Source organism: Rhizobium sp. 768_B6_N1_8 (assembly GCF_051811225.1).
GTDB lineage: Bacteria > Pseudomonadota > Alphaproteobacteria > Rhizobiales > Rhizobiaceae > Rhizobium.
Genome location: NZ_JBPWPV010000001.1, coordinates 1,282,731 through 1,340,169, shown reverse-complemented (window position 1 = coordinate 1,340,169; position 57,439 = coordinate 1,282,731). Strand labels below are relative to the sequence as shown.

Sequence of the window (57,439 nt, the reverse complement as noted above, 5' to 3'; positions counted from 1 at the left end):
TCACCAGGATCTCTACGGCGATCTCGCGTTCCCGATCCAGGTTGCGATCCTCCTGTCTGAGCCCGGCCAGGATTTCACCGGCGGCGAATTCGTGCTGACCGAACAGCGGCCGCGCATGCAAAGCCGCGTCGAGGTGGTCCCTCTTCGCCGCGGCGATGCCGTTGCGTTCGCCGTTCATAACCGGCCGGTACAGGGTTCGAAGGGGAATTACCGCGTGAACCTGCGCCATGGCGTAAGCCGCATCCGCACCGGCATGCGCCACACCGTCGGGATCATTTTCCACGATGCGCGGTAAGGATACGGCGGATGCCTCCGGAGCCATCAGGCGGCATCGTGCCTTTTCCGATTTGAAAGCAAGATCCGGATCGGCTGCACCACAGCAAACTTCTATTCTTCAAATACAAACAGTTCCACAGGAGGCAAAAATGCCCGAAGTGATCCGCTTTGCATGGGGGATCAGCTCCCTCGGCGACTTCATGGTTGCCATGTCCGACAAGGGGATCATCGCCTTGGAGTTCAGTTCGCAGCGCTCCGCAATGGAGGACACCTTGCGCTTACGCTTCCCGGAAGACGAGGTCATTGACGGCCAGACGGATCTCGGCGACGTCCTTGTGAAGGTGGAGCAGGCAATCGAGGACCCTGGCTTTGATCCTAATATTCCGCTCGATCTGCGCGGAACTCCGTACCAGACGAAGGTCTGGTCGATGCTGGGTGCCATACCCATGGGTGAAACGACGAATTATGGCGCGCTGGCGGCCAATTTGGGCACGCGCGATGCCCGAGACGTGACCGAAGCAATCGCTTCAAATCCCATAGCCGTCCTCGTTCCGTGCCACCGCGTCATCAAGAAGGACGGCTCGATCTCCGGCTACCGCTGGGGCTTTAAGCGGAAGCGCGACCTGCTTGCACGTGAGCACCGGCTCGGGACCCTCAAAGCTGTCTAGAGTCCGCGCAACTGCAAAGCCCAGAAGAATAGCGGCACTGCTGCCACCGCCGTTCCCAATAGTAGAAAGGCACTCATCTTGAAGAGCCTGACGCGCCGCGTTTTTGCTCCATCCCAGTCGTAAACCATCGTCTTACTCCCACTAAGACAACACTTACTCAACCGCACAGTGCCTATATTTTTTGCAGCACTGACGCCATAGACAAGCGCTGCCTATGGTTTATCCACACTATACAAGCACATTCGAACACGTTTATGAAGATGGTGCGAGCGACGGGGATCGAACCCGTATAGCCTAAGGCCGAGAGATTTTAAGTCTCTTGCGTCTACCAGTTTCGCCACGCTCGCGCGCCGTCCAGATCAACGACTTAGGCGGATTCGTCAAGAAAATGTTTGCGCGGCTCTGTGGGTGGCGGAAAAACCTGTCTGGTAAACACTGTCCCAAAATAAAACGGCGGCCCAAAAGGACCGCCGTCTTGTAGAAAGTTCTAGATTGAACTCAGGCGAGCTTTGCAGCGATCTTGGCGACGTGCGCGCCCTGATACTTGGCAGCTTCGAGTTCGATTGCCGAAGGCTGGCGGGAGCCGTCGCCGTTGGTGATGGTGGATGCGCCGTAGGGCGAGCCGCCCTTGACTTCTTCCGTGCCCATCTGACCCTGGAAGGCATAGGGAAGGCCGACATAGGCCATGCCGTGATGCAGGAAGGTCGGGACGAAGCCGAGGATCGTCGATTCCTGGCCGCCGTGCTGCGTGGCGGACGAGGTGAACATTGAGCCGAGCTTGCCGACGAGCTTGCCGGTGAACCACAAGCTACCGGTCTGGTCCCAGAAATTGCGCATCTGCGAAGTGACCGTGCCGAAACGCGTGCCGGAGCCGACGATGATCGCGTCGTAGTCAGCCAGTTCATCGACGGTGGCGATCGGCGCTGCCTGATCGAGCTTGTAGTAGGAAGCCTTGGCGACTTCTTCGGAAACCAGTTCCGGAACGCGCTTGACGACGACATCAGCGCCGGCGGACTTCGCACCTTCCGCCACGGCATAAGCCATGGTTTCGATGTGGCCATAAGCCGAGTAGTAGAGGACGAGAATCTTCGCCATTGTTATCTCCATCAAGGATTGATTGAAATTCGTAACCGCGACCGTTCTACCAGCGCATCCGGTTCAATATAGCCCTGCGCGCAAGAACTCACTGTTCACCGCCTGTAGACGAAATTTCACTTGAGGTTTCGGTTTCGACCCTTGAGCTGCTTCGCTTTGCCGTTTGCAAACTGGCCAAACGGCGCTACCTATTTTCAAGCTTCACACCACGGAAATATCCCCATGAGCAATGAGACTGTCGTTACCGCCGCCATGCTAGCCATCGGCGACGAGCTTCTTTCCGGCCGCACCAAGGACAAGAATATCGGCCATCTCGCCGATATGCTGACTATTTCGGGCATCGACCTGAAGGAGGTGCGCATCGTCGCCGACGAGGAGGATGCAATCGTCGAGGCGCTGAACGCACTTCGCGGCAAATACGACTATGTCTTCACGTCGGGCGGCATCGGGCCGACGCATGACGATATCACCGCAGATGCCGTCTCCAAGGCCTTTGGCGTTCCCTGCGAGCATGATGCGGCGGCGATGGTGCTGCTTGCCGAAATGTACAAGCGCCGGGAGATGGAATTCACCGAGGCCCGCCAGCGAATGGCCCGCATGCCGCGTGGTGCTGCCCATATCGCCAATCCGGTATCGACCGCGCCCGGCTTCATCATCGGCAATGTCTATGTCATGGCGGGTGTCCCACAGGTCTTCCAGGCCATGGTCGACAATGTGCTGCCGACGCTGAAGACGGGCACGCCTGTCCTCTCCCTCGCTATCGCCTGCCCCTATGGCGAAGGCGAGATCGGCACACCGCTGGCGGCGATCCAGAAAGCGCATCCGGAAACCAGCATCGGCTCCTATCCGCGTTACGTGGGGCAGAAATTTTCAACGGAGATCGTGGTGCGCGGCCGCTCGCAGGATGTGATCGAGGCTGCAGGTGCGGACGTGCGGGCCATGATCGAGGATATCAGACGCAGGAAGGACATTGCCGAAAACCATTCGGCGGACGCGTGAGGACTGTGTGCGGTCTTGATCATGGTCAAGGAACCGCAGCGCATTCCGGCGCATTCCCTTCCTCGCGGACCATCATTTCAGCCGCAAAGGAGAATTGATATGTCTTATAAAACCATTCTTGCCATTCTGGATACAGCAGACAATAGCGGCGCCGTCGCCGATTTCGCCTTTGCCATTGCCGCTGAAAGCGGCGCCCATGTGATCGGCCTGCATGCCGAAACGATTGCCGCCGTGCCGCTGGTCGCGCCGATGGAAATTCCCGATCCCGTCGCCGTGCAGGCGCTTCAGGACATGGCCCATTCAGAGACTATCGCGGTCGAGCGGATATTCCGCGCCCGTGCGGAGGCTACCGGTGTTTCCTTCGAATGGCGCGCCTTTGCGACGTCGACGGGATATGGCTCGGGATCGCTGATCGAAAGCGCGCGCAGTGCCGACCTGCTGATCGCCTCGCAGGCCGATCCCGCAAGACCCTCCGACAGCCACGTGAATGTCGACGAATTCCTGTTCGAAAGCGGACGCCCGGTACTGATGATCCCTTACATCATCCGCCAGCCGAAGCCGATCAAGCGCGTGCTGATTGCCTGGAATGGCTCGAAGGAAGCGACGCGCGCCACCTTCGATGCCCTGCCGATCCTGAAGGCTGCCGAAGCCGTGGAAATCTTCTCCGTCGATCCGGCCGAGACAGCGACACAATCGGCGACGATGGCCGGCGCCGAGATCGCCGCAACGCTTGCCCGCCACGGCGTGAATGTGACGCTTGCCACCGCCGCAAGCGGCGACAAGAACACCTCACATGTCATCGAGAACCGGCTTTCGGACGACAGCATCGACCTCCTGGTCATGGGCGCCTACACGCATTCCTGGCTCTGGCAGGCGATCTTCGGCGGTACGACAAGGACGCTTTTGCATTCCATGACGGCGCTGACATTGCTCTCGCGTTAAGGCCGCTCTTGCCTTTTGCCTCCAAATCCCGCTAATTGCGGCGACCGATGATATCAGGCTTCGGCATCCATCGCGCAGTTCCGGCTGCGCGATTTGCGTTTTGCCAGCCGATATTCACTCGGTCGCCGGCAAACGGCGTGTCGTTTCTTCATGCCGCGGAGCAGCCCGATGTCCCTTCCCGATAAAGCCTTTCCCGTTTCCTGGGATCAGTTCCACCGCGATGCGCGTGCGCTTGCCTGGCGGCTCGCCGGCCTCGGCCAGGAGTTCAAGGCGATCGTCTGTATCACCCGTGGCGGCCTCGTTCCGGCGGCGATCATTTCGCGCGAGCTGAACATCCGCCTCATCGAGACGGTTTGCGTCGCGTCCTATCATGACTACGTCAACCAGGGCGACATGGTGCTGCTCAAGGGCATCGCGCCTGAACTGATGGAAAACGGCGGTGAAGACGTACTCGTCGTCGATGACCTTACCGATACCGGCAAGACAGCCGCCCAAGTGCGCGGCATGCTGCCGAATGCGCATTTTGCCTGCGTCTACGCCAAACCCAAGGGCGTGCCGACGGTCGACACCTTTATCACCGAAGTCAGCCAGGACACCTGGATCTACTTCCCCTGGGATATGGGCTTCACCTACCAGGAGCCGATCGCCAAGGGTGCTCGCGGCTAACAGCTGCCGACGCGAGCAACCTCCGGTTTTACGACCGAAAATTGTCCCAATATTTGTCTCCCCGATAGCGGATTCCAGCCCCTGCTCGGTAACGTCCATTTTATTTTATTAGCATAACGTCAGGCAACTACCGGTCGTAAAGACCGGATGTAAAGTGGGGCTGAATGCGGTTGGGGAAGCGCAATGGCATGCTGGGGCAAGATTCGAACGGCAGCGGCCCTCGGGCTGATCGGCTGCCTGTTTCCTTATACGCCTGCCGGGGCCGAGCCGGCCTATATCAGCGTCGTGCGTGAATATGTCGAAACGCTCGTCCGGCCGATCGTCGAGGCGCCGGTCGTCGTGAAGGCAATCGAGGAGCAGAACGCCAAATTCGGCGATGTCAGCGAGATGGACATGCGAGTGCTGGACGAAACCTACCAAGCGGAGGTCGCCCAGGGCGATTTCCAGATGGTCAAGGCGCTGATGGAGAAATCCGTCTCGCATTATCTCAAATCAAAACAGGATGATTCGCAGGGAACGATCCTCGAATTCTTCGTCACCGACTGTCACGGGCTGAATGTCGGCCAGAGCACCATCACGACGGATTACTGGCAGGGCGATGAGGACAAGTTTCTCCAAACCTTCGCCCGCGGTTCGCAGGAGATCTATATCAGCCGGGCCGAGCGCGACGAGTCGACCCAGCTTCTGGAGACTCAGGCAAGCTTCGTGATCACCGACGAGATGGGCAAGCCGATCGGCACGGCGACCGTCACGATTGCCATCGACGCCCTCTAGAAAGTGCTGATTTCCTTCAACGAATCGCCATGCGCATTTGCGTCGCAAAAGCCATCCTAACTTTTGCCGCAGCCGATTTTTTTAACATTCCGGCCTTTCCCTTGCCCGAGCAGCGGCGCAAGCCCTTGTATTTTCAGGCTTCCCCAGACTTTCCCCAGTCTTCACAAGGCCATCCACAAGATGTTGTGGTTAGCAATCGGTTACGTTCCACCCCTTGACGGAATCAGCGGTTTCAAACTTAATGTTTCAGATGTTGCGGCGGCGACTGAACCGGAGGTAACGAGACCGGTTCTTCCAAGGAAAATTGAACGCAGAATCAGGGTGTTGGACCGCCAAGAGCGGTGACATCCGAAGGCATTTCTGCGCCTTATTCCCGGCCTCAAAAAGCGACATCGGGGACTGGTAAAAATAAGCTGTTAACACTATATTTAGCGTTTGCAGCCAGCCTCACCACAAGATACAGGAAAATCATCTCCGGATGACAATCCTGTCACAAGACGGAACGAGCACTGGCCGCGCGAAGGGACAACGCGTAGCCGGACGGGAATTTTGCGCCCTTTCGGGTGCCAACAAGAGGTTAAGAACATGCGCATCGAACGTCGGTTTACGAAGGCTGGTCAGGGCGCCTATGCGGATATCGAATTCCGCAAAGCGACGAGCGAGATCAAGAACCCGGACGGCTCGATCGTCTTCCGCCTCGAAAACATTGAAGTTCCCGCGCAGTTTTCCCAGGTCGCCACCGACGTTCTGGCACAGAAATATTTCCGCAAGGCCGGTGTCCCTGCCCGCCTGAAGAAGGTCGAGGAGAACAGTGTCCCCTCCTTCCTGTGGCGCTCCGTTGCCGACGACGCTGCGCTGAAGGACCTGCCGAAGGACGAACAGACCGGCTCGGAAATCGATGCGCGTCAGGTCTTCGATCGCCTCGCCGGCACCTGGACCTATTGGGGCTGGAAGGGTGGCTATTTCTCTTCCGAGGAAGATGCAGCAGCGTTCAAGGATGAGCTTGCCTATATGCTCGCCACGCAGCGCGTTGCCCCGAACTCCCCGCAGTGGTTCAACACCGGCCTGCACTGGGCCTACGGCATCGATGGTCCCGGACAGGGCCACTTCTACGTCGATCCCTTCACCGGCAAGATCACCAAGTCCAAGTCTGCCTACGAGCATCCGCAGCCGCATGCCTGCTTCATCCAGTCCGTTGAAGACGACCTCGTCAACGAAGGCGGCATCATGGACCTCTGGGTGCGTGAAGCGCGCCTGTTCAAGTACGGTTCCGGCACCGGCTCCAACTTCTCCATGCTGCGCGGCGAAGGCGAAAAGCTTTCCGGCGGCGGCCGCTCTTCCGGCCTGATGAGCTTCCTGAAAATCGGCGACCGCGCTGCTGGCGCCATCAAGTCTGGTGGTACCACGCGCCGCGCGGCCAAGATGGTTGTCGTCGACATCGACCATCCCGATATCGAGGAATATATCAACTGGAAGGTCAAGGAAGAGCAGAAGGTTGCTGCCCTCGTGACCGGCTCCAAGGTTGTCGCCCAGCATCTGAAGGCGATCATGAAGGCCTGCGTCAATTGCGAAGGCGACAACGGTGACTGCTTCGACCCGACCAGGAACCCTGCCCTGAAGCGCGAAATCCGCGCTGCCAAGAAGGACCAGGTTCCGGAAAACTACGTCCAGCGCGTCATCCAGTTTGCCCGCCAGGGCTACAAGGACATGGAGTTCAAGACCTACGACACGGACTGGGATTCGGAAGCTTATCTCACCGTCTCCGGCCAGAATTCCAACAACTCCGTCTCGATCAAGGACAACTTCCTGCGCGCTGTCGAAGAAGATGGCGATTGGAACCTGACCGCCCGCAAGGACGGCCGGGTGATGAAGACGCTGAAGGCCCGCGATCTCTGGGAAACGATTTCCTATGCCGCCTGGGCATCGGCCGATCCGGGCATCCACTTCAACACGACGATGAACGACTGGCACACCTCGCCGGCCGGCGGCCCGATCCGCGGCTCGAACCCGTGCTCGGAATACATGTTCCTCGACGACACAGCCTGCAACCTCGCCTCGCTGAACCTGCTGCAGTTCAAGGACAAGGCAACCAAGCGCATCAATATCGGCGACTACGAACATGCCGTTCGTCTGTGGACCGTCGTGCTCGAAGTCTCGGTCATGATGGCGCAGTTCCCGTCGAAGCGCATCGCTGAGCTTTCCTACGAATACCGCACGCTCGGCCTCGGCTACGCCAATATCGGCGGCCTGCTGATGTCGACTGGCATCCCCTATGACAGCGCCGAGGGCCGCGCCATTGCCGGCTCACTGACGGCGATCATGACCGGCGTCTGCTATGCGACATCTGCCGAGATGGCTGCCGAACTCGGGCCATTCCCGAATTTCGCACCGAACCGCGAGCACATGCTGCGCGTCATCCGCAATCACCGCCGCGCCGCCCATGGCGAAAACACCGGCTATGAGGCCCTCTCGGTCAACCCGGTCGCGCTGATCCATTCGGAAAACCCGGACCAGGATCTCGTCGCCCATGCGAAGGCTGCCTGGGACAAGGCGCTCGAACTCGGCGAAAAGCACGGCTACCGCAACGCGCAGGTCTCGGTTATCGCACCGACCGGCACGATCGGCCTCGTCATGGATTGCGACACGACCGGCATCGAGCCTGACTTCGCTCTGGTAAAGTTCAAGAAGCTGGCCGGCGGCGGCTACTTCAAGATCATCAACCGCGCCGTTCCGGATGCGCTGCGCACGCTCGGCTATTCCGAAAGCCAGATCGCCGAGATCGAAGCCTATGCAGTCGGCCACGGCAACCTGAACCAGGCGCCGGCCATCAACCCCTCGACACTGAAGGCCAAGGGCTTCACTGACGAGAAGGTGGAAGCTGTCAACGCTGCTCTCAAGAGCGCCTTCGACATCAAGTTCGTCTTCAACCAGTGGACGCTCGGCGCCGACTTCCTGAAGACGACCCTGAAAGTCTCCGACGAGCAGCTCAGCGACATGAGCTTCAGCCTGCTCGACCATATCGGCTTCTCGAAGAAGGACATCGAGGCTGCCAACATCCACGTCTGCGGTGCAATGACGCTGGAAGGTGCACCCTTCCTCAAGAACGAGCACCTGCCGGTTTTCGATTGCGCCAATCCTTGCGGCAAGATCGGCAAACGTTACCTCTCGGTTGAGAGCCACATCCGCATGATGGCGGCTGCCCAGCCTTTCATCTCCGGCGCGATCTCCAAGACGATCAACATGCCGAACGAGGCAACGGTCGAGGACTGCAAGAACGCCTACATGCTTTCCTGGAAGCTTGGCCTGAAGGCAAACGCCCTCTACCGTGACGGCTCCAAGCTGTCGCAGCCGCTCAACGCCTCGCTGATCGAGGACGATAACGATGAGGATGCGCTTGAGGATCTGATCCAGCAGCCGGCAGCGGCCCAGGCCGTGACGGTCACCGAGAAGATCATCGAGCGCGTGATCGAGCGTGTTTCCCGCGAGCGCGAGAAGCTGCCGAACCGCCGTCAGGGCTACACCCAGAAGGCTGCCGTCGGCGGTCACAAGGTCTACCTGCGCACCGGCGAATTCGGTGACGGCCGTATCGGCGAGATCTTCATCGACATGCACAAGGAAGGCGCCGCCTTCCGTGCGATGATGAACAACTTCGCCATCGCCATCTCGCTTGGCCTGCAATATGGCGTGCCGCTGGAAGAATATGTGGAGGCCTTCACCTTCACCAAGTTCGAGCCTGCCGGCATCGTCATCGGCAACGACGCGATCAAGAACGCCACGTCGATCCTCGACTACGTGTTCCGCGAACTCGCCGTTTCCTATCTCGGCCGTCACGATCTTGCCCATGTCGATACGTCTGATTTCTCCAACACCGCGCTCGGCAAGGGCATCCAGGAAGGCAAGACGAACCTGCTCTCCACCGGCTGGACCCGCGGCTACAAGCCGACGCTCGTTCCCGGCACCGGCGGCGAACGCCAGGCCGGCGAGCCCAAGGGCGCGGCAACGGCAGCCCCTGCCCGCGCCTCCTCGATCGGCTCGGTAACCTCCTTTGCGGGGGCAGCAGCCCGCAAGCTGGAGCCGACAGTGGCCATCTCCACCTCCGAAATCGTCGCCTTCAAGCGCGACTATGAGGAGCGTGCCAAGGAACTGACCGAGGAGATCGCCGAAGAGGTGATCGAGGAAACCGGCACCGAGGCAACCGCCCTCTTCTCCGACAAGGCCGCAGCCGACGCTGCCTCGGCCAAGACGGAAGCCAAGAAGATGGAAGCCGAACGCCGCGCCCGCTCGATCATGCAGGGCTACACGGGCAACATGTGCTCCGAGTGCCAGAACTTCACGATGGTGCGCAACGGGACTTGTGAGAAGTGCGACACTTGCGGAGCTACAAGTGGGTGCTCTTGAGTACTCATTGTACTCATGTGCCTGACTGCTAGCTCCTAGACCTCAAGAGCAAGCTGGGCGAAAAATCGTATAGATGAAAAAGCTTCTCCGTCGGCACGGCCGGCGGAGAAGGCTTAGGAAACCAGCCTACACATCTCGACGTGTGCGAATGGCGCGACGATCGCGTAAGTGTCCATTCCTGAGCGCGAGGATTTCAGAAATTTTGTTGTTAATCCGCGCGGGATGCTACGGTCTCGGGGGCATTTTACCGCTCTGACGACGATTGGCGCGTCGCCTACCCGTCTCCGGCCATGGTTGCAGAGGGAAGGTCAAAGGCCGGGGGTGGCTGTCGTTGAACGACTGCCTCGATCCAGGGCACGGCTATCGATCCAACGTGAAAGCTGATGATGATTGGAAACGGCTTCGATCTCGATTGCACGGTTCCCTCTACGTTGAAGCAGAACTGCCGTAGGATGGGTTGAGCGTTATCGTCGAGAAACGCGCGTCTTTCGAGCGGCTTAGCTGGCGATTGAAAACAGGCTCACTTATCAATCAACTTCTTCACCGACATTTTCTCGCGGAGGTCTAGGTTCTCTTGCCCGACCTTCTCCAGCTGCGCGCGTAGGGTCCTGATGTCGGCGTTGGCTTGAACTAGGTCCAACTCAGCTTCGTGCCATCCTTCTTTTAATTCGCGCACCAATCTCCCCTCTGGAACATTATTTTTATCCGGAACTAGCAGCAAAATTTTTTGTGGGCTCCCCAGCCTCTTATTAATCGCGGTCTTTAGTTTCGCATTCCGCAAATCGCGCTCGCTAGAAACTACATTGCGTTTTTCAAGAAACGACCTCGGCAAACCGGCTCGAACCAGGACATTTGAAAGCGTAGGCTTACGATTGAGTGCGGGATAAATTCCGCCATTTTTCTCGCTTTCTTCCATGATGGTATCAAGCGCCCACTGAATCCTGTCGTAGCTGCTCCTCATATCGGCCGGAGGGCCGCTAACGGCAACGATGCGAACTTTGTGGCGACCTTTAATCGATTTATTAGCGACCTTATCATTCACTTGCTTCATCCCAAAGTTCGACCGCTAGGGGATGTAAAGCGAACATTCGATCGCGGACATCGCTCCAACGTTCCATTTCGTAGATAAACTGGCCTTTCAAATGCTCGACCACCATTGAATGTCCTGTGGCGATGGCATTTCTGATCAATTCGAGTATAGCCTCGATTTGCCGCTCGCACTGCTTCTTCTCAGCGGCCATTTCAAGACGGTGCATGCAGGTCGATCGACAAGAGCCCTTGTCCGCGCGGCCTATCGATTTAGTGCACGGTCCAAATTCTCCCGGCTGCTTTGTGCAGATTACTCCGCGACGCACCACTTGAAACGCGGTCCCTGACGCCGTCAGAACTTTTACCGCTTCCGCTGTTTCGTCCGTGCCAAGCCGACGAATCCCTCGTCGCATCTTCAGATCAACGATCCCCGCCTTTATCAAGCCTGCAGCCGGGCCGCCCGCTATCCCTTCGTTGACATCGTCGATCGCCTGTTCAGCAAGCGCGTAGGTATATTCCTCGGCTACTCGAAGAGCCTCTTTGGCTAAATCGGGGTCCGAAAGAAGATAGATCAAAACCCCTTCCAGGTTGTTCCCCAACAAGTCCATAAGGACCTCAGGCGCGTTTTCGACCGCCAATCCGACCATACGAGCGGTGGTGTGACGCCATCGATGTAGATGGGCGCTTCCCTCCGCCAAGTCCACAAGGTCCAGATGTCTCACCACTTCCTTCGACGCATTCGTGGGATCAGCCAATGGACTGCCCACTGGGTCGTCGTACTTCTGTAGAGTGACCCAGAGGTGTGTTTTGCCGGCGGGACGCACCAGCTTTGCCAACTCCTCTTGCAGAGCTATGGCCTTTTCCGCGCGTTGGTGCACAGGCCAATCTCGCTTTCGTCCGCCCGCGCGGCCGGTGTTCTTATAGGTTTGGCCTTCGACGACGGTGTCTCCTTCGTCGTGCACAATAGCTTGATGGACCATGCCCTGCAGTTCATGTCTTCGCGCCGCCGTGCAGAAAGCGACCGTGCAGAGATTCAATACCTGAATGACTCTTATAACCATGCGCAGCGTTGAGTGGTGCTCTGGAGGCCATCGCACAGAATATTCGTATTTAAACTGGTCCTTCCTTTGCCAGATTGGAAACGGAAGTTCGGTGATCGGGTCCCCGTTAGCGTCCCGCCAATCGATGCCGTCCATCACCTGACGCCTGATCGGCTTAGATTGGTCGGAAGTCAAAGCGCCATCCGCTCCAAATGCGTTGAGCACGCCGAAATATTCAATCACGCGCGGAGCAAGGTTGTCCTGTATCCAAAATGCGCGCGACAGGAATTCGGTCACAAACTTGTCTGAGAAAGGCTTCTTTTTTGCGCCGATCCTTGGAGGTGGAGGTTTCCTTGTGATCCGCTCGTGGTCATAACCTTCCTCGACTTCTGGGATCGGAAGTGAAGCCAACGAAAAAGCTGGCGGAGGAAGAACGCCGGACAACGCGGCCTCGATTAAAAGGTTTACCGAGAAGTCCATATCGTACGACATTCGTTGGGAGCTTGTGATTGCAACGAAGTTATCGGCTTGGTGCGCCAAGACATATGGCCAAAAATCTCCCTCGTCCGGTCCCATCGCGGGCACGGAAGCTTTAAGTATAGACAAGAGAAAGTTGCACCGTTTTCGAAACGAGAATGCCTGAAGTCCATTTCCGCGCTTACTGCCTGTCGGCAGCCAAAACGACAATATCGATCGTCCAAGCCACTCGCGGCGATGCTCGGCGGCAAGGTCGCTAGCTCCTTTTGAAAGCCCACCGTTCATCGTGCCATCTATCGTCCGCTGGCTTAGCTTTCGACCGCCAGGAGGAAGAAGTTCTTCCGGAATGACAAAGTATAACTTGTTTAGCGGTTGGCCCGGTAAAATTTCGATGCGACCCAACGCTTCCCATTTGCTTGTGCGGAGCGAACGGATACCCCCCACTGCTTCGATCTTCGCGTCTCGAAAGTGCGACAGCCCGTCCTTAGAATAATGGATATCCATCAAGCACCTCCGCCTGCCCGCTTTTCAGTTCCTCTCGCCGCTTGACGTAATGTGGTCGGACATCGGCCGGGTTAAATTGGTTTAGCGTGAGACGAAGAGATTTTTGCTCAAGCTCGAAAGACGACCCGCTCCAGCTTCGTATGGGGGTCTGTCTCTCTAAAAAATCCAAATCCGCGAGAGCTACGGCGAGGGGCTGGACACTTTCGAAAAAAACCACCCCGTGTATGCAACCGGTACACCGCTGAATCCGGCAGAGATGGCCGGACTTATGATCGGGTGAGATTTTCTTAGGTGGATTTTTGGGATCGAGACATCCCATACCTAAACGTGTTCGCTGTTTAATATCTCGCAGGCGTGCAGCTTGCTCCTCAGTTATTTCGCCCCGCGCCAGGAGAATCTTCAATCTTGCATAGTCTATCGGCCGCTTATTCTCGATATCGTCGACCACTACATCAAGGACGGTTTTGATGACTTTGAAGCTTCTTCTCTTCCTGCGGCGCTTAGAAAGATAGAAGCGAAGCGATCGCAAGTCCGGATGCTGTGCCGCGATGGAAGCCATGAAGCTTCCGCTGGTCTCGTTCGTGTACTCAATCAGAGATTTGCGCGGCTGCTTGGTCGTCACTTTCTTTAGGTAGGGGTGGTCTTTCACCAGACCGTGCTCTTCGGCAACCGTTCGCACAAATGTATTCATCCAAGCCGTAGCACGGCCAGTGAAACAGTGTACGGCCCCTGCGTCACCAAGGGATATGTAGAGCCAAGGTGATTTGATCATAGACCTAAGACGTGCCAGCTCCGCCACATTTTCGTGCTCAAAGTTGGCCGCATGCATATCCTCCAACGCCGCTAACTGATTTTCGAGAGTGCGCCGCAACGGCTGAGTTACCGAAATCATGAACTTGATGATCTGGTATGCGTGGAATTCGGGTTTCATATCGGAATGCGCGAACACCTCAAGGTTTGCCCTACCTTTATATGCTACGACTTGCCCTCGTTCGCTCCCACCGAGCAGGGATGGAATCCACCAACTGCTCTCATCCGAAATGTCGATTTCCAGCGCGGACGCATAGTTGAACCCCGTCAAGATCATCACTAGCCACAGGAAAACGGCAGTGTCGCACTTAGATGGATAAAACCATCGCATTTTGCCCACATAGCCTGATCGCGCGTTTTCGCCGTGAAGTGGAAGCGTATTAGGCGGGCCGTAGACGTTGTGTCCTGTCACGCCGGAGCGGAACATGAGCGCGTAGCCGCCTGATTTCATCACTTCGTCTTTCGACGGAATAGAAACGCTGGTTAGTAACTGGACCAAAAACGCGTGATTTTCACGTCGGCCCCACTGGTCATATTTGCTTCCGGAACGTGGAGGAGATCGCGGGTCTTCGCCTATCGAAACCAGCTCCTTCCCTTCCCGAAAATTAGCTTTGACGTCGCGGGCCAATGCTCGAAGGGCAAGATTAAGTGATTGCAAACCGCGTAGATCAAACTCCTCGACATCGGGCTCATCGGAGGGTTCACGCGAGGGCCAGAGTGAGTTTGTCCCATGGACTGCCATAAAGTGGGCGTCCACAATACCTTTCACTCGTTTGTAAACGTCCTGTCCCAAATTGTTGGCAGCGAGCCACCCCTGAAAGCGCTTGGCATACACGTCATCCAGATTACTTATCGATTCTGGCGTCGGCAAATCGGGGCTGTCCGCCAAGAAACGAAACATATTCCTCCAGGCGGACGAGTAGCTGTTGTACGCCTCCCTGTCGAAACGCTTTAGCAAGTTGGTCGAGCGGAAGTCTTCTGCAAGGCCGCGATTGCCAGGAAAATCGCCGGCCCAGAGCCGCGCCGACCGCCCATCCATGTCAACTTGTTTCCTCCCATGGTAGAATTCTGAGAAGTTTATCAAGTGTGGAGGTTTGCCGTTCGCTGGATAAATCCAGTTTTCGAAAATCGTCATATTTAGCGAGCCGGCGTCGTTCATGCTCCAGCCTCGTCATCGAATTCGGCTGCCCAACTCTCAGACGCATCGTAACCCTGATGTATCGTAACGATCCATCTGGTATAGATTTTTGTGGTCGCCGGATCAGAGTGGCCTAACAGCTCGGATGCGGTATCCCAATGGCTCGCTACCTGGCTATGCACCCAGTCAGCGGGCATCTCCGAAATCGTTTTACCGTGCAGGGATGCGGAGCTCTCAACCCGCTTCAAAAGATACACACAGGTGAAAAAGTGACGTCCCTTGTGAGGATACCATCTCCCAGTATACCCCGGCACCGCCAACCGAAAGCACTCGTAAAGGCGGCTCTTCGAAATCGGTGTCCCTTCGTAACCCAGTGCATCCGAGAGAAACAGAGCCTCGGGGGCGGATCGCTTTGTCCTGCGAACGTAGATATCCACCAGTTTTGGACGCTCGACGTCGATCCATTTCCGAACGATTTCGGCGAAATCAAGATCAATTAAGACCGAGCGAGGGTTGTTGCCTTTGGTGTAGTCCAGGACCATATCAACTTGGCGCTCGCCATATTGCTTAGCTTCTTCGATGTTTTCCATCGAAGGCCAGTAGTCGACAGAAGCCCCGCACACTTCGGCGATCCGCGGCCCCATATCGACGATGACGCGGCAGGCCAACATCTTCGCCTTTCCTCGCCTGCGCTCGACTTGAGCGAGCCAGTCGTCTACCCAGATTTCACGCGGCAGCCCTACGCGCTCGCGCTGCGAACGCTTGGGCTTCTTCAACCCTGTCCTAACCGTCTTTTTGCAAGTGTTTCCGTTGCGGGTTTTGACGGTGGTGGCAGTCAACTTCGGAACGAACGCTGTGCGCGCAGCGATATGGCTCATCCACATAAGGTACGAGCACCCAGCCGACCCCCGAGCGTTTATTGTACGAGCGTTTAGCGGCAAGCCTGCTTTTGCCCATTGACCGCTCTGCATATCGTCCTGATAAATAAGAATGTCTTCATAGACAGCATCTGAGAGTGCGATTTCATGAACAGCCGCCCAGCTGAGAAAATTGACTAGCGAGTCGCCCATGCCAATGATCGATGCCACTGCGAGCGGTCGTCCCCTCGAGGAGCGCTCGAAGGACATTTCCCACCTCCCTTGAAATGTCTCCCTAAGGAAACGCGAAGGAAGGCGCTCGTAGCCGTTGGGTCCGAAAATCGAAGGACAATCTCGGATCGTGGGTGTCTTAGAGTGTAACGCATCCCTCCCCGCCGGAACGTGTAACGCGAACCTGCTCTGGAATCCCCTCGGAATCCATCCTAGCCGCTCGAAGCCCTCCTCGGGCCGGATAGCTGGATGGACTGCCTGGTCGCTGCCAATTTCCATGTCGGTATCCCTCACTTCGGGACCAACGGTAAAACTGCTCGGCCTTCAGATGAACCCCAAGGCGAGAGATTTTTGGGACCTTGAGATAGCAAAATTTATATTTATATTCAATTACTTAGCCGCGCAATTAAAGACGTCACATCACGTCAATCGTCAACTAATAGAAGACCTAAAACTGTGGATAACTTGTTTGGGCCACCGCTTGGCGGCTCTCGTCTTCCGATTACGCACGCACCGCCACCGTACGAACGCGGTTACGATACGAGCCATCGCTGGCTCACCAGCATTGCTGCTGCTTCATTCGCCTTCCGGACTTCTACCCTCACTGTGGCGATCTGCGCGGCGAGCACTCTTATGAACTCACTATCTGCACAATGCATGCGAACCGGTTTAACGATATGCCGGGAACCGTGCCTTCGCGACCCTTCTGCGTGAAAAACGCTACGCATTCAAATCCGAAAATTCTCCTGCATTGGCGCATTTGGCGCGAAACATTATTCTAGCCGAGTCCATATTCCCACTTTACGGGAAGACACCTCCATTGTAGCACGACGGCGTGCCGTAACCGAGGTTGTCCGCAAGCATAAACAGAATGTTGGGCTTGCCCTGTCCTCTCCGTGAAACGGATGATTGGGCCCGAGCCTGGCCACCTGCGCTGAATGCGAGCGTGGCTGCAAACGCGCTGCCGCCGAGCAAGACGCTTCGGCGGTCGACGGTGACGGCTCGGTGATGATCGGCATTGCTAAGTGGTTCGTCGGCCATGGTGACATATTCCTCTTATCGGAGCCCACGTGTGCACAGCATGTGCGATGCTCTCACAAGAAATCACATTTCGAGGGAATAAGAGGAGGTACGTTCAATTAAACTGCGCCCTGAGGCACTGCCTCCGTGAAGTCCCCTGAAGGGCGATGATGGAATTCTACTGCAACGACTGGGCACTGGCCTCGGCAGGCGCTCAACATGAGAGCGCAGCGCAATCTTTCGCAGATGTCAGAACGGATCATCAAGAGTTCGATCAGCGTTTTCGAGGCTATGAACGAAATCCGCAACAACAAGTCGCTAGCACACGACAATCCTGACCTGATCGATCCCGACGAAGCGAGGTTCATCTTTGACAGTGTGACTGCTATTCTTCGCTACAACAAAGCAGCCGATGGCCGGCAGTTCAAGGATTAGCCGTGACGACGCCATTCTTGCATTTCAGATACCCTTGTCAAACCCCTTCAGGCTAGCATAATTCATGACCAGAAGCTTCGACCTGCCTCCCGTGGAGCCTGACGCCCGCTCGGATATTGATCCGCCGAAGGGCGGCATCGGCTTAGGGAACACACTTCCTGAGCCTGAATGCTCGCAACGTGGAGGAATGCCGTCGTGCTGGTGCAGTTCGCAATGATCCGAAGGAGTGACCTCATCCTCTTCGCTCCGCTTTAGAATGGGTTGATGTAGTTGGTGATGGCGACCTGGCGCAGCAGCACTTTGCGGATCACATGGGCTGCCTTGACATGGTCCGTGAAGATTGCCGCCGTGCCTGTGCTTCCCGCAGGGAGCCTTGTGGCGAAATCGGCGTCGTCGAGCTTGATCCGCACGACCACGGGGGCGCTCTGGATCGCTTCTGGCGCGACGGCGTTTCCGGAAACCCTTGTCTGTCCGCTCGCCATCGCTTGCAAAACGCTTTCGACCCTGCCTTCACCTCGGGTCTCCTTGCCAGCAGCGCCAGGGCTTAGAGTCGGGGCCTTATTACCTAGTCACGAAGAACCCTTTGGACCTCAATGTCACCGGCCTCCTGGCCCGACCCTTCTAGCCCGGGAAGAATCCTTCTTCCGTGTCGCGTCGGTTGTCGGGGTATTGCGCGTGCCAAAGATTTTTCCGAAGCGCGATGGCAACCATGCGCCAGATGCGTATGAAATATGTGAAACGGCACCCGGCATGCGAGAACCCAGCTATTTCTTTTTTCCGAATGGTAGCTTGGTCCCCGGTCTTCTATCCCGTGATATTTGATCGCTATCGCGAGATGAAATCGGCAGGGACCAGCATCGAAATAACCATATTGATCGGCCGACGACGCTGCCGATGACGAAAGCAAATAGAATGGGCGGCAAGACGTAACTCACAGCAATAAGCATGCCGTATACCATCATCACGCCCAAAGCGCCGACTATCGCGGCGAACTCGATCCACCCATTGTGCACCGAGGAGACGTCGACTTGCGGCCAAACCGCCGCGATAGAGCACCTATTTGCCCAGAAGCAGTTGAGAAGCAGTCTCACTCCAAAAAAAGCAACCGCCAATATACCTGGAACAATCACCAGCTCATTCCCACGGTTTCCCCGCGACCTATCTCGATATGCGATAAAAACCGAAATACAAAATGCGGCGAACGAGAGAGCCAACAGAGGCGTTACGAGAAATGGCGGCATCGAAAAATCAGAATACACTGGCTCGCTAGGTCCCCATCTTTTATCCTACTCTCGCTCCCACAGCTTAACGCAACGTCAAAGTAGCTTGAACATCCGCCCTTCGCGAATAAGGCGGGTGTGCCGTGTGCTCTGGCAGCCTGCGCTCATGCCAAGAAATTGGTCGCCGCGAAATTTTTGGCGACTCTAGATTTGCGTTAGTGGCTGGCACTCATTGGCGATCTTCTCTGGCGAGGAGCAGACGGTCGGCAAACAGGGTGACGGCTGCACGATCCGACAGCACCCACTTCGCGCCCGGAAAAGCCGAATACAACTTCGCATGCGCCTCGAATGAGTTCCAGTTGTTGGTCCGTGTCCGGTATTCCGCCACCCATTTGAGAAGGCCGATAAACTGCGTCTGGGTCTCGCCGCCCTGGATGCCTCTTTCCGTGACATTGGCGATGCAAGCTTCTTCGGGCAAATCAATCCAGATCAACGCGGTCGCGCGCCTGAGGACCATGTTCACCAACTGGCCGTACACCCCTTCCATGATCCAACGATCCTCGGCAGCTGCTGCCGTGACCATCTCGTCTCTCAGCGTCCTGTCGCGAGCAATCCCGTACCGACCCGGCTCCCAATGGATATCGTCGAGGTGGATGATAGGATGGTGAAGCCGTTCGCCGATCCGGCGGGCGAGCCATGTTTTGCCGGAGCCGCCGTTTCCCATGATGAGCACCCGCTCGAAGGCGGTTGATGCGTTGGTAGAATCCATTGCGCCTCCCGAACATTCGCGGTGATATCGATTTCGATAATTTTAACGGGAATTTATCTGTCGGTGCAAATCCAAATTGACGAAATCGCCTGCTTCGCACGGACATATGTGCTCGACCAGACGTTTCCGGTAGCCGTTACTGGCCCGTACCGCTATTGGCGTCCGATGGGCCGAATGCATTTAGAGGTTCCTGATGGTCCATTGGAGGCAATCGTCCGCCCAGCGTTCCATAGCCGCATCACCAACGCGTCGCCCTTGAGCAATGAGAATCCGTTGGCGAAGCAAGATAAAATCGACAACACGCGGCAAATCCACACTTTCATCATAGGCCCCGCAGAACATGGTCAACCGGCGTCGTTGCAGATCAGGCTCGATATCGTCATCACCGAGATCGAGCCACATCCATGCCGCGTAGCCCAGATCGTGCAGGCGAGGTCCAGGTGCTGCGCTGTCGAAGTCAATGATTGCCAGCGGCTGTCCCGAACCAAACACGAAATTGCAGGGGGACAAGTCGTTATGGCAAACCACTTCAAGTCCAACCGCACGCGCAGGGAGCGATGCAACAAGGCCCTCCGTCGCATCGTGATATCGGCGTATCAACCGCGCGGCTCCGATCAGGACATCGTCACCGTGCCAGGACAGGTCCCTTGGCACGTCACCGTCGATGTACGTGAAAATGTCGCGCCCGAATTCGTCACAACCGCTTGAGCGCGGAGCAGCATCAAAACCCGAAGCCGCAAGGTGCTCCAGAAGTTTGTGGACGAATGGCGAGTTGAACGTCGGCGGACGTCGAACAGTATCGCCGACACGCACGACATCTTTGGTCACACGGCCACCGTTCAAGGGAATTTCGCTTTCCATCAGCCCGACTCGACCTCCACATTGTCGCCCCGTCGTGGAGCGAGCACGTCAACGTTGACAGCTTGGCATATTTCCACCAAAGGGAGATACTTTGGTTTCCCGACAGGTGTCCCTATGTTGCGGCATTATGGAGCAAGTGCCACAAAGCTCGACATCTGCCAAAACCCAGGATCAAAGAGCCACTAAAAGCCATGGCCATCTAGTCTTGTAGTCCTGACATTTCCTTAGAAATAGGTCCGGTTGAGGGTTGTTCGGATTGATGCGCAGAATGCCATTCCGCATATCGTCGAACCCATCCGGGGCATAGACCTCGCCACTTTTGATGTCGATCCCGAATTGCGTACAGGCGATCAGATAGCGGTCAATCCCGTCTTCAACTCGCGTCAGCGGCGGACAAGGGGAACCGAATTTCTGTTGATACCATAGGTGAACACGGGCCTGGTTCCTGATTTCAATTTTGTCCGCGAGATCGCCGAGCATATCTCTGGCTTTTTGAATTACAGCGTCTTCCGCTTCCCACGACAGGTCGTTGGCATCGAAGTAGAAAACGTCATAGTCTTTGATGGCCCAATCTGGCTCGTTCCCACTTCTGAGATTCCATACGGTTTGAAATAAACAGCCTGCGGTCAGATTACCCTGAGGCAGTCCCAGATCGGGAAGAACTTCCAGAAGCCAACGGTTTGTCTCGTTTCTCTTTATCTGTTCGACAAACTGTTGTTCAGAAATTGACATGATTCCATCGCCCCTATGTTCGCCCAATGTTCTGATCGATTTGATGGTGTGTCAACTTGGTCGGCGCACTGACTGGACTCCCAATGGTATAGCTCTTGCCGAAGGGCGCGTGCCGGCGCTTGACACGCCGATCGTCGCGCAGTTTCCCGAATATGCTGATCTTGGCCGTGATCCTGAACGCGAGCGCATCACCATTCGCCATGCACTGACCATGACGCTGGCCATGGAATGGAACGAAAACGCCCCCTATACCGATCCTGCCAATAGCGAGATCGCCATGGAGCAAGCGCCCGACCGCTATCGCTTCATCTTGGATCGCCCGATCCTTGCCAAACCGGGAAGGGGCTGGATTTACAGTGGCGGGGCGGTTGCGCTGGTTGGCAAGATCATTGAGCGCGAGGGACCAGCCGGAGTTTGCCGGACTTCGCGAAAGAGGTGCTGTTTGATCCCCTCGGCATTGACGCCATGGAATGGATTCGGGGCCAAGACGGCGAGCCGTCGGCTGCATCGGGGCTACGGCTGTCGCCTCGCTCACTGGCCCGCATCGGGCAGGTGATCTTGCAGGGCGGCGAATGGCAAGGCCGCAGTGTCATTCCAAAATCGTGGCTCGATGAAAGTTTCCAACCTGCCGCCATCGTTGATATCGGTTGGCCGGGAATGCATTACGGTTATCTCTGGTATCTCGGCGAGGAAGCTGTACCAGACAAGACAGGAACCTATGGCGAGCGTTTCATCGCTGCCCTCGGCAATGGTGGGCAGCGGCTGTTCATCTTCCCAGGCTTTGACTTTGTCCTCGCCATCACCGCCGGCAATTACAATTCCCCAGATCAGTGGAGGGCACCCGCCGCGCTGTTGTACAATGTATTCCTGCCCAGTCTGACAGACACCTGAAAATCACCGTCTCTGTACTCGCTCTGATAACTGAAATGTTGTTGACTGCTACCTAATAAGGGGATGACGCTGCATAACAAGCCATCGTCGCGCTGGCTAGGCCAACAAACACCGACATGCCGATCAGTCCTACCAGCCGCGACATTCGTCTCCCCTTCACACCATCCCTGCAACATTGCCCCGACCAATGACAAAGGTCTCGACGAAACAGCGACGACCGGATTGCACTAACTTTGGTTGTAAGATAGCCTCCGCACCATGAAGACTATCATCCTCAACATCGCCACGGCCTTCTTCGACGCCTAACGGCACTTACCCTTGCTGAAGGGGCTCGAAGCAGGTGCATCGCACCTGGGTACGTTTAGCCAGCCCGCCTTGCGGATGCTTTTTGCTGGCTGCGATTGAGGAAATAATCATGCCACTCGTAATTCTGACCGGCGCATCAGGAGCCGGGAAAACAACCATTGCCGAAGCGATTGAACGCCTGCATGGCCACGAGATCGACGTCTTTTACAAGGACCGCATCGGCGTACCGCCTGTACAAGACATGATTGATAAATTCGGCTCCGTCGAAGGATGGCAGAGAGCTGCCACTTTCGAATGGATGGCTCGGCTATCGCCACTAGTCGAACAGGGCCGCAGCGTTCTATTTGCCTTTCTGGTGGAAGCGGCCGAACGCGCGGGAATCATCCCCTACGCCTGCATTCTCATTGATTGCGACGACGAGACTAGAACCAGACGGCTTTCGATTGATCGAGGCCAACCTGAGTTGGCAAACCCAGATATGATGAACTGGGCGGCTTTCCTACGGAATGAAGCGTCGGCATATGGATGCAAAATTCTCGACACATCAAATCTGACGCTGGAACAGGGAGTTGAACTTGTCCTTCGCGAATTGCGGCGGGGGCATGTTTAGTTCCGAAAACATGCACCGAAATGCAACGTCCATCCTGATCGGTGGGTCGACGACGAGATAACGCCGGCGGCGTCGAAGCCGCGACGAGAACCGCTTTCTCACTGGCTTCAAAACCGTTCTGGTGGGCAGTGAGCAATGATGACCGCGCTGCACCGCCAGCATTCCTGTGACGCAGTTCACCTTACCAAAACCGGTCATTCTCGCACCAAACACCCTCATGATTTTTGCGGGTTTACTTTCGTAGTGTCCTGTGTCCAGATGACCGTATGAGCACGTTGTCGAAGAACACGATCAATAATAACGGCCCCTTCGGGGTCGTGGACATTGTGTGCGCCTTTTAGCGTAGCTCATTGATCACCACAGCCCTGCCGGTTTCGGAAGGGCTTGTGGTTTGGCTGGCTTCTCTGATCCGGTTTCCGTTTCAGGAGAAAGTCATGCTTGAAAAATCACCCTTAAAACGATCTGTAATTGCTCAGCTGCCTATGCTCGTAGGCCAACGCGTCAGGCTCTGCGGCTTTGCAGAGGCCATCCGCGATCAAAAGCGAATGCGCTTCATCGTCCTCCGGGATCACACAGGAAAAGTTCAGCTTACCCACAGCAAAGACAGTCTTCCGCTCACCGCTATTCTCGATGCTCTCACTCCGGAAAGCGCGGTTGCCATCACTGGTCTGGTAACCTCGGCTCCCGGCGTGAAACTTGGTGGCCTGGAAGTTAGCCTTGAAACCGCCGACATCTGCGGGCTCGCTGACGCTCGCTCGCCAATTGACGAAGAGTCGAGTCTCGACAAGTTGATTGACCATCGGCAGGTCAGTCTGAGATATCCAAGACAGCAACTCGTTTTCTCTGTCCAGACGACCCTTGAAGAAGCGATGCGTTCGTTCTGGAGCGAGAACGGTTTCCGAGAGCTTCATTCACCGAAGCTCATGGGGACGTTCAGTGAATCCGGATCGGAGGTTTTCGCCGTAAAGTATTTCGGCACCACAGCTTTTCTCGCCCAATCACCTCAATTCTACAAGCAGATGGCGATTGCCGGAGGCATGGAACGGGTATTCGAGATTGGGCCCGCATTCCGTGCGGAACCGTCCTTCACCTCCCGTCATGAAACCGAATTCACCTCAATCGACATGGAGGTTGCGTGGATCGATGACCACTACGACTTAATGGACTTGGAGGAGCGGTGGCTAGCGCATTCCGTGAGTGCTGTAGCCAAGGCTCACGGCACGGCCATCAAGGAGCTGTTCGACGTCGAAATATCACCGCCGAAACTTCCCTTCCCGAAAATCACCTTCGAACAGGCGCGTGAGACCCTCGGCACATTGGGCCATGACCTACAAAAATCCCACGACCTCGACGCTGAGGGAGAACGCCTACTCTCAGAATGGATGGCGGCAAAAACGGGCCACGAGTTTCTTTTTATCACCGACTATCCTGCCAAAGGGCGTGCTTTTTATCATATGCGTCGAGACGACGAGCCTCATCTCACGAAAGGTTTCGATTTATTATGGCGAGGAATGGAGATCACAACAGGTGCTCAACGAGAACATCGGTACGACCGCCTCGTAGCTCAAGCATCTGAGCGCGGCTACAACCTTGATGCACTCTCGGACTACCTGGAATTCTTTCGTTATGGATGCCCGCCACATGGCGGAATGGGTGTCGGGCTGGCCCGCGTACTGATGCGACTATTAAAGACCGATAGCATCAGAGAAGTAACTCTGCTCAGCCGTACCCCAAAACGGCTACGCCCCTGACTTTGATAACGGGGCATTCATAAGCGTGAAATATCTGCTTATCGCCTCTCGTATCTGCATTGCCCGCGCTTGGAGCAAATATTCCCGTCGAGCATGTACTCGGCGGGAACGCGCCAATACGCGATGACCGATTTGGGCAAAAGGCAGTCATGGGTCCGCGTCCACTCGCACTGAGAGCGATCATTGAACCGGCCGCCACAACGATGCATTCTGCAAAACGTCCAAGATATCGAGAGATCGTTGCATGGTCCGAAAAGCGATCCTGACTGACGTCCCGGCGCTGAAAGCTGTCCGTTCGTCTGTCGTCGAAAACATCTTGAGCGACCCCACAAAGATCACCGATGATGATTACGATTGGTATATAGCCAATCCGGGAGTCGCCGTTTGGGAAGAGGACGGCGAGATAGTTGGCTTTTCCGCAGCTGCCCCACGCGACGGAAACATTTGGGCGCTTTTTGTGGTTCCCGATTTTGAAGGGAATGGGATCGGCTCAACTTTGCTCGCCGAGGCCTGCGCCTGCCTCCTGAAGCATTTGTTTCCCATTTCGCGTCGAATTTGCACCCATTGCAATTCGTCCTTTCGTGATCAGCGCGACGTCCGCCAGCGGGATAGAAGGGTGCGAAGTCCGTCGACAATGACTTCGTGCTGAGGGATGGCATCCTTATCGAAGATCAGCCGCGCGTACATTCGCAAATCCTTCAAGTCGACATTCCCCTCACATCTCTGGAATGGGGCATAACATTCGATCACAACATCCTCCCCAGGACCGAATTTATACCAATAGGTCATCTGCAAGCTGCCTTTGGGAACCAGGGTATGCCAAAGCCCGTGCTCCTCGATACTCCCTGGGGCACGACCATCGAGCTGTCTTGCCTCCTTTAGCCATTCAATCGTTCTTCGCCCGTGCGAACGATCATCGTCGTACCCAACGATCCATAAAGCGTGCACAACCGACTCGTCAGGTCTCGGGTTAGGCCTGGCACGTTCCTTTGGTCTGTTTGTAGTTCCGCTAAAGCTGATCTCTCCCTCGGGCATGTCGAGGCTGGGTATCCAATATTGGAGGTTTGCTTGTTTTTGTGGCGGGCAGTTGAAGCTCGTCGGATTTGGTCTACTAGCGAAGTAGCCCCAAGGAATATCATAAGGTTGCGACGCCAGGACCACCCGAATTGGATGGCTCATCTCAACGAGAGAACGTCGCCGCGATATCAACTCGCGTTCAGCATGCGATCCGCCGGAAAGTCCCTTGCTGCATGCCAGGTTGTAGATTTGCTCTCTCGTCTCGTTGGTCGGCAGCACTAGGGTCGGAGGAGCCTTGCCCGCCATCAGTAACATTGGCACGAGGACGATGGCCGCAAATATAAGGAGGATCGCCCAGAAAACGAAGCTTAAGACGAAGCGGATCAACGTGCGGACAAGCGTTAACAAGCCATTTGCGTTGCGAGAAGGTCCGTTCATTGCGTCATCCCGTGCACCATGGCCGGGGCGTCGGCGGGCAACTCGTTCTGCCGCAGACGAATGGCACAGCAAGGCCTTCACTGATGAGAATGCTGCCGACGTCCTTCCCGTCGACGGTTAGCGTGCCGCAATAGCGCCCGTGGTTGCATTTCGCCCTCCCCTGCGTGCCTGGCGCACATGCGCAGGCGACCTTTGTCAGCTGGACGCTGCCATGGGCGACCAGTTCCCGAAGCCGTGCCGAGGCCCGCTCGCCTTGCTGGCGTTCGTACTCGCATTCGGGCGAAAACTTCTCCGGTGTATTAAAGCCAACCAACCGGGTACCTGCCGCCTCGCCAACAACGTGAACAGTGTCTCCATCGGTCACCGTAAATTCCTGTGTCTGCGACGCAAGCGTCGTCGCCGGAGCTGACTGAAATTGTCCTGATCCGAATTCGAATATCTGCTGGGCGATGGCCACAGCTGCGACGATCAGAAGTCCCAGGACCAGGCGTTCGAGACGCCACTTCAACCGTCTGCCGGTGCGGCCCAAAGGGAGCCTGAATGATTTCCTTGCCCGATGGCGAGTTGAATAGCCGCTGATAATAGTCGGCGGCTGCGTAATCACGCTGTTCTGTCGCCCGAGAATTTCGAAAATCTTCCGCCACTGTTTATCGGAAAGGCTAGCCCGTCCACCGGATCGTTCGAGACGAGCGTGGATGTCGGTCAGAAAGGTTCGCTGCCAAGCCGTTAGGTTCTGGCGAAGTAGTGCTGTTTCGATATCGTTTCGGAGGTTGCCAGCCGGGTCCATTGGAGCGAGCTTTCAAGGTTTTAGGGAATTGAAGATCGCTCGGGCATTGGCTGCGACGGTCGCTGACTGCGTTATGAAAAGCTCCGCAGTGCTTCTGAAGTTGTACGATATGGCGAGCTTATCTGTTAGCTCCTCTGTTGCCGTGCAGCGGAGCCAAGGTTGGCTTTTGGAACGATAGTCCCGGCATTGGGCGAAATATCCGTCCGGCCGCTGCAGATACAGGTCATTTTGTGAGCGATAGGTTCTAAGGCCGTCGGAAGCCAGGGTGGGCTGGTTCTTCAACATAGCCTTCCGTTCGCGGACCGAGGGATCAAAGCCCGGGGCCTTGACGGAAACTGTCATTTCGACGGGCTTGTCGGGAATAAGTTCCGTGGAAATTAGGTGACAGGCCATCTGCGCCCAGGGATATTCAGGGCGCGGGCGCGAACAGAACGGTCGTTTGGTTTCCATCTCTCTCCGCGCCGGAATGCCATCCAGGATGAAGACTACCGACTTCAACGTCGCGTTGCCTCCATCTGCCTCGCCACAGAAGGCGCGTGCATCTGGATTGCTCCAAAGAAGGTAATGGTCGCTGTTCATTCCCTCGCCGTAGAGAAAGATACCAGGCGCGACTGGAATCGCGATGTCGACATCGGCGATCCGAGCTGGATGCAGGTTGTCGAGGCATGCGGCAGCGGGCGGCCTATAGCGAGCCTCCCTGGTTTTCTGCTGGGTCCAGGTGACGACGAAATAACTTCCGAAGCCTAAGATGAAAACGACAGGAAGCACGAATACGGCCCGCAGCGCCTGCAATTGAGCCGTGCGGCCGATGAGCACAATTCCGCTTGCAGCGAAACCGCTGGCAGCACCAATCATCACGAAGACGACGAGGATGATCCCAAATGCTGCGCCTGCCCCGTCCGAGGCGTTGACACTCGCAAATTCGATTTTGGCCAGAACAGCCGCCAGGAGCCCGGCGGGCACAAGCAACCACCAACGCCACCAGAAACACAGTGCCAGGAAGCCGACGGCGTAGGCCGGGCCTACGAGACTAAGAAGTTGGTACTGCATGAAGTCGTCGTATCCGCGCTGAAAGATGCTTCTATCGCATCAACCTGAGGATGAATTGTGAAATACTTCGGTTAAATTGCACGCAAATATCGAGTTGAAAGACGTGACAATCGAAGATCATGGCGGCATTCAGCCCAAAGCAGACTTCCAGCCTATAGTGGCAGGCGTAGATCGCCCGCAGTGATGCGACGGATAACGTCGATGAAGAGGCCGCATTCGGCTTTCATCACCCGTCGTTCCAGCGAGACCACATCGTCCGATGGATCGATCCGAACAGCTTCAGTGGCAATGGTTCGACCATGGTCGTATTCTCCATCGACGAGATGGATGGTAGCTCCCGTTTCGGTCTCTCCGTTGTCGAGCACAGCTTGATGTACCCTTCGCCCGTACATCCCAAGCCGCCATATTTCGGTAGAAGCCCCGGGTGGACATTCAGAATCCGTCGATCAAAAGCTTCCAGCGTGAGGGGTCCGAGTTTCCTGAGATAGCCAGACAAAATAACGAGTTCAGCCCCGTACTTGATGAGTGTTCCCTAAGCCGCTGATCTGCCCATGTCTCCATGCCCTTTGTCGGGATGTGGAATGAGGGGATACCGTTGGCCTCGGAATAACCAAGCGCTGAGGATGAAGCTTTATTGCTGAACGGCTTATCCCGTTAGTTCCGGAGCCACTAGATATTGATGATCCATAAAATTCATCTAAACTTCAATTAATCAAGGGCTTATGCGATTCCCTCCACGCCGCAAAGCCCAATGAAGATTGACTTTCGCCATGAGTGGGTTACAGTGTATTTCGTCGAAATACGGAGCCATCGACCATGCTGCATACCGAAAAAGCTCAAGTATCCCTGAGGCTGCCGGCACCTTTGGTTGCGGAATTTGACCGGATCGCCGCGATTCTGGACCGAGATCGTACTTGGGTGATGCAGAAGGCGCTCAGTCAATACCTGGCAGGTGAAGGGGCTGAAATTCTCCGAGATGCTCAAGGCATCGATGAACTGGATCGCGGGGAAAGCGTCGATCTTGAGGACGTGCTTGAGAAGGCCCGGACAATCGTCGATGCCGCCGAATATCGACGCGGTAAGCTGGTCGGTTGATGCCTCCTGTTCGTTTATCCAAAAGCGCGGAGCGCTGGTTCCTGAGCAAGGTTGCCGAACTTGCGGGGGTGAACCCTGCCGCCGCCAGAAAGCTCATTGAACGTCTGGAGAGGCAGAAAGGCCTCCTTTCATCATTTCCGCAGATGACTGAAAAAGGAATTCTGGAAGGGACGCGAAAGGTGAGCATGCCTCCTTTGGTACTCACCATTCGCGAACGCAACGGCATGGTCGAGATTGCGGCGATCAGGGACGCACGGCAGAAGGAGGCATACGCGCCAGCCGAGCTGAGCGTTGCAGACGACAATGATGATGAAGACGACAAAAAAGAGACGTATACCGGCGGCGCGAAGCCAGGGTTCTGACTTACAGGCCTAGTGGATATGGAGCGAACACGAATGCCGACCGTGATCTGGCCAAGACAGGGCGCGGCGGAACGTTGCGCCGATAGATACGAGGTTCCGGCGCGACATACTCGGAATCGAGCAGTCGCCGCGCGTACACTTTGGGAACGCCCTTGGCGAGGGCCTCCAGGTAAGCCTGTCGGCGATCCACATCCGTCCCGTCCCGCACCTGTTCCATGAGGGTCTTGAGGACCGGAGGCCTACCGACGATGTCGCGGAGACTGGCGTGACCGACCTCATTGCCGATGGCGACGAGACTGTCGAACGCCGCGCGATATTGCCGCCGCCGGTTCCATCGGAAGACGAACTCCTGGAGGTAGATGTCGCGGTGACGGCGGCGGACGCGTGGTAGACGCCCATCATCCACCGCTTCAACAGCGAGAAGACACGGTGTATGCGCTTGAACCAGAGGTGAGCGGGAAGCTTGCCCACGACCTTGGAGGCGTGCTTGCGGTCCGGGATTCCCTGGTAGGCTTGGTTGCCGTCGGTGAAGATCGTCGTGTGGGGAGCGGTGTTGCGCAGGACGAAAGGATGCAGGGATTCCTTGCCGTTGCTGCGGATCGGCTCAAGCCGAATGCGGCCCGACCTTCCCTCGTCGCGCCATTCCACCGCACCGATCACGTTGAGCTTGCCGATGGGGCTGCGGCCTTGTCCGCCACCGACAGGCTCGTCCTTTGTCCGGAATGGAATGCTTGTCTCGTCGATCTCCACGACCTCGTCGTAGCCGCCCAGCTTCTCTCGGTCGGGATTGACCATAGCACGGCGCAGCTTGTGGAGGAGGAGCCACGCCGTCTTGTAAGAGCCGATGCCCAGCTTGGCCTGGAGCTGAAGGGCCGAAATGCCGTTCGAGTGCGTCGTCACCAGGTGCGCGGCCAGGAACCACTGCCGCAGCGGCAGGTGTGTCTTGTGCATGATGGTGCCAGCGATGACCGAGGTCTGTTTGCGGCACGGGATCAGCTCGCCATGTTCGTCGGCCTTGTCGCCACCGCATTCCCAGACCCACGGCTTCGACCGCAGCTTCCAGCCCGTTCGCGATCCGCAGTGCGGGCAGACGAACCCGTCGGGCCAGCGCTTCTTCGCCAGGTACGCCGCGCAGGAGTGGTCGTCCGGAAATTGCAGTTGGAACCGCTCCAGCGAAAGGGGGCGGTCGTATCGCCATCTGAAGACAGACTGGTGGGCCATGCGCCTCAACTAAACCAGGGCGTGCGCCTTGGCGAGCGTCAGCCGCCAGAACCTCAAGATATGGTTAAACCGGAGCTAGAGGGATAAGCCGTATTGCTGATCAACACGACTGCAGCCGCGTCGATGCGATGTTCTCGAATGGCCTCGTTGATGGCGCGAAAGGAAGTGCCGTTGTTCGACGCCAAAAATGCGATGCCAAGCCGCTTTCCGGCGATGGTGCTCGATCGCCTGAACTGCTGCTTGCGCGTTCTCCCGGCCTCGGTCTTCAGCCAGCCAGAGAGTTTGTCGGCGAACGGATTCGATGGACATAACGACGCGATCATATCCATGGTCGACTATAGCGCCACTGGTCGATATTTCTGGTTCATTCGGAGAATGGTCATCTTGATCGTGAGCGGTGTTTTCCTCACACATTGACGAGGTGCGGACATCGCCTTTCATAGAAATAATTCCGTTGTCAAATCCTCCTATTCATATTCCCAACGATCATGGGGGCATGATGACCGACATTCAGTTCTTCGATGGCCACAACGATGCGGTTCAGTTCTTGGCGGAATACCGGTCTCCCGGTCGAGACTTCCTTGTAAGGTCTGACACTGGACATCTCGATCTGCCTCGCGCCATTGAGGGTGGGATGATCGGCGGACTGTTCGCGCTTATGGCGAAGCCTGAACATGCACCCGAGGGCAGTGTTATTAAGACCGACGATGGGTATGAAGTGATCTATCCAGAGAGCTTCCCGCTGTCGGCTGCCAGACCTCAGATTGGTAGGCAGCTTTCGGCATTGAGGGCCGTAGTCGAGCGATCCACCGCGAAAATGCGCTTCGCAACGACTGTTGACGAAATTATAACTGCCAGGTCTCAAGGACAGTTCTCTGTAGTCCTGCACATGGAAGGAGCGGAAGCGGTCGACGCGGAATTCGAATACCTGCACACGTTGTATCAGGCCGGCCTGCGATCCTTAGGACCTGTATGGAGCCGTCCGAATATTTTCGGCCATGGCGTCCAATTCGCATTTCCGCGATCACCGAATATAGGCCCTGGACTGACGCCTCTTGGGAAAGAACTCGTCAAGGTTTGCAATAACCTTGGCATCATGGTCGATCTAGCCCATATGAACGAGGAAGGCTTTTGGGATGTTGCATCATTGAGTAACGCCCCGCTCGTTGCAACACACGCCTGTGCCCACGCTATCAGCCAATCCACAAGAAACCTGACCGACCGACAACTTGATGCCATACGGGATACGGACGGCGTCATAGGTTTCAACCTCGCGGTCTATGACATCCGGGCGGACGCGCATCTCGATGCAAACACTTCTCTCGATACCGTCGTTCGCCACATCGAGTATCTCATCAACCGCGTTGGTGAGGACCGGGTAGCGCTTGGATCAGATTTTGACGGCACCACGGTGCCGAGCCAGATTAAGGATGTCAGTGGAGTGCCGCACCTGTTCAAGGCTATGGGTAGAGCCGGATTTGGTCGGCAAACGATATCGAAATTCGCCTGTGAGAACTGGCTTAGGGTGTTTAGCCTCACTTGGAAGTGATGCTCCGTGCTTCGTTAGCGCTGAGGAACGCACCCCCAGATATTTTCGGTGACGGTAGCTCTGTCGCCCGAAGATTTCGGAGAGCTTCTTCCACTGCTTGTCCGACAGGCGCGCCTGCCCTTGCGACCGCTCAAGCCGCGAATGGATGTCCGTCGGGAAGCCGCGCTGCCAGGTCGTCAACCTCTGGCATTGCAAGGCTTGCTGAATGTCACTTCGGAGATTTCCGGCCGGGTCCATGGCGCTCACTGCCATATCTAAAGACGGCGACCTAAGCCGGAGATAGCAAAAATCGTAAATGCGGCCGGAGGCGGACCTATAGGAGAGTAGGAGTTTCCGACACGGCTTGCTTCTTGGCTACCCAGAGATCGTTCGTCCTCTCCATGAGGATCGACTCAGCCGGATATTTGCGCTGCTGCAACGCGACGAGATCGCCGAGACTCCCATGCATCCACAGGTCATATTCGTCAGGATGTAGGAGCACGGGCATGCGGTTATGGACGGGTGCGACCGCCTCGTTGGCATCAGTCATAGCGCCGGAATAAACCGGCCCCCACTCGTCACTAATTCGCCACAAGCCACCCCATGCAAAAATTGGTTCGTCTTTCATGCTGAACCAGGTTCTGGTCATGCGTCCTTTCACACCCTCCGCTTCCGCGAAGCCAGTCAACGGGATCAGGCATCGCCATTGTGGCTTGCTGGCCAGCCCAACCCACATATACTTCTTCAAATCAGCGATGTTGTTGACTGGCTTCGGCTTTGCGTCGGGTTTCATATCCTTCAGGCGTAGCGGAAAGCCCCACGTCATCGAGCGCATCTCTCGCACGCCGCCATTCTCGATGATCACCGTGCCCGGCGTTCCCGGATAAACCTCTGGCCCAGCGTTCGACTGTATCGGGTTCGGCACTCGAAAATACTCGGCCACCTCGGCGGCGGTTTTGCGGACTGTGTAGAGGTTGCACATTCGACAGACCTTTCGGCAGATGACGCGCGTTGGGGCTAGATAAGCATATTGCTTCGAGTTGCCCAAGCCTTCGAGGGCGGGATGCCGCTTCGCCAGCGGTCGCGGGTATGCAGGATTTCGAAATGGTCCGATGGAGGCGGTTCCCGGAACTGAAACTCGATGACATCCTGGATAGTGCCGTGCAGCCATCGTTCATATTCTTCCGGCTTCAGGAGAGCTGGCATGCGATCGTTGTATGGCCGCACCTTCTCGTTGGCGGTCATCGTCATCCCTGCGAAGACCGGGCCGAATTCGGGAGTGTTTCGGCAAAAACCCGCCCAGGCCATCAAAGGCTGCCTGCTCATCGAAAACCACGCGCGTGTCTTCTCGCCCTTCGGGCCATCCGGGTTAGCGAAGTGCGTCAGCGGGATCAGACAGCGATAACGGGGGTCGACCACAGTCTTATTCCAGAGTGGATTGGTCAGGTCGGCAACTAGGCCGATACGGCCGGGCGGCTCACCGTTGTGGCGCATTTCCGAGGTCTGGCGGGGAAAACCCCAAGTGAGTGATTTCAGCAATCGAAGGCCGTCCTTTTCGATTACGACGATGCCTGTCGCAGCCTCAACCGTTTCGGACGGGACCTCGAAGGAGGGCGGCACATCGATGTGGAAGTGCGCAACGATCTCTTCCATGGATTGTCCGATTACAAACAGGCGCGACATCGCTGATCTCGCTTACTCCGAAACCATGCCCCTAATATCATAAGAACAAATATAGAACAAGAATCGCTGCACTAGCGACAGAAACAACCCCTTGGTCACCTGTTTGATATTACGCCGCCGCGTGAACCTGCGTACCGATCCAGGAGGCACGCTCAATACAACGAGACGCACGCGCGGCGGTGGACGAGGAGCTGGACCCTCAAATCTTAGGGGTACCATCAGCCGAAGGAAAGAGTTCAATAGTCTCGTCCCATTCGTCTTCATCAGTTTCATGGCCGGCCCGCAATATGGATTTGGCCGGGGGTAGGACTGGGCGTGTTTGACCACCAGCCGCTTGGATCACGTCGAAAACTTCTTGAGGCGTGTTGATTACCGGAATTTTCTTTTTGCCGATCAAGAATGCTGAATTGTAGCCGCTGATGTTGACTTCATTTTCTGTAACCTGAAGCGGTCCGGTTGCTCGTTCGCCATCAAAATAGATCGGCCAGTGGTTTTTCGATGACAGCAGGCTCAGAGCCTTATTGGCAGGCCTTTCGACATCTGCAAGAGCCTTTACCTCGACTGGTGTTTGCAATGAAAATGTCTTATCGGCCAGCGTGAGGATCATTGCGTTTGCCGGAGAACTGTTCTCAACTTCAATTGGCTTGAGAACGTTCCGGACGTATAGGACTTCGCTAGCGTTTAACGTCTTGTCGCTCAACGGTGGGGGGCACTGCACTTCCATCGGATTCCCCTTTAGGTTTTCGTAAGCTGGAGACTGCAACCTCACACTTCCACAAGCCGGCTTCCCGGTAAACTAGTCTCTTCGGATTATGGGTAGTTGTCGTTACCGCTGTCGCAGCATTGCCAGGTTCTTCAAAACTGACGCCTGACCACCGTGTTATCCGATCCCGAGTAGCCGGATAGGCGACCCGCTTCTGGCGCGAAAGGGCCGGTTTGGGTTCGGCCCGAAGCCGACATCTTCGGCGGCGACTACGCCTGAAATTCTCTGGAGAGTATGCCCATCATTAGATCGTCATGATTTCGCTTGATCGAACCGTCGGGGCTCCCCCCTGTCTTCGCAGATATCATGCTTGGCAAGCGACTGCCTATTCCGACATCGTCTTCAAGGATCGAAATGTCTCTGGCCGTGGCCGCGTGGCTTTTCGAACTCCACCCGTAGAATTTCGAGGATTTCCTCCCTGGAGTGGCCCTGGGAGCGCAAGTCTACGATCCGCGCGACGAAGCCTCGATGATCTGGAGAAATCTTCAGCTCATTGCATGCATCGGTGACTACGGCCTGGAGGAAATCGAGGTCGTCAATTTCGATTGCGAGATCAGAAAGCAAGCCCAATTCCCACCCCGCAGACAGAGGCAGAGAGTGTCAATATCTCCCAGTTGGCCCCAAAGAGACCAACCGACCCATGATAGCGCGAATGCGTTCGCAATCCAGCGGAATGCAATCTCGAACGATATGATCGTAGCGATCTGCGTATCCGATGTGTCGCTCACACCTTGTCAGCTATCTTTCGTGCCTGAGATATCCGCTCGAATACACGCGATAGCTCCGTGGACTTAGTTAGGCGTTGGTTGGAGCTCAAACGCCAGCTCCTTAGTGTATATCGCACCATAGAGCCCCATCGACGTATCAAATGTGACCTCAATATCACCTTTGACAGGTGCGGCACAGGTCTCCCAATTTGAAGGTGCCTTGTCGGCGGGAAGCCGACGGATTTTAAGATCATAGATGATTGAAACGGCACTACCGTGCAGCCTAATGCCGGACACTCCGCTCATCCTTAGCGTAACAATGGCATGGCGGTCGCAAATGAAGCGGCGTTGCAGATCGAGTTCGTCGGTCATCCGGAATGCGCGGATCGCCAAGAGGACATTACCATTTACAATTTCCAGTCGCTCCAGAGATGCATCATGGAATCTCGGACAGAAGCCGAACCAGTCTATAACGGCTTGTCCGCCAGTGAGAGAGGCAAATAGAGTTTGGTCGTTGTCCCAGTCAGAGGATGACATGTTGCCGTACTCCTAAGGCAGTTGGCTGCTGCAGGTGACAGTGTTTCCTCTGCATATCGATCTCACGCCCAGGTGGTGAGTGGACCGCAAACCTGGGTATTAGGCAATGGAGTTGTGTTTATTTGCCCAAGGCAACAGATCGTCAATCCGGGGTTGCTTGTGGCCATTGGCGATAGCTGTGAGTGTGGCTGTCAGATATGCCAACGGATCGACAGCCTTGAGCATGTTTATGCCGACGTCCTCACAAGGATCATCAACAATCATCCAAATAGCCAAATCGACGACCTGCTGCCTTGGGCCTATGCCGCAAAGCAGGAACTCAAGGCCGTGGCCTGAGATAATGATATATTGCTAAGCAAAATACACTGGGGATCGAAGCATGCTGACGCTCTTTCTAGCTCCTGGATCAAGCTCCATGGCTGCTCACATCGCGCTGCACGAAGTCGGAGCGGAATTCGAAATTCGACCTTTGTCGTTCGCACGACGAGAACATCGTGAGCCTGCATACTTGGCAATCAACCCTGAGGGCAAAGTGCCAGTCCTACTTGTCGATGGAAGGCCCCTCACGGAAGTGGCGGGGATTCTCTTTTATCTAGCCCGTCGCTTTCCCCATGCCGGATTGCTGCCCACAGACGATCCAGAAGCAGAGGCGCGCGTCGTGTCATGGATGTCGTTCCTGGCCTCAACGGTGCATCCAGCACGTCGAAAAGGATTGGAATACGCGATGGATATTTATAGGATCGTTGAAAAGCGCCTTGGCAATCAAGAATTTGTCGTCGGCTCCCGAATGTCTATAGCTGACATCCACTTGTTCCGATTATTCTGGAGGTTCCACAGTTCAGCAAATATCGCGCCTGGTGAACTGCCCGTCTTGCAAGCGCTTTTTGACCGCATCAAGGAGCGGCCCGCTGTTAAAAAAACGTGCGAGATCGAAGAACAGATAGGTTACGAATTGCCTGTCTAGTATCGCAAACCTATCGATCAATAGACCAACAAACGCCGCCTATCGAACTCAAGTCGTGGCCTGCAAACACCGCTTACGATACACCGTGGCAGCGATACGTAATATCTGATCTGCCAATGAGAGCCAGTCGACGATCACAGCCGCTTTACTATCCAAGCTGGCCCTCGTCATCGTAGTCCGGACGAGATGCCTATCAACTAGGGGTCGGAAATAAGCCTTGCGTTACGGAGAGTTTGCAGCGTTAGGCATTAGGTGCATCCTAATGGCACGCTCGCCTTCGTCGTCGTATTGGCGAACAGGAAATTCAATCTTCCAAACAAAAGACCATAAGCGGGCGGCTGAAACGTCAAGATAGCCCAATTGCACGAGTCGAACAGCCAACTGAACATGATCAACTCCAACGATCATGCGGGCGGCGTCATCCACTTGGCGCAAAACATGGAGCATCGCAGCGTGCGTTTTGAAGCCAAACGACGCGGCTAAAGCTTCATCCGCATGCGACGAGCCAATATCGGGATATTCGTTACGGAGTGCCTTCTTTAACGCTGCGACGTTCGCAGCCGAAAATATGAAAGTGGGAGACGGGCGCATAAGACGATCCGCTGTGTAGTGTCGAAGTCCGCCGATTACACATCGACCTTGTTGAACACGGCCGTCTTTAAAATTGCGACATTCACCCTTCAACCCGGCAGCAGGTTCGGCAAGGCACCCAATGCCAAAACATAGCTGCGGGTCAATTGGTTTTCAAGATAATTGACGGGCTGCGGTACAGGGCTTGTGAATAGAACTATTAAAGCCGAATAGGCAACGATTTCGATTTCCGCGACGGTAAGATGCCAGCCTGCTGCCTAAGCATAGGCTAGGCACCAGCCGGGACCGCGAACCCAACATTGCTCGGTCGGCAGCTCATCACTACGGTACAGCCGCGTCACCCTCTTGTGCTCCCCACTCTCGAATGCCGCCGCGAGCGCTATTTCAGATTCCTCATCGCGCATTCCTTCACAGGGGAAAATGGCCAACGGCGAAATCCATTGCGCGTGTAATTCCTCACCCCTACGCGTCACGAGAAACACCGCCCCGCGAAGGTGCATGTTGCTCCAGTTGCTGCTGGTAAATCCAAGATCGGTCGTCAGCGGCAGGACCAGCCTTCCGCCATCATTGAGCCGGTCCAGCCAGATAGCCGCTGGTCGGGTTGCGCCGGCGTTCACATAGATCACATCGGCTGAATCAAAAGCTACGGAGCTGCCATCTCCCTGAACCGCGGAAACGTTCCGATAGGGAGCGAGATTTGCTTTCGCGCGTGCAGCAAGCTCGGGGTCGAACTCGATCGCCGTCACCTTGCCGGATGCGGTAACGAGGTTCGCCATGATCGCAGAATAGTAGCCAGCACCAGCACCAACATGCACGATATGCTCGCCTGCTCGCAGGGCGGCCTGCGAAAGCAAAAAGGCATGAAGTGAAGGTTGTCCATTGTTGATGTGGCGCTCGGGGACGATACCGACAATGTCATCGGTATAAAGGTAGACCGGATCGGCGGTCGGGGTCGGAACATAGTCCCTCCGCATCCGGAAGATCGGCCACGGACCAGGACCAAGGAAATCCTCTCGCGGCACCGCGGCGAAAGCGGTCTCGACGCGCTCATCGACGACCCTGACAGCCGCCGTGATCTGCTGTGCATACGCTTGACGCACGATCTGTAATTCGTCCGGTGTCATAGGCAGAACCACCCGAAATATAGCCCCTGCAAATTTGGGGGCTTGTTTTATCTATTGCTGCGACGAGAGAATAGGTGGTTCCGCGGCAGCCGCAACGTCTCCAAGTTGCGCAAGGCAAGGCCGATGCTGCCGGAGCCTTCCACGTTGATCGCCGTCATTTCAAGCAGTCTGCAGCCCGTTCGTCCTTTTTCGAGACCAATAGGTGCAAACCCCGACTACCGTTGATAAGCAGCGCCCTGTTTTCAACAGGGAGGCGGAAGGCATCGGGGGCTGTTCTCGTCGGCATCTCGCCGCTCCGGTCTACAAAATCCCAATTGTCCTCGGCGTTCAGTGTGTAGATACCGTCGTCGGCGGGCTTCACCAGTATATCTCCAACAGGGAATTCGATTGGTCGCGGAAACTCGTCGTGCGAAGGAAACATGATCGAGACCTTACGGCCGTGTATCGCGTCGATTTCTCCGACATAGACCTCAATGCCATCGAAGCTTTCGTATGTGTGGGTTGCTTGATGGGCTGGAAGTTTTGCGGGGTCGCGTGGAGGCCATGGCACCGTGTAGTTGTCGTTGACGGTCGGCTGAATAAAGATTTGCTTGTCTGCCGTTACACGCGCCGCTCGAATGCCGTTGAAGCTATCGTCGAAGACGATGATTTTCCCGGCATCATCGCGCAGGTAAGCGTGGCCGTAGGCGGTAAACAACAGAAGGTTCAATTCGGGAAGGTCAAAAACTCGGCCAGGTCCACCGGGTGCCACGCTCGCATCCCAGAACATGGATTCGACGGTGCCTGACGATTTCAGGAGATACAGTCCCGAATTATCTGAGATCACCGTCCCGCCGAACCTGGCAACGTAAACAGCCGAAAAAGGGCGCACAAATGGCTTTCCATCGGCGGCAAACAGACGTTGGAAGTGCTTCTCGCCTCTTTTCAGCCGGAAAACGCCGAGCTTCGAGCTCACCCCGACAACATCGCCGTTTGAGGTGTCCGACGCGTATTCGTCACCGTAGTGATTGGGGAATGCGCCGCCAAATGGCACGAAGGTACCTGATTCGTCGATGGTCCACACACCCCCGCGGTTCGAGGGAAATATGATCGCCCGATCCAGCCCGGGGACTGCCACAACTTTCGATGTCATGCGGAAAGATTGGAACATCTCCTTCTCTATCGGAAGGCCGTTGTGGACTGGAACCAGGCAGAGTGGTGAGGAGATGCCGGAGATGCCGCCCCCCGCCGGGATTGCGGGGGAGCTACCGGACCTCATCGGTAAAGAGTCGGCTGCCAATGTTATGGGATGCGTCTGAACGTCGGCCTTCTTGCCAGCAAGACGCTCGGGAGGGCGGGCTCGAAGAGAAGGCTTGGGCGCATCGTCGGCTGACCGAGATGTGAACCACAGGTGGCCGACGTTCCTTAACGCAACTCCCGGCCAGAGGGGAGCGCCAATCAAAGTGAACGCAAGCCCAAACCCAGCAAACGTCAACCAGCGTTTCATGACAAATCCTTGGCCCGAAAATCGTGTGTAATGAATAAGCTACTGAGGGTTCTCGTGTGGAGACCAATCTTCTCGCTCACGCATGCCATCGCCGAGGTGATTCAGGCCATACGTACTGAAGCGCTTGATATCGGAGGGAAATGGGCAGCCCTGAGAATGGCAAGCGAACAAGTCCACTTCTGGCGCGAACCGGTCATGCCTACGGCCACAACCGCCGCCGCATCCCGCCATTTCAATCAACGACCACTGCGGCCCTTAGCGCACCTTAATTGTAATCGGGGAAGACTACCCTCTCGTCATCAGGCGCATCTGCCCACGCACGATAGGCCTCGTATTTCACAGCACCGGACGCAATTCCCTTGACCATGCGACGGCACACCTCGGCAGCCGCCTTCTCTGAAGGGATTCCGCTATCCCGTTCGACCTCTGTCCTTGCTCGATCGGTCATCGCTGCCAACCCATTCTCAGTACATGCTTGGATAATTCGTGAATGGGTCGCCGGCTGTTTACGAATGATAGAAGCGTAGTATTCGAAGGTTTCTCTGTTCCATGCACCGCCATCAGCCCGGGCCAAAGACGGTATCGCGATCGCTGTGATGAGTGCAGCAAAAAATTGAATTCTGTTCTGCAAATAATCCCCCAGGGTTGCGCCGCCAAGAAGAGCAGTTTTTGGATGTGGGCGCAACTGTTCACGCGGGCCGCATGATCGCTGTTGGCGCAAAGCCATCACATCCCAGCCGTGCCTACATCTGCCTACGCAACTTCGTCCTCGCTAGTCTCAAGTGAGCGAGATCGTATTCGAGATTTTGAAGGGCGGCGGACAGCCGATTCCAGCCAACCCGAGCGCGAAGCTTATAAATATCTCACTGGTCGGTCGTCATGGCAGCGCTCTGCATAAAATCGAGGTTATTGACAACAACCAGAAGGCAATCAGAGATAAACTATCTACGCTCCCCAAAAAGATCATTTCACGAGGCGTTCATGAAAGGTTCGACTAAGCCCAAAAGATTGCGGGTCCCAGTGTTCTTCGCGATTTTTGTTTGCTCCTGGTTATTGCTGGGCCTTGTTTCGTCGGCTGTGGTGGTCGGTTCCAATTTCATTCCGTCTGCCGAGTGGTTGGAATGGACAAATCCTCTGCGTGTCATTGTGGGCTCCCTATCCGCCGCGCTTTTTGTCTGGATTGGTTGGAAAGGCGCTGGAATGAGCAAACTGAAACGCGTCCTCGGTGTCATAGTCGGCCCGTTTGTGGGTTATTTTATGGGAAGCAGTATCCTGTTCATTTGGCCGTTGCTACTCCCACTGATCGCAGGCGATGAAGTTGCGCTTCCGTTCAAGGTACTTCGACTAGCCGATCGCTTGGGAAAGAACTGCCACTCTGCAGTGATGTTGGAGGACACGCCTTTTCTTATAGGCCGAGTGTGCAACGTCCCTGATGACATTAGGTTACGCCTGTCACCGGGGATCGGCGTCTTCGTACGCGGCTGGGGAACGCGTCTCGGCGTGTACGCGCATGCCTTGAGCCTGACCTCAACTGACCTCGCTTCACGAAGTTGGCCGCAGAGCCTGACGCACGGCATACCCATGCGCGAAACCCCGCATGGAATTCTTATGAACACCGGTGTTTCCAGTATTTGTCGTTGCTGATGACCGCAATTGACGCTTTCCAGCCTAGTGAAAGTTCCTCGACTTCACCTTGAGCGTATCGATGTGCAGGTCTGGAACTTATCCCGAGCCGGATACTATGCCGAGCCCGTTCCCTAAAGCCCGAGATTTCCGGCAAACCAAGCTCAATGGCTCGGCACAATGTCATTTGTCCGAACAGCCGGTTCGATGCTCTTCAAGAGCAGCACGCCGTCGTCTGAGCCGGAGCGCAGCAGGTTGAAGCTTTGCGCGTTGCCTCCGCAGGCAATCGGTCCCGAGGCTTGCGGCTCGCCGCACGGGGACTCAACTCGACGTCGATTGCCCTTCTCCGACGACGAGGGTCGGGTGGCTGCACCGTCGGCATCAAGGGGAGATGGCTACGGTCATACGAGAAGGACACAAGGATCAATTCGGGGCGTCATCACGGTTACGCGTCGTTTCCCGCGGGTGACGCTCACCCTCAGGTTCTGTCGAACCTGATCATCCACCTCGTCCTTCGAATTGAAACGGACGATCCGGTCGCCGTTGTAGATGATCTTTCCCTTTTGCTTAATCGGCCAACCCTCGAACACGATCACTTCATCGAATTGTTTTCCCTTGGCCTTGTGCATATTCATCACGACTACGCCTCGCTCCGGTTTCCCGCCGATGGAGAAGTGTTCCCGAACGAACGCCTGGCGAGTTATATTGAGGCTATTGCGGTAAGAACCGTTCTGCCTCCAGTCTTCCGACAGGGCGTGGCGAAGTTCCGTGCCGCGTTCAAGGATACGTATGTTGCGGACCTCCGTAGCGATTTCGTTCAGTCTGCTACAAGCACAACCGGCCAGCGCGCTTCTCACGAGCTGCCAATCTGTATCTGGGTTGCCCGTGAATACCAATCCGCGCGCACTCTCGTACGCGGCAAGGGTGGCGTTGATAATACTGCTCTTCCTAAGCGGCTTTTGCGCGCGCAGGCTATCCTTTAGCTCCTGGTGCGCCTTATGCAGTCTGGCTGCCATCTCAAGCGCGCTTTTTGTGGGTTCGTTGCCGCCTTTGCCCTGGTAGTAGTTGCACACGAGTTCGACGAAGTCTTCGAACTGGTGGAAACCCGGGCGCTGCATCAAAAAGGCAACTACTTCCGAGCCAAGGATAGCAGCTTCCATGTCGATGACGGGCGTGTGCCGGATGGCCGCCATGCCTCCCGGCGGTTCGCGCAGGATGTCAGAGACCAACCGGGTCATCTTTTTCGTCGGCACCAGGATCGCCAGTGACCAGTCCTTCACGCCAGCATGTATAAGTCTCTGGCGCGCGCCATATATGGTCGTTACCAGCTTCGACATCGCCAAATTCGAGAACGCTTCGAAGACTTCGAATTCAACTCCTGCATAGGTTTGTTGGAAGACGCCCTTCAGGACGTCGTTGCCGAACTTAGCGATTTCCGTGCCCGAACTTCGATGGTTGTCGGTGCTGAGATCGACTTCCGTAGGCGAAAATTCGCCACGGAAATCATCAAGCCGCTTAGGATCGGCTCCGATGAAATCAAAAATGCGCTGCTCTGGATCGGCCAGCGCGATCAGGCGGCATTCACGTCCAAGGGCTTGCACGACTCTCCATTGCCCGGCGTTTGTGTCCTGAAATTCGTCGAGGATGACGCAAGGGTACATCGTAGACACCAGTTGCCGCACGCGGCTGCTCTGATGAAGTAGGTCTCCAACGAGATCAGCATAGAAGTCAAAGCAAACGCGACCTTCCACTTTTGCCAACCGCCACCGTTCCTTCTCCTCGGCTACCTCACGCGCCGCCTTTCCGCCGTCGGAGGAACCCGGATGGCTATGCCTGACTTCCGAGAGGGCGATCGCCTCGGCAGGAGGGGTTAGGATGGTGAGCCGCCGAGGCAAACCGAGCAGATATCCGTGCGCTTTTAATATCCGCCAGAAAAACGAATGGTATGTCTCGACATCGATACGCCGCTTGATCTCCGGGGCGACATCCTTCTCTGCATCGATGGCTTCCATTACCCGTGATACTGTCGCCCGGGCGAAACTCAGAAAAAGCACCTTGTGGCCCGATGGCAGCGCGTCGATGATCTGACCGGCCTTCAATATCGATATCGTGGTTTTCCCGGAGCCAGGCCCCCCGGTTACGAGGAGGTGGCCTTTCGAGGCCATGATATCCAACTGCCCTTTACTCAACTGCATCTTCAGGCACCTCGGGGAGTGGCTGTCCCCAAATTAAGTCGAAGATATCGGGGACCGTGCAGAAGTCTTTGAGCTTAGAGCAGGCGGTCTTCAGCCATTCGGGCATTTCGGCTTCAGAGCACTGAGCCACGAAGTCCGCGATGCTCCCGTTGCCTTTTCCCCAGATGAAGTAATCTTCCAGGGCGGCCTTGGCATCGTCCTCGGGCTTGCTGTATTTCTGCTTTAGATGTTGCGGCCAGTCTAATGACACCGCGAAGCGCTTCATGGCCGCGTTGTTCGCTCCGTTCAGGACCATTGCCTCGAAACCCTTTTCATCATGCATCAGGAGGAGTTGCACGTCTTTGACGATGAGCGAAAGGTTCGTATCATTCTGCTTGTCACAGATCGCATATGTCGCCTTGCCCAGACCGCGGTAAAGCTGCGCCATTCCTGGAATCGCAGTTTCCCCTCCGGCATCGACGACACAGATGCCAAGCGCTTCCACGGACGAATATCGTTTCGGGTTTAACTCCGACAGCCGACGGCATGCCGCCGGAAACGCGGTCGTCTCCGTCGCGCCTTCGGCGATGAGTATCCGACGGGCGAGCAGGCCCTCGCAAAACCGCGTCCTGAACTCCTGCCTGTAGCGCTTCAGCTTGACGTTGTCGGGTAGGGCGACGGTGTTCCTGATCAGTTCCCCCGTCTTCGATCGACTGAGTACGATTGTGTCCTCGAGTGGAAACTCCTCGAGGACGTAGGGCGAATGCGAGGTGAAAAGCGCCTGCGACGCCAGCGTTCGGACCTCATGCACGATCCTCTTCTGCGCATAGGGTGGGATAGCCGTCTCCGGCTCCTCCATCGCAAAAATGACGTTCTGCTTCCCTTCGGCAATCTGCGACAGCATCGCGAGGACGAGCATATTTATCGTCCCGGTTCCCTGCCGATAGAACGGGGCGGCATGGCTTCCGTCGCCCGTGGCTATGAAGGCGGTTATGACCTTTCTGAGGTGCTCGCGTGTCAGTGTCGAAACCTTCAGGTGAGGCTCGACGCCCCACTCTTTGGGAACGTATTTCTTCAGGGCATTATTGATGCTCTCCAGGACCGGCGAGATGCCCAATGCCGGATCGCTCGCGACGGGCAGGTCGGCGAGGGTTGAAAGGGTGTCTTCCCACATCCGGGGACGCACCTCTTTCAGCCGTAGGATGATGTCGAGCAGGCTACCTCGCTCCAGGCTGAGTGCCCTTGCGCCCGTGCGGAGGGTCCTCAGATATAGAAAGCCACAGAGCTGCTTGTCTTTCTTTGAGAACGGGACGCCTCGATCGGACTCTGCAAGGCTCCGCGAAAAGAAGGTCTTGCCCTCGAAGTCGTCTTCTTCCGGATCATAGTATCCAAGGAACGTCACGCGGATCGCCTCAATGATCGACGAGGTGTCGACCCCTTGGGGATTGGGGACGTCGTAGAAGGTGTTGCTGGCGTTATCCCAGAATTCGACGTAGTCGCCGAAACGGGCCTTCTGCTCGGGGGAAAGGTCGGCGACCGAGACTTCGATCTCGATACGCGGAGGAGTTTCCTCGGGATCGCTAGGCGTATCGGACCCAGGTGTCGCCTGTGGAGCAAGATAGATTCCTCGATAGAAATCGTGTTCGTCGATCGGCGGCTGTCTGTTGAGCCGGTCCGGCCCCAGTACGAGGTCCAGCGCCTCCAATATGGTGGTCTTTCCGGTGTTGTTGTCGCCAATGAAAACACCGTGGCGGGGCAGGAGCAGCATTGCTTCTCGGACCCCGCGAAAGTTGCGAATAGATAGACGAGTGACCCGCATGCTGAACCTCTTCGATACATCCGCTTATCACGCACCGGTTGAGTCTCCGAGCCCCAATGCAGCTTTCGAAGAGAAGAGTTGAGGATTAGCAAGCGATATCGACATCGATGTTTGCTGGATGGTCGACCTTGCAATTGAACTCGTGGTTCATGTCGGCGACCTTTGCGGACCAACGATCGGCGGGGCTTTCGGAGGCTGGCTTAGCGACCGGTACGGTCGTCTGTTCGCGTACCAATTCAATCTACGCTCCTCGGCATGATGGCAATCCTATCCGCTTTCGCGCCGTCAATGGCCTGGCTCATTCCGATGCGTTCCGTCATGGTCCTCGGAATGATGCCGAGTATGTCATGGGCTACGGGCTTATCACCGAGTTCGTGCCCCAGCGGACCGCGGTCGGTAGGTCGGCCTGATCGCCCTGATCGGTGGAGCGCGTCTTCGCGACTTTCCTCGCCTCCATGGCCATCATTCCGTTTCGGCTGGCGGGCGATGTTCATCGTCGGGGGCTGGGAACGATCTGGGCCTGGTATCTTCGGCGTCATCTTCCCGGAACGCCGCGATGTCTTGAACGGGTAGGAAAGACCGAGGAGGCGGAAGAAGTGCTGTTCCGTATCGAGGCGGAGGCTGGCGTTTCTCCTGTCCCGACGGCTCGGGCCGAAAGCCGGACAGGCTCGCCTAACCGGCTTTGGGGCATATGAAACTATGCCGAGCCATTGCGCTTGGTTTATAGGAAATCTCGGGCTTTAGGGAACGGGCTCGGCATAGTATCCGGCTCGGGATAAGTTCCATTATGCCGAGTTCGGCATAAAGGAATGTAGATGTCCCTGGTCTGCACCGCAGGCTTAGGATTGTCCCGTGAGTCCGGCCCGCCACCATGCTTGACCTGGTCGCCCCGTCCGTGGGGCAACGGGAATTCTCCATCTCTCGCCCCGATATTCGCAAGGTCCGATGACAGATCGAACAGCCTCTGGGCGACAAGGTGAACGACCTCCCCTTCCCGTTGGATTTTGCCGTTAATGGCCATCATGCTTGCGCCCATCAGTATCCGCCGCTGACGCTCGAACAACGACGGCCACACGACGGCGTTGACGATCCCGGTCTCGTCTTCGAGTGTCAGGAACATGACGCCCTTTGCTGATCCCGGCCGCTGTCTGACGAGAACAAGCCCGGCCGTCATCAACCATCGGCCATCCCGTTGGCTCATGGCCTCGGAACAGGTGACGATGCTCTTCTTCGTAAGTTCACGGCGCAGGAAGCTGACGGGGTGCCGCCTCAGCGTCAGCCCCGTATGGGAATAGTCCTCTACGACCTCCCTGCCCTGCGTCATGGATTTCAATGCTACCTCGGGCTCTTGCATCTCCGGAAACGTCTTGGCTTCGCGTTCGGCCGCGGCGGCCCAGAGTTCGAGGGGTTCATCGCGCAAGGCCTTGATGTCCCATTGCGCCTGCCGGCGCTCAAGCTTCAGCGACGGCAGGAAAGCATCGGCTTCGGCCAACTTCTCTAGCGCTGCTACAGGAACGCGGGACCTTCGCCACATATCGTCGACGGACCCGAATGGTTGGTCGGCGCGGGCGATGACGATTTTGGCAGCATCGTTCAGCGCGAGGCCTTTCACCATGCGCATTCCCAACCGGACGGCAAAGCGGTCAGTCCCCTCGATCGGCTCCATTGTGCAGTCCCAACGGGATCGGTTGACGCAGACAGGTCGGATTTCGACGCCGTGTTTTTGGGCATCCTGAACGATCTGGGCGGGAGCGTAGAATCCCATCGGCTGGCTGTTGAGCAGCGCCGTGCAGAAGGCATCCGGATGATGGCATTTTACCCAGCATGAGGCATAGGCGATGAGCGCGAAGCTGGCTGCATGGCTTTCCGGGAAGCCGTAAGAACCGAAGCCCTCCAGCTGCCCGAACGTCTGCTCTGCGAATTCCGCGCTGTAGCCGTTGTTGATCATCCCGGTGATCAGCTTGTCTTTGAACTTCGAGACACCGCCGGTGAATTTGAATGTCGCCATGGATTTGCGCAGTTGGTCGGCCTCACCCGCGGTGAAGCCCGCGCAGACCATGGCGACCTTCATCGCGCTTTCCTGAAAAAGAGGAACGCCGAGGGTCTTCTTCAGCACCGCCTCGAGTTCGGGCGTGGGGTAGACCACCTCTTCCTTGCCCTCGCGTCGGCGAAGATACGGGTGAACCATATCGCCCTGGATCGGGCCGGGGCGCACGATCGCCACCTGGATCACCAGATCGTAGAAGGTCCTCGGTTTCAGGCGGGGAAGCATTGCCATCTGCGCACGGGATTCCACCTGGAATGTCCCGAGGGTGTCAGCCTTCCGTATCATCGCGTATGTCCGAGCCTCTTCCTGTGGGACGTCGGCAAGCCCCATCGGTAGGGCCTTGTGTTCGGCAAGCAGCTCGAACGCCTTGGACATGCAGCTCAGCATTCCCAGCCCGAGAACATCCATCTTCATAAATTTCAGGGCCTCGAGATCGTCCTTGTCCCATTCGACGACCTGGCGGTCTTCCATCGAAGCTGGCTCGATCGGCACCAGGTCGTCCAAACGATCCTGCGTCAGCACGAAGCCGCCAGGGTGCTGTCCAAGGTGGCGCGGAGCGCCCATCAACTGTGAAGACAGCTCGAGCGCGAGACGCAAGCGGTAGTCAGCCGTATTGAGATTGTTCTCCTTGAGCTGTTGCGCTCCGACACCCTCAGACCAGCCCCAGACCCCTGAGGACAGCTGTTCGATCAGGTCTGTGGGCAAGCCTAGCGCCTTGCCCACATCCTTCAGCGCCCCTTTGGTGCGATAGCGGGTGACCGTGCACACCAGCGCCGCGCGCGATCGCCCATAGGTCTCGTAAATCCACTGGATCACTTCCTCACGACGATTGTGCTCGAAGTCGACGTCAATGTCGGGCGGCTCGTCGCGTTCGCGCGATACGAAACGTTCGAACAACAGGTCGGAAGTCTCGGGATTGATCGATGTGATGCCAAGGCAATAGCAGACCGCCGAATTCGCGGCCGATCCTCGTCCCTGGCAGAGAATGCTCAGGGAACGGGCATATCTGACGATGTTGAATACCGTTAGAAAATACGGCGCGTACTTCATCTCGCGGATCAGTTCCAGTTCGTGAAGGATCGCCTTCCTGACCTTTTCCGGAATGCCTTCCGGATAGCGCTCGGCCGCCCCTTCCCACGCAAGTTTCACCAGCGACTGTTGCGCATCGAGGCCCGGGACAATGGCCTCCTCGGGATACTGGTACTGCAACTGGCCCAGGTCGAAACGACAGCGGTCGACGATCTCGCGCGTCCGAGCCAGCGCCTCGGGATAGTCGGTGAACAGCCGATACATTTCCTCTGGCGGCTTCAGGAACCTGTCGGCATGCCGCTCGCGGTCGAACCCGACGTCGTCGATGGTCGTGCCGTTTCGAATGCAGGTGACGATATCCTGTAGCTGCCGCCGCCCCGGCTCGTGGAAAAGAACGTCATTGGTCACGACGGTCTTCACCCTGTGTCGGGCCGCCATGTTCGACAGGTTGTGAAGCCTGAGGCGATCATTCGGCCGACGCCGGAGGCAAAGCGAGACGTAGGCACGATCGCCGAAGATCGCCGCAACCTTCCTGAGCTGGCCTGCGTAGATGTCGTCCGCCTCATCCGGCACGAGGATCGCCAGCAGTCCCTCGCTATAAGCTTCGACGTCGGTGATATCGAGGATGCACTTGCCCTTGCCGCCACGGCTTTTGCCGAGCGATAGCAATCGGGTCAGCCTGGAATAGGCGGGGCGGTCCGTGGGGTAGACCAGCAGAGACATGCCGTCCGTCAGGTCAAGACGGCACCCGACGACGAGGCGAACCCCCATCGTTTTTGACGCTTCCCACGCTCGGACAATGCCGGCAAGACTGTTGCGATCGACGATGCCCAACGCATCGATGCCATACATAGCGGCTGTCGCGAACAGCTCCTCGGCTGAACTCGCCCCCCTGAGGAAGCTGAAATGCGACGTCACCTGGAGTTCGGCGTATCTCATCATCCGAACACTCCGTGGAGAAACCACTTGTGAGAGCCCGTGGCCACATCGACCCCGTCACCGGCACGGAAGACCCAGTACCGCTCGCCGATCTCGTCTTCGACGACAAAATAATCGCGGACTGCCTGCCGTTCCCGGGGTGTCAGCCACCACTCGCCGAATATGCGCTCGGGTCCGTCGGCTCGCTTCACCCTTCGGCGTTTTCCGCGCCACGTGAAGACCGCAGGTGGCTGGTCAGGTAGGACGGCGATCACCTCGATCTCTTCCGGGCGTGCAAACAAGCGCAAGGGCCTCCCCCACTTCGCTGCCCAGTCGGCCCCGGTTTCCTCGGCTGTCGCGGCAATGCGGGCGACGGATCGTTCCGGGACATCCGAGGCGACGGGGGTCACGCGATAGAGACGCTGACCCCGGTTCTGAAGGATGTCCACGATAGGCGTGTAATCGACGGCCGCCTCTTCGATCAGCGACGAAGCGACCTGTTTCTCCTCCAGCGGCTCGGCCATGATTGCGACAAGAACCATCTTTTCGATACCGTAGCCGGGGTCGATTTTTTCGATGCGGTCGCAGAGCAGCTTTGACAGTCGTGTCGGGTCTCGCACTGGCTTCGCAAGCCCGGCCCGCAGCGACTGGGTCGTATTGTCCACGCGGTGGATGACGAGATCGGAGCGGCGCACACCGAGGCCCCGCTTTTCGAGCTTTGCTGCCAGTTGCCCCACGAGACGACGCACGTATTTCTCGATTGTCTCCGGCGCGCCGATCGGTTCATGGAAATTGCGCGAAACCTCGACCAGCTCTGGCGTGCGCAGCGGCTCGATCGGCTCGGCGACACGGCCAAACAGCTGATCCAGCCGCCTGCCGGGTTCGGGACCGAACCTCAGCGCCAGGGGCGCACGCGGCATGGCCGCAAGCTCGCCCACAGTGTCGACGCCCATAGCCCTCAAATCGTGGACTGTATCTGGCGCGAGACGCAGACAATGGATGGGCAGCCCCATAACGGCTTGCGTTATACCTCCAATCGGAACGACGGTTGTCGTCTCGGTCGTCAGACGGGCAATGGCATGCGCAGCGCCCCAAGTGTCGGCAACAGCCGCCTTCGCGGTAAGACCTTTTGCGTGAAGCATGTTGACGAGGCCTGAGATCAGAAGCTCCTCGCCACCCTGGAGATGATCGGCCCCTTCGGTGTCGATGACAATCCCGTCGGTTCCGTCTACGGCGACGACCGGGCTGTATTGACGTAGCGCCCACAATGCCAGCCGCTTGAGCGCAACGGCGTCTTCAGCTGGACTGGCATCGACCATTACGAGGTTGGCGACCATCGCCTGAGCCCTGCTCGCGGGCATGCCGATCCGCAGTCCGAGTTTGAGGGCATTGGCATCGCTTGCGGAAATCCAGCGTCTCGAGCCGCTTTTCGAGATCACCACGAGTGGCTGGTCAGCCGGCACCTCGTGTCCGCCATGCCGCCTGATCCGATCCGTCGGCAGATAGGGGAAGTAAACAGATACGACCCTTGGCATCACAGGCTCCTATTTCGAACTCAGCACACTCGCCTGCCTTCACCCGCATTAATTCGGCCAGCCATCGCGCCCTTCCCACACCTGCCACGGGCAGTGGCTCGGACGGCAACACGCTGATGCGCCACCGCGAAGTCGATGCCGTTGGCTGGCCATAGTCGGAAGCTTCCGCCTGCCGACGCCATCGTCTCACGGCCAGAGCCATCGTCCCGGTCTTCTCGGCCGCCAGATGGAGGCGGCGCGACGCTGTCATCGGCAGCCGGACCAGTTCTCCGACCACGGCTCCGAAGCCGCCGAACGACAGGCCCTCTTCCATCGATGCGAGGACATCCTCCTCCTTGTCGCCCTCACAAAAGATGACCCTGTCCGGATGCAGTCCGGCCTGGGAGATCGCCGGAAAAAACAGATCGGGTCTGGTCAGGCACCAGAGAATCTTGCCCGTCGTTCGCGCGGCGATCCCCGCGACCATCAGGGCGGCCGCCGCGCCGTTGACCGTATCCGTGCCGCCGCCCGCGAACTCGTGCAGTGCACCAAAAGTCAGGCCCCCACCGGGCAGCACGCAGTCGATTTCCGGGACACCGAATGGCAAGACGATCGCCTTACGCGCAATGCCGCCCTCAAGATTCGCGATGCGCTCCCTCAGCTCGGAAATGATGTTGGCGCTCATCTGAGCCATGTCCGGTCTTCATCGTTTTATCGCCAAAAACGGGCTTGTTCTTTATTTGTTCCCAATTAGCATGTGAGTCAACGCGAATGTTCAGGTGTATTTTCCTAATCCACACGCAGTCCACAGGAGGACTTGTGCTAATAAGCAAATATTTTCAATGGCCTGAAAACAAGATACGCACAGCCTCATAGAAAGTAATAGATGGGAACAAATACCTACTGCCCGCTGCTGACGCTGCGGGAGTTTCGCAAACCGACGATAAAGGTGGAATGTCGCGCCTGCGCCCGTAGCGGCGAACTCGACCGACAAGCACTCGTCAAACAATACGGAGCGAGCTTGAGCTTCCAGCAGCTCCGGAGGCGTGTGTCGATGGGATGTCCGAGGATGGTTTCCGCGGACGGCATTGACCGTTGCGAGACTCGGTTTCCGGATTTGATCGAGGCTGGACCATCTTTGGCAAGGGACGATACCGCCTGAATCGCCACGGTAGAATTGGCTCGTTTGCTCGGCCAAGGCGTCCGGATTCAAAATCTCAACATCAGGTCGTAAGCCATTGAAAAATGATTCGTTTCGAGTCGGAACGAATCACCTGCTCCGGACTTGAGTCGCGAATCATTGATTCGGAGTATCGCGTCATGGCGTCAGGGCACCGTGCCCAGTGGAAGGGCTTTCTGAAAGTTGGAGAAGTCAGCTGCGGCGTGGCTCTCTACACGGCTGCCTCTACCTCTGAACGCATCACCTTTAATACCGTCAACAAAGCGACGGGCAACCGGGTGAATCGTATTTTCGTCGACAGCGAGACCGATGACCCGGTTCCGAAAGAGGAACAGACCAAAGGTTTCGAGGTCGATGACGGTCGGTACATCATGATCGATCCGGAAGAGATCGCCGCTGCGATTCCCCAAAGCAACAAGACGCTCGAGATCGAGGCGTTCATCCCCTGCTCCGAGATAGATGACGTCTATTTCGACAAGCCTTACTACCTGACACCGAGCGACCGCGCGGGATCGGACGCGTTCACGCTTCTCCGGGACGGAATGAAGAAAGCGAAGGTCGCGGCCATTGCGAAGACAGTTCTGTTCCGGCGGATGCGTACGGTGCTCATTCGCCCGCACGGCAACGGGATGATCGCCACGACCCTGCAATACGATTACGAGGTGCGATCTTCGAAGGCCGCATTCGAGGAGATACCGAAGCTGAAGATCGAAGGCGAGATGCTCGATCTCGCCAAGCATATCATCTCGACGAAGATCGGGGAGTTCGATCCGGCCACCTTCGACGATCGTTACGAACAGGCGGTCGCAGAGCTTGTGAAGGCGAAGATCGAGGGCAAGTCTCTGCCGAAGCCGAAGAAGGTGCAGGTCTCGACGCCCAATGATCTGCTGGCAGCCCTTCGCGAAAGCGCCGGCGTCGCAGGCAAATCCACCGGACAACCGAAACGCACGGCCGCGAATGCCAACCAAGGCACCCAACGGCAGCGTGCGCCGCGCGGGGCGGCCAAGTCCGCCGCACCAGCCGCCCCGCAGCGTAAAGCCGGATAGGACAGCGAACGATGGCACCCCGTCCCTATTGGAAAGGTTACCTCAAACTATCCCTCGTCACCTGCCCGGTGGCGATGTCACCGGCGACGTCGGAATCCGAGAAAGTTCGCTTCCATACCCTAAATCGCGCGACTGGCAACCGCGTCGTCTCCCAATACGTGGACTCCGTCACGGGAAAACCAGTCAAGGACGAAAACGAGGCCAAGGGCTATGCGCGCGGTGAGAATGACTACGTCATCCTGACGGAAGACGACCTGGACTCTGTAGCGCTCGACACCGTTCGCACGATCGACATCGAAAAGTTCGTGCCGGCCGAATCCATCGGCTGGACCTATCTAGAGAAAGCCCACTACCTCACGCCTGACGACCCGGTCGGCCATGAGGCCTTTTCCGTCATTCGCGATGCGATGAAGGCGTCGAAGGTTGTTGGCGTGTCGAAGCTTGTCATCGGACGAAGGGAACGGGCGGTCATCCTCGAGCCCCGCGACGAAGGCATCGTGCTTTGGACCCTTCGCTTCGGCGACGAGGTGCGTCCGGAGGAATCCTACTTCGAAGGAATCGACAGCGACTCCGAGAAGGATGCACTGCCCTTAGTGGAGAAGCTGATCAAACAACGGACGAAACATTGGTCCCCGACCATGGTCTCGGACCCTATCCAGGAAGCGTTGCTGGCCCTCATCGAGGAGAAGAAGAAAGCACTGAAACCGAGGAAGACCACGAAAGGCAAGAAACCTGAAACCGCTCCGGCCTCCAATGTCGTCAACATTATGGATGCCCTTCGCAAGTCGGTCGAGCAGGACCTGAAATCGCGAAAAGCCGGATGAGGAGGACTCTCATGCAAGACACAACGTATGCATCGATCGGAGAAGTCGCAGTCGCGCTACCGGAAAGAGATCACTTTGCTGTCGCCACCACGGTCTCAGATATGATGGGCATCCTGATGTCCGCCGGGTGGCCGAAACACCCAAATGACACCGCTTGGCAGCACGCTTTCGCTACATGCACCAGATGCCTGCAGCTGGAGACGGATACGACGAAAGCCCGAAATGCTTTCGTTGCGGCCGCCAGGGATGCCGGATTAAAGGTTCTTCCGGACGACGCGCGGACGCCACGTCTGCGGGCGAAATTTTCCGCACGCCCGCCCGTGCAGTGGCGACAGCCACACGCGAACCCCGCGGGGCGCGGCACTTAAGGCGACAGCTCTACCGTCGGCGCGGCCAGAGCGCGTCCTCAAGACTACTTAAATGTAGTCTGCTTCTCTTTGACTAAACCTGAAATGCCTTTAGCATCGCGTCGTAGGTGACGTAACTGTAACCCGACAACGCGCCCTCGGTTATCTTGTAGCCGCCGCCGGACTTCAGAAATTTGGATACGCCAAAATGACTGGTGATTGTGCCTGACGTTTTGTTGTCGTCAGTCTCAACCTTGAATGACGCATTCCTGCCGCGAATTTGTTGAATTCAGAGGGGCTAACCGTATCAGCGGCAGCGACCGTGCCCGATGCCGATTTGGCGAAGTGGAAGGTGTTAGTTGAAGTTGATCCTGCGATCGCCACGCAACAGATCAAATTAACTACACCCGCCCGCGCACTTGCACTATGCGCCAAAATCGGCGAACTTCCTGTTGCAACTTCTGGTGTCCGATTATTTGAGCGGGATAGCACATGGAAGAGTTTATTCGCGCCATTCCGGCGGCAGCCGCCAGCCCCTACGCTTTGGCTGCTTACGCCATTGCCGCTATCATATTTCTGTTCGCCGGCGCTCGACTCAGACTTGCGAAGACCCTGCTCGCAAAGATCGACACCATCCCACCTGACGAGCGCCGAAGAACAGTTGAAATTGCCACAGGTACTGTATTACCAACGAACATTTCGCCCGAGCAATGGATTCGCAACAACCGCCTCCGGTGGACGTTCCTGCTGGCCGCCTCGATCCTAATTGTCATTCTTGTAATCGCTATCATAGCTTTAGTGAACCCCAGCGCTAGAGAGATCGAGAAGCTTGGGCAGAGCATCGAGGAGGGCAACCAGCAAGTTAAGATTGACTTGTGGCGGAATCGATATGGAATGGGAGAGATATCCGGGTCTGCTTGGATCGCTATCGACCTCACGGGCACGCAATCAACATCAGGAATAAACACTTGGTTAGACCGCGTTGAGAAGCAATATAAAATAATGAAGAATTCTAATATCGCATTTCCTACGGCCTTTCGTGGCAGCGACCAGAAAGGAGGTGAGTATTTAGAGATAAATACCCTTGCATCTCAAAATTTAAATCTGCTTCCCAACAACACTGAAGATGAAAAATTTGTCGATGAGTTACTCTTCAACTCTCATTATATCCTTCTTGCGACGGGTGGAATGAAGCGTGGCTTGCTTTTGTCTCCATTAAGTTTCTACGCAAAAGCCACTTCAGTTAAGACCTATTTCGACCCTGCGAGTAACAAGCCAAGCAAAATCGAAGGCTTTGCCTCGGGCGCTGGTACGTTCCTTCCTGTTCCGGGCCAATTTACAAACTGGCTTGATTTCTATGGCTCTACGTTGATTGCGAGACAGGTATTCTCCATCAATCCAATACCAGCCTCGTTCGATTCGGTCGAATACGAAAGCATCGCATTTGAAGCAAAAGATGATCATTGGGTAAAATCCGCCACGTTCGCCATGTATACTGGCCAGGAGCTGTTTACTGATAGCAAGCGATCTTTGATCGTCAAAAATGCCGATTGGAAAACGCTCGGCCAGGTCCCAAAAGACTATCCGGGAAAACGTCTTATACTCTATGGTCCCGAGCCTGAAGCTTGGTAAGAATGTCGCCAACAAAGGTTGTGTCGGATGCTCTCACTATCTCATAATAGTCAATTTCCGGGGGCAAATACTTCTTCGTTGGAGCGGACCTTCATGGGCAAGGCTCTTGCGGCCGTACAGTTTTAATAGCCTACACTTCGAGATATTGGGTCCGCTCGACACCCAGCTTGAGCCAGCCGCACTGATGGTTGAAAAATGTGCAACCGCAAAAGCTTGGCGGCTCCACATTGTGCCTTCGCGGCTGATGCTTCAGCGCGCTTTACCGTTTTTTCGAACCATTGCGATCAGCCTGCTGTGATCTCCGCCTGAAGCTCGATGGAACATAGTCGTGCATCAAGATCGTAGACGTCGGTCGCGACCATCAATTCATCAGCTCCCGTCCCATCGACAAACCCCTTGATGTAATCCCGGACCGTGTCCCGGGACGCCACAGCTGACCGAGCCAGCATACGTGTTACCGGGGCCCGTTCATGCGGCTTCCAGTACTTTTCAATATCGTCGATTGGCGGCTTGAAGTGGACACGGCGGGTTCGGAGCATGTCAGTGAAAGCCATCTGCTGCGACGTGGCGATGGCGAACACGAGACGCTGAGTGCGATGGCGGTCTATCGATTCACATTTCGCCCGCCTACTGCAAGCGAGTGGTCGAAGGTTCTCCACGGGGACGTCTCAGCGCTCGATGTTGCGGTTACCGAGCGACGCCTTGTAGGATTGGGGCGGAATAGATTGCTTGGCATCTTCATGCCTAACCTTCAGGTAATTCGGGACAGATGCATCCGTTCTCGATCACCAGAGTCAACGAGATATCTTCTCGACTACTGCCTTCCGGATTAGGCTACCGAGCAAGATTTCGATCTCCTCGCCTTCTTCCGTGTCTATCACGCCCTTCGCCAACGGCGCTGACTGGTTCACGATCCCACGCTCCGGTTGGCTCGGCTCCTTTACGATCTTGAATTGGTAGGTTTCCTGGTTTCTGTCGAGGTAGCGCAGACGAACGGTGTCCCCTAGCCTTGCGGTAATTGTCTTTGGAGCCGCCGGTCGTGCGATGGGCGCGGGTTTGGGATCGGGTAGGGTCAGCTTTGCCTGCCTGTCATCCTCATGTGGATGTGGTTGGGCTGGCGAAGCCGTCGATTGGGTGTTCGCAATCACGATAGGATGCTGGGACAGCGGGCGGGTCGCGCGCGCCTTGAGCTCCGTCAAGCGGGCGGCGATCGCCGTGCGAAGGCGTTCGGTTTCCCTACGGGGATTGTCGAACCAGTCCGTGCTCCAAACCCGGTGAATTTTCCAGCCGAGGTTTTCGAGGACTTCCTGGCGATGACGGTCGCGATCGCGAGCCGATTTGGACGAATGATATGTTGCCCCGTCGCATTCGACTCCCATGATGAAGCCATTGGGCCATTCCGGGTGTCTGAGACCGAGATCGATCGAGTAGCCA

52 protein-coding genes, 1 tRNA gene and 4 pseudogenes (2 of these 57 only partly in view) are annotated in these 57,439 nt (G+C 56.6%); 24 read left to right on the top strand and 33 right to left on the bottom strand.

The genetic code is table 11. From position 1 onward, the window contains the following. Both AB8B33_RS06845 and AB8B33_RS06840 read left to right on the top strand, forming a co-directional pair. Positions 1-295: the end of a 2OG-Fe(II) oxygenase gene (locus AB8B33_RS06845; protein WP_439014784.1), read on the top strand. It extends 455 nt beyond the left edge of the window; 295 of the gene's 750 nt are visible here — the last part of the coding sequence; its start codon lies beyond the left edge, outside the window; it ends in the stop codon at positions 293-295. A 130-nt stretch (positions 296-425) separates the two neighbouring features. Next, complete coding sequence (locus AB8B33_RS06840; RefSeq protein WP_439014783.1) at positions 426-944, top strand: methylated-DNA--[protein]-cysteine S-methyltransferase; 519 nt, start codon at positions 426-428, stop codon at positions 942-944. A gap of 261 nt (positions 945-1,205) precedes the next feature. Here the strand turns inward: AB8B33_RS06840 and AB8B33_RS06835 are convergent. Together AB8B33_RS06835 and wrbA are read right to left on the bottom strand one after the other, a co-directional pair. Then, positions 1,206-1,291 (bottom strand) — tRNA-Leu (locus tag AB8B33_RS06835). Positions 1,292-1,442: 151 nt separating this feature from the next. Continuing rightward, positions 1,443-2,039 (bottom strand): NAD(P)H:quinone oxidoreductase type IV, encoded by a 597-nt coding sequence (gene wrbA / locus AB8B33_RS06830; RefSeq protein WP_007812977.1) that lies wholly within the window; start codon positions 2,037-2,039, stop codon positions 1,443-1,445. A gap of 222 nt (positions 2,040-2,261) precedes the next feature. Between wrbA and AB8B33_RS06825 the strand changes: the two genes are divergently transcribed. The 5 genes from AB8B33_RS06825 (at position 2,262) to AB8B33_RS06805 (ending at position 9,818) form a co-directional block, all read left to right on the top strand. Then, the gene (locus tag AB8B33_RS06825; protein WP_439014782.1) at positions 2,262-3,038 is read left to right on the top strand and encodes a competence/damage-inducible protein A; all 777 of its coding nucleotides are present in this window, start codon (positions 2,262-2,264) and stop codon (positions 3,036-3,038) included. Between the two features lie 99 nt (positions 3,039-3,137). Next, a complete protein-coding gene (locus AB8B33_RS06820) occupies positions 3,138-3,980 on the top strand; it encodes a universal stress protein (protein ID WP_113324652.1) in 843 nt (280 codons plus the stop codon). A gap of 168 nt (positions 3,981-4,148) precedes the next feature. Further along, entirely contained in the window at positions 4,149-4,646 is a 498-nt protein-coding gene (gene gpt, locus AB8B33_RS06815; protein ID WP_439014781.1) for a xanthine phosphoribosyltransferase, read from the top strand. 183 nt (positions 4,647-4,829) lie between these two features. Further along, complete coding sequence (locus AB8B33_RS06810) at positions 4,830-5,420, top strand: hypothetical protein (RefSeq protein ID WP_439014780.1); 591 nt, start codon at positions 4,830-4,832, stop codon at positions 5,418-5,420. Between the two features lie 585 nt (positions 5,421-6,005). Beyond that, positions 6,006-9,818, top strand: a complete 3,813-nt coding sequence (locus tag AB8B33_RS06805) for a vitamin B12-dependent ribonucleotide reductase (RefSeq protein ID WP_439014779.1) — start codon at positions 6,006-6,008, stop codon at positions 9,816-9,818. Positions 9,819-10,338: 520 nt separating this feature from the next. On the opposite strand, the gene AB8B33_RS06800 is transcribed toward AB8B33_RS06805, so the two are convergent. The 5 genes from AB8B33_RS06800 to AB8B33_RS06780 all read right to left on the bottom strand — a co-directional run bounded on the left by AB8B33_RS06800 (position 10,339) and on the right by AB8B33_RS06780 (position 16,945). Next, positions 10,339-10,860 (bottom strand): hypothetical protein, encoded by a 522-nt coding sequence (locus AB8B33_RS06800; RefSeq protein WP_439014778.1) that lies wholly within the window; start codon positions 10,858-10,860, stop codon positions 10,339-10,341. Continuing rightward, entirely contained in the window at positions 10,853-12,868 is a 2,016-nt protein-coding gene (locus tag AB8B33_RS06795; protein ID WP_439014777.1) for a hypothetical protein, read from the bottom strand. The genes AB8B33_RS06800 and AB8B33_RS06795 overlap by 8 nt, the downstream gene beginning before the upstream one ends. Continuing rightward, positions 12,849-14,837, bottom strand: coding sequence for a hypothetical protein (locus AB8B33_RS06790; protein ID WP_439014776.1), 1,989 nt, complete (start codon positions 14,835-14,837; stop codon positions 12,849-12,851). Before AB8B33_RS06790 ends, AB8B33_RS06795 begins: the two co-directional genes overlap by 20 nt. Beyond that, a complete protein-coding gene (locus tag AB8B33_RS06785; protein ID WP_439014775.1) occupies positions 14,834-15,943 on the bottom strand; it encodes a hypothetical protein in 1,110 nt (369 codons plus the stop codon). The genes AB8B33_RS06790 and AB8B33_RS06785 overlap by 4 nt, the downstream gene beginning before the upstream one ends. Positions 15,944-16,705: 762 nt before the next feature. Next, the gene (locus tag AB8B33_RS06780) at positions 16,706-16,945 is read right to left on the bottom strand and encodes a hypothetical protein (RefSeq protein ID WP_439014774.1); all 240 of its coding nucleotides are present in this window, start codon (positions 16,943-16,945) and stop codon (positions 16,706-16,708) included. Between the two features lie 198 nt (positions 16,946-17,143). Here AB8B33_RS06780 and AB8B33_RS06775 point away from each other — a divergent pair, with 198 nt between their 5' ends. Continuing rightward, a complete protein-coding gene (locus AB8B33_RS06775; protein WP_439014773.1) occupies positions 17,144-17,359 on the top strand; it encodes an abortive infection family protein in 216 nt (71 codons plus the stop codon). Between the two features lie 251 nt (positions 17,360-17,610). Here the strand turns inward: AB8B33_RS06775 and AB8B33_RS06770 are convergent. From AB8B33_RS06770 to AB8B33_RS06755, 4 genes and pseudogenes are all read right to left on the bottom strand, one after another. Further along, positions 17,611-17,868 (bottom strand): annotated as a pseudogene (locus AB8B33_RS06770) (efflux transporter periplasmic adaptor subunit); the annotation flags it as partial. A gap of 940 nt (positions 17,869-18,808) precedes the next feature. Continuing rightward, positions 18,809-19,348, bottom strand: coding sequence for an AAA family ATPase (locus AB8B33_RS06765; RefSeq protein ID WP_439014772.1), 540 nt, complete (start codon positions 19,346-19,348; stop codon positions 18,809-18,811). 180 nt (positions 19,349-19,528) lie between these two features. Continuing rightward, on the bottom strand, positions 19,529-20,209 hold the full coding sequence (locus tag AB8B33_RS06760; protein WP_439014771.1) for a phosphotransferase: 681 nt from the start codon (positions 20,207-20,209) through the stop codon (positions 19,529-19,531). Between the two features lie 171 nt (positions 20,210-20,380). After that, positions 20,381-20,941, bottom strand: coding sequence for a nucleotidyltransferase family protein (locus AB8B33_RS06755; RefSeq protein WP_439014770.1), 561 nt, complete (start codon positions 20,939-20,941; stop codon positions 20,381-20,383). Between AB8B33_RS06755 and AB8B33_RS06750 the strand changes: the two genes are divergently transcribed. From AB8B33_RS06750 to AB8B33_RS06730, 5 genes are all read left to right on the top strand, one after another. Beyond that, positions 20,940-21,497 (top strand): serine hydrolase, encoded by a 558-nt coding sequence (locus tag AB8B33_RS06750; protein ID WP_439014769.1) that lies wholly within the window; start codon positions 20,940-20,942, stop codon positions 21,495-21,497. The genes AB8B33_RS06755 and AB8B33_RS06750 overlap by 2 nt on opposite strands. 2 nt (positions 21,498-21,499) lie before the next feature. Continuing rightward, positions 21,500-21,832: a hypothetical protein gene (locus AB8B33_RS06745; protein WP_439014768.1), complete on the top strand. Its 333-nt coding sequence runs from the start codon at positions 21,500-21,502 to the stop codon at positions 21,830-21,832. Positions 21,833-22,247: 415 nt separating this feature from the next. Next, a complete protein-coding gene (locus tag AB8B33_RS06740) occupies positions 22,248-22,748 on the top strand; it encodes an AAA family ATPase (RefSeq protein ID WP_439014767.1) in 501 nt (166 codons plus the stop codon). A 350-nt stretch (positions 22,749-23,098) separates the two neighbouring features. After that, complete coding sequence (gene aspS, locus AB8B33_RS06735) at positions 23,099-24,499, top strand: aspartate--tRNA(Asn) ligase (protein WP_439014766.1); 1,401 nt, start codon at positions 23,099-23,101, stop codon at positions 24,497-24,499. A 244-nt stretch (positions 24,500-24,743) separates the two neighbouring features. Next, positions 24,744-25,148 carry a GNAT family N-acetyltransferase gene (locus AB8B33_RS06730; protein ID WP_439014765.1) on the top strand — a complete coding sequence of 135 codons (405 nt, stop codon included), beginning with the start codon at positions 24,744-24,746 and terminating at the stop codon, positions 25,146-25,148. Here the strand turns inward: AB8B33_RS06730 and AB8B33_RS06725 are convergent. From AB8B33_RS06725 to AB8B33_RS06710, 4 genes are all read right to left on the bottom strand, one after another. After that, positions 25,085-25,954 carry a hypothetical protein gene (locus tag AB8B33_RS06725; RefSeq protein WP_439014764.1) on the bottom strand — a complete coding sequence of 290 codons (870 nt, stop codon included), beginning with the start codon at positions 25,952-25,954 and terminating at the stop codon, positions 25,085-25,087. The genes AB8B33_RS06730 and AB8B33_RS06725 overlap by 64 nt on opposite strands. 4 nt (positions 25,955-25,958) lie before the next feature. Further along, positions 25,959-26,741, bottom strand: coding sequence for a thermonuclease family protein (locus AB8B33_RS06720; protein WP_439014763.1), 783 nt, complete (start codon positions 26,739-26,741; stop codon positions 25,959-25,961). A 12-nt stretch (positions 26,742-26,753) separates the two neighbouring features. Then, the gene (locus AB8B33_RS06715) at positions 26,754-27,791 is read right to left on the bottom strand and encodes a hypothetical protein (protein ID WP_439014762.1); all 1,038 of its coding nucleotides are present in this window, start codon (positions 27,789-27,791) and stop codon (positions 26,754-26,756) included. 152 nt (positions 27,792-27,943) lie between these two features. Further along, positions 27,944-28,156, bottom strand: coding sequence for a formyltransferase family protein (locus AB8B33_RS06710; RefSeq protein WP_439014761.1), 213 nt, complete (start codon positions 28,154-28,156; stop codon positions 27,944-27,946). Between the two features lie 451 nt (positions 28,157-28,607). Here AB8B33_RS06710 and AB8B33_RS06705 point away from each other — a divergent pair, with 451 nt between their 5' ends. Together AB8B33_RS06705 and AB8B33_RS06700 are read left to right on the top strand one after the other, a co-directional pair. Next, on the top strand, positions 28,608-28,886 hold the full coding sequence (locus AB8B33_RS06705) for a CopG family ribbon-helix-helix protein (protein ID WP_439014760.1): 279 nt from the start codon (positions 28,608-28,610) through the stop codon (positions 28,884-28,886). After that, the gene (locus AB8B33_RS06700) at positions 28,886-29,248 is read left to right on the top strand and encodes a type II toxin-antitoxin system RelE/ParE family toxin (RefSeq protein ID WP_439014759.1); all 363 of its coding nucleotides are present in this window, start codon (positions 28,886-28,888) and stop codon (positions 29,246-29,248) included. Before AB8B33_RS06705 ends, AB8B33_RS06700 begins: the two co-directional genes overlap by 1 nt. Before the next feature lies 1 nt (position 29,249). Here the strand turns inward: AB8B33_RS06700 and AB8B33_RS06695 are convergent. After that, positions 29,250-30,469 (bottom strand): annotated as a pseudogene (locus AB8B33_RS06695) (IS1595 family transposase). A gap of 93 nt (positions 30,470-30,562) precedes the next feature. Between AB8B33_RS06695 and AB8B33_RS06690 the strand changes: the two are divergent. Next, positions 30,563-30,886, top strand: a complete 324-nt coding sequence (locus tag AB8B33_RS06690) for a hypothetical protein (RefSeq protein WP_439014758.1) — start codon at positions 30,563-30,565, stop codon at positions 30,884-30,886. Between the two features lie 82 nt (positions 30,887-30,968). Then, entirely contained in the window at positions 30,969-32,018 is a 1,050-nt protein-coding gene (locus AB8B33_RS06685; RefSeq protein ID WP_439014756.1) for a dipeptidase, read from the top strand. Positions 32,019-32,331: 313 nt separating this feature from the next. Here AB8B33_RS06685 and AB8B33_RS06680 read toward each other — a convergent pair whose 3' ends face one another. The 5 genes and pseudogenes from AB8B33_RS06680 to AB8B33_RS06660 form a co-directional block, all read right to left on the bottom strand. Then, positions 32,332-32,979 carry an SOS response-associated peptidase gene (locus tag AB8B33_RS06680; protein WP_439014755.1) on the bottom strand — a complete coding sequence of 216 codons (648 nt, stop codon included), beginning with the start codon at positions 32,977-32,979 and terminating at the stop codon, positions 32,332-32,334. A gap of 35 nt (positions 32,980-33,014) precedes the next feature. Then, the gene (locus AB8B33_RS06675; RefSeq protein WP_439014754.1) at positions 33,015-33,650 is read right to left on the bottom strand and encodes an SOS response-associated peptidase family protein; all 636 of its coding nucleotides are present in this window, start codon (positions 33,648-33,650) and stop codon (positions 33,015-33,017) included. 229 nt (positions 33,651-33,879) lie between these two features. Next, positions 33,880-34,404 carry a hypothetical protein gene (locus AB8B33_RS06670; protein WP_439014753.1) on the bottom strand — a complete coding sequence of 175 codons (525 nt, stop codon included), beginning with the start codon at positions 34,402-34,404 and terminating at the stop codon, positions 33,880-33,882. A gap of 830 nt (positions 34,405-35,234) precedes the next feature. Then, complete coding sequence (locus AB8B33_RS06665; RefSeq protein WP_439014752.1) at positions 35,235-35,687, bottom strand: hypothetical protein; 453 nt, start codon at positions 35,685-35,687, stop codon at positions 35,235-35,237. A 99-nt stretch (positions 35,688-35,786) separates the two neighbouring features. Next, positions 35,787-35,903 (bottom strand): annotated as a pseudogene (locus tag AB8B33_RS06660) (transposase domain-containing protein); the annotation flags it as partial. Between the two features lie 15 nt (positions 35,904-35,918). Between AB8B33_RS06660 and AB8B33_RS06655 the strand changes: the two are divergent. Both AB8B33_RS06655 and AB8B33_RS06650 read left to right on the top strand, forming a co-directional pair. Further along, positions 35,919-36,023, top strand: a pseudogene (locus AB8B33_RS06655) (transposase domain-containing protein); the annotation flags it as partial. Between the two features lie 43 nt (positions 36,024-36,066). Then, complete coding sequence (locus AB8B33_RS06650; RefSeq protein WP_439014751.1) at positions 36,067-36,651, top strand: glutathione S-transferase family protein; 585 nt, start codon at positions 36,067-36,069, stop codon at positions 36,649-36,651. Between the two features lie 222 nt (positions 36,652-36,873). Here AB8B33_RS06650 and AB8B33_RS06645 read toward each other — a convergent pair whose 3' ends face one another. From AB8B33_RS06645 to AB8B33_RS06630, 4 genes are all read right to left on the bottom strand, one after another. Then, complete coding sequence (locus AB8B33_RS06645; RefSeq protein ID WP_439014750.1) at positions 36,874-37,242, bottom strand: hypothetical protein; 369 nt, start codon at positions 37,240-37,242, stop codon at positions 36,874-36,876. A 257-nt stretch (positions 37,243-37,499) separates the two neighbouring features. Then, positions 37,500-38,366 carry a protein-L-isoaspartate O-methyltransferase family protein gene (locus AB8B33_RS06640; RefSeq protein ID WP_439014749.1) on the bottom strand — a complete coding sequence of 289 codons (867 nt, stop codon included), beginning with the start codon at positions 38,364-38,366 and terminating at the stop codon, positions 37,500-37,502. A 154-nt stretch (positions 38,367-38,520) separates the two neighbouring features. Further along, positions 38,521-39,852 (bottom strand): hypothetical protein, encoded by a 1,332-nt coding sequence (locus tag AB8B33_RS06635; protein WP_439014748.1) that lies wholly within the window; start codon positions 39,850-39,852, stop codon positions 38,521-38,523. A gap of 265 nt (positions 39,853-40,117) precedes the next feature. Further along, positions 40,118-40,579, bottom strand: coding sequence for a hypothetical protein (locus AB8B33_RS06630; protein ID WP_439014747.1), 462 nt, complete (start codon positions 40,577-40,579; stop codon positions 40,118-40,120). 254 nt (positions 40,580-40,833) lie between these two features. Here AB8B33_RS06630 and AB8B33_RS06625 point away from each other — a divergent pair, with 254 nt between their 5' ends. Further along, entirely contained in the window at positions 40,834-41,496 is a 663-nt protein-coding gene (locus AB8B33_RS06625) for a hypothetical protein (RefSeq protein ID WP_439014746.1), read from the top strand. 380 nt (positions 41,497-41,876) lie between these two features. Here AB8B33_RS06625 and AB8B33_RS06620 read toward each other — a convergent pair whose 3' ends face one another. The 6 genes from AB8B33_RS06620 to AB8B33_RS06595 form a co-directional block, all read right to left on the bottom strand. After that, a complete protein-coding gene (locus AB8B33_RS06620) occupies positions 41,877-43,670 on the bottom strand; it encodes a UvrD-helicase domain-containing protein (RefSeq protein ID WP_439014745.1) in 1,794 nt (597 codons plus the stop codon). Then, positions 43,657-45,468, bottom strand: a complete 1,812-nt coding sequence (locus tag AB8B33_RS06615) for an ATP-dependent nuclease (RefSeq protein WP_439014743.1) — start codon at positions 45,466-45,468, stop codon at positions 43,657-43,659. Before AB8B33_RS06615 ends, AB8B33_RS06620 begins: the two co-directional genes overlap by 14 nt. 85 nt (positions 45,469-45,553) lie before the next feature. Next, a complete protein-coding gene (locus tag AB8B33_RS06610) occupies positions 45,554-45,703 on the bottom strand; it encodes a hypothetical protein (protein WP_439014742.1) in 150 nt (49 codons plus the stop codon). 486 nt (positions 45,704-46,189) lie between these two features. After that, entirely contained in the window at positions 46,190-49,483 is a 3,294-nt protein-coding gene (locus tag AB8B33_RS06605) for an error-prone DNA polymerase (protein WP_439017195.1), read from the bottom strand. Further along, entirely contained in the window at positions 49,483-50,997 is a 1,515-nt protein-coding gene (locus AB8B33_RS06600) for a Y-family DNA polymerase (RefSeq protein ID WP_439014741.1), read from the bottom strand. The genes AB8B33_RS06605 and AB8B33_RS06600 overlap by 1 nt, the downstream gene beginning before the upstream one ends. Continuing rightward, the gene (locus AB8B33_RS06595; protein WP_439014740.1) at positions 50,915-51,670 is read right to left on the bottom strand and encodes an ImuA family protein; all 756 of its coding nucleotides are present in this window, start codon (positions 51,668-51,670) and stop codon (positions 50,915-50,917) included. The genes AB8B33_RS06600 and AB8B33_RS06595 overlap by 83 nt, the downstream gene beginning before the upstream one ends. 626 nt (positions 51,671-52,296) lie before the next feature. Between AB8B33_RS06595 and AB8B33_RS06590 the strand changes: the two genes are divergently transcribed. From AB8B33_RS06590 to AB8B33_RS06575, 4 genes are all read left to right on the top strand, one after another. Next, positions 52,297-53,202, top strand: a complete 906-nt coding sequence (locus AB8B33_RS06590; protein ID WP_439017194.1) for a Ku protein — start codon at positions 52,297-52,299, stop codon at positions 53,200-53,202. 11 nt (positions 53,203-53,213) lie between these two features. Next, positions 53,214-54,026 (top strand): Ku protein, encoded by an 813-nt coding sequence (locus AB8B33_RS06585; protein ID WP_439014739.1) that lies wholly within the window; start codon positions 53,214-53,216, stop codon positions 54,024-54,026. After that, entirely contained in the window at positions 54,023-54,394 is a 372-nt protein-coding gene (locus tag AB8B33_RS06580; protein WP_439014738.1) for a DUF982 domain-containing protein, read from the top strand. Before AB8B33_RS06585 ends, AB8B33_RS06580 begins: the two co-directional genes overlap by 4 nt. Positions 54,395-54,865: 471 nt before the next feature. Beyond that, the gene (locus AB8B33_RS06575) at positions 54,866-56,005 is read left to right on the top strand and encodes a hypothetical protein (RefSeq protein WP_439014737.1); all 1,140 of its coding nucleotides are present in this window, start codon (positions 54,866-54,868) and stop codon (positions 56,003-56,005) included. Positions 56,006-56,289: 284 nt separating this feature from the next. Here AB8B33_RS06575 and AB8B33_RS06570 read toward each other — a convergent pair whose 3' ends face one another. Together AB8B33_RS06570 and AB8B33_RS06565 are read right to left on the bottom strand one after the other, a co-directional pair. Continuing rightward, on the bottom strand, positions 56,290-56,586 hold the full coding sequence (locus AB8B33_RS06570; protein WP_439014736.1) for a hypothetical protein: 297 nt from the start codon (positions 56,584-56,586) through the stop codon (positions 56,290-56,292). A gap of 213 nt (positions 56,587-56,799) precedes the next feature. Further along, a protein-coding gene (locus AB8B33_RS06565) for a DUF4011 domain-containing protein (protein WP_439014735.1) crosses the window boundary here: on the bottom strand, positions 56,800-57,439 show its end. Its footprint extends 4,820 nt past the window's final position; 640 of the gene's 5,460 nt are visible here — the last part of the coding sequence; the start codon falls outside the window, past its right edge; it ends in the stop codon at positions 56,800-56,802.

Excerpts from the sequence above, each read along its gene's own strand:
- wrbA (WP_007812977.1), bottom strand. The coding sequence starts at position 2,039 with ATGGCGAAGATTCTCGTCCTCTACTACTCGGCTTATGGCCACATCGAA.
- AB8B33_RS06675 (WP_439014754.1), bottom strand. The coding sequence starts at position 33,650 with ATGGAAGAGATCGTTGCGCACTTCCACATCGATGTGCCGCCCTCCTTC.
- AB8B33_RS06670 (WP_439014753.1), bottom strand. The coding sequence starts at position 34,404 with ATGGAAGTGCAGTGCCCCCCACCGTTGAGCGACAAGACGTTAAACGCT.
- AB8B33_RS06595 (WP_439014740.1), bottom strand. The coding sequence starts at position 51,670 with ATGGCTCAGATGAGCGCCAACATCATTTCCGAGCTGAGGGAGCGCATC.
- AB8B33_RS06740 (WP_439014767.1), top strand. The coding sequence starts at position 22,248 with ATGCCACTCGTAATTCTGACCGGCGCATCAGGAGCCGGGAAAACAACC.
- AB8B33_RS06825 (WP_439014782.1), top strand. The coding sequence starts at position 2,262 with ATGAGCAATGAGACTGTCGTTACCGCCGCCATGCTAGCCATCGGCGAC.
- AB8B33_RS06820 (WP_113324652.1), top strand. The coding sequence starts at position 3,138 with ATGTCTTATAAAACCATTCTTGCCATTCTGGATACAGCAGACAATAGC.
- AB8B33_RS06775 (WP_439014773.1), top strand. The coding sequence starts at position 17,144 with ATGAGAGCGCAGCGCAATCTTTCGCAGATGTCAGAACGGATCATCAAG.
- AB8B33_RS06620 (WP_439014745.1), bottom strand. The coding sequence starts at position 43,670 with ATGCAGTTGAGTAAAGGGCAGTTGGATATCATGGCCTCGAAAGGCCAC.
- AB8B33_RS06760 (WP_439014771.1), bottom strand. The coding sequence starts at position 20,209 with ATGGAAAGCGAAATTCCCTTGAACGGTGGCCGTGTGACCAAAGATGTC.
- AB8B33_RS06785 (WP_439014775.1), bottom strand. The coding sequence starts at position 15,943 with ATGTCCTTCGAGCGCTCCTCGAGGGGACGACCGCTCGCAGTGGCATCG.
- AB8B33_RS06600 (WP_439014741.1), bottom strand. The coding sequence starts at position 50,997 with ATGCCAAGGGTCGTATCTGTTTACTTCCCCTATCTGCCGACGGATCGG.
- AB8B33_RS06705 (WP_439014760.1), top strand. The coding sequence starts at position 28,608 with ATGCTGCATACCGAAAAAGCTCAAGTATCCCTGAGGCTGCCGGCACCT.
- AB8B33_RS06650 (WP_439014751.1), top strand. The coding sequence starts at position 36,067 with ATGCTGACGCTCTTTCTAGCTCCTGGATCAAGCTCCATGGCTGCTCAC.
- AB8B33_RS06585 (WP_439014739.1), top strand. The coding sequence starts at position 53,214 with ATGGCACCCCGTCCCTATTGGAAAGGTTACCTCAAACTATCCCTCGTC.
- AB8B33_RS06765 (WP_439014772.1), bottom strand. The coding sequence starts at position 19,348 with ATGGATTCTACCAACGCATCAACCGCCTTCGAGCGGGTGCTCATCATG.
- AB8B33_RS06725 (WP_439014764.1), bottom strand. The coding sequence starts at position 25,954 with ATGAACGGACCTTCTCGCAACGCAAATGGCTTGTTAACGCTTGTCCGC.
- AB8B33_RS06645 (WP_439014750.1), bottom strand. The coding sequence starts at position 37,242 with ATGCGCCCGTCTCCCACTTTCATATTTTCGGCTGCGAACGTCGCAGCG.
- AB8B33_RS06605 (WP_439017195.1), bottom strand. The coding sequence starts at position 49,483 with ATGAGATACGCCGAACTCCAGGTGACGTCGCATTTCAGCTTCCTCAGG.
- AB8B33_RS06790 (WP_439014776.1), bottom strand. The coding sequence starts at position 14,837 with ATGAACGACGCCGGCTCGCTAAATATGACGATTTTCGAAAACTGGATT.
- AB8B33_RS06730 (WP_439014765.1), top strand. The coding sequence starts at position 24,744 with ATGGTCCGAAAAGCGATCCTGACTGACGTCCCGGCGCTGAAAGCTGTC.
- gpt (WP_439014781.1), top strand. The coding sequence starts at position 4,149 with ATGTCCCTTCCCGATAAAGCCTTTCCCGTTTCCTGGGATCAGTTCCAC.
- AB8B33_RS06680 (WP_439014755.1), bottom strand. The coding sequence starts at position 32,979 with ATGTGCAACCTCTACACAGTCCGCAAAACCGCCGCCGAGGTGGCCGAG.
- AB8B33_RS06615 (WP_439014743.1), bottom strand. The coding sequence starts at position 45,468 with ATGCGGGTCACTCGTCTATCTATTCGCAACTTTCGCGGGGTCCGAGAA.
- AB8B33_RS06715 (WP_439014762.1), bottom strand. The coding sequence starts at position 27,791 with ATGCAGTACCAACTTCTTAGTCTCGTAGGCCCGGCCTACGCCGTCGGC.
- AB8B33_RS06795 (WP_439014777.1), bottom strand. The coding sequence starts at position 12,868 with ATGGATATCCATTATTCTAAGGACGGGCTGTCGCACTTTCGAGACGCG.
- AB8B33_RS06810 (WP_439014780.1), top strand. The coding sequence starts at position 4,830 with ATGGCATGCTGGGGCAAGATTCGAACGGCAGCGGCCCTCGGGCTGATC.
- AB8B33_RS06580 (WP_439014738.1), top strand. The coding sequence starts at position 54,023 with ATGAGGAGGACTCTCATGCAAGACACAACGTATGCATCGATCGGAGAA.
- AB8B33_RS06780 (WP_439014774.1), bottom strand. The coding sequence starts at position 16,945 with ATGGCCGACGAACCACTTAGCAATGCCGATCATCACCGAGCCGTCACC.
- AB8B33_RS06755 (WP_439014770.1), bottom strand. The coding sequence starts at position 20,941 with ATGTCAATTTCTGAACAACAGTTTGTCGAACAGATAAAGAGAAACGAG.
- AB8B33_RS06685 (WP_439014756.1), top strand. The coding sequence starts at position 30,969 with ATGACCGACATTCAGTTCTTCGATGGCCACAACGATGCGGTTCAGTTC.
- AB8B33_RS06665 (WP_439014752.1), bottom strand. The coding sequence starts at position 35,687 with ATGTCATCCTCTGACTGGGACAACGACCAAACTCTATTTGCCTCTCTC.
- AB8B33_RS06625 (WP_439014746.1), top strand. The coding sequence starts at position 40,834 with ATGAAAGGTTCGACTAAGCCCAAAAGATTGCGGGTCCCAGTGTTCTTC.
- AB8B33_RS06805 (WP_439014779.1), top strand. The coding sequence starts at position 6,006 with ATGCGCATCGAACGTCGGTTTACGAAGGCTGGTCAGGGCGCCTATGCG.
- AB8B33_RS06575 (WP_439014737.1), top strand. The coding sequence starts at position 54,866 with ATGGAAGAGTTTATTCGCGCCATTCCGGCGGCAGCCGCCAGCCCCTAC.
- AB8B33_RS06840 (WP_439014783.1), top strand. The coding sequence starts at position 426 with ATGCCCGAAGTGATCCGCTTTGCATGGGGGATCAGCTCCCTCGGCGAC.
- AB8B33_RS06630 (WP_439014747.1), bottom strand. The coding sequence starts at position 40,579 with ATGGCTTTGCGCCAACAGCGATCATGCGGCCCGCGTGAACAGTTGCGC.
- AB8B33_RS06720 (WP_439014763.1), bottom strand. The coding sequence starts at position 26,741 with ATGGACCCGGCTGGCAACCTCCGAAACGATATCGAAACAGCACTACTT.
- AB8B33_RS06750 (WP_439014769.1), top strand. The coding sequence starts at position 20,940 with ATGATTCCATCGCCCCTATGTTCGCCCAATGTTCTGATCGATTTGATG.
- AB8B33_RS06640 (WP_439014749.1), bottom strand. The coding sequence starts at position 38,366 with ATGACACCGGACGAATTACAGATCGTGCGTCAAGCGTATGCACAGCAG.
- AB8B33_RS06590 (WP_439017194.1), top strand. The coding sequence starts at position 52,297 with ATGGCGTCAGGGCACCGTGCCCAGTGGAAGGGCTTTCTGAAAGTTGGA.
- AB8B33_RS06700 (WP_439014759.1), top strand. The coding sequence starts at position 28,886 with ATGCCTCCTGTTCGTTTATCCAAAAGCGCGGAGCGCTGGTTCCTGAGC.
- AB8B33_RS06635 (WP_439014748.1), bottom strand. The coding sequence starts at position 39,852 with ATGAAACGCTGGTTGACGTTTGCTGGGTTTGGGCTTGCGTTCACTTTG.